Raw genomic sequence first — 56357 nt, 5'->3', positions numbered from 1 at the left:
GACGGGACGGTGGCCCCGTGACCCGTGAGGAGGCCGTCCGTTGACCCGGTGCATCCGGCATGCCGCGGCCTTCTGCGTGCTGCTGCTGGTGGCGCTCCTGGTGAACATCGCCTGGCTGCAGGTGCTCCAGAGCCCGACGTACGGCGGCAACCCGGCCAACCGCCGTCCCGCCATCGCCCGTTACCAGCAGCCGCGCGGCGAGATCCTGGTCGGCGGCCGGCCGGTCACCGGCTCCAAGGACACCCGGGAGCAACTGCGCTTCGAACGGACCTACACGGACGGGCCGTTGTACGCGCCGGTGACCGGCTTCGCCTCGCAGCTGTACGGGACGACGCTCCTGGAGTACTCCGAGGACGCGGTGCTGTCGGGCTCCGATCCGATGCTCGCCGGGTTCGGGCTGTGGCGGGGCGTCGCGGGCGGGCGGAGCCCGGGCGGCAATGTGGTGACGACGATCGACCCGGCCGCCCAGCGGGCCGCGTTCGAGGGGCTGGGCGGACGCAAGGGGGCGGTCGCGGCGATCGAGCCGACGTCGGGGCGGATCCTGGCGCTGGTGTCCACGCCCTCGTACGACCCCTCGCTGCTGTCCGGGAACAGGCCGACGGTGTCGGCGATGTGGGCACGGCTGAACGAGGACCCGGAGCGACCGATGCTGAACCGGGCGGTGCGGCAGACGTATCCGCCGGGGTCGACGTTCAAGGTGGTCACCGCGGCAGCCGCGCTGGACGCGGGCGTGGTGCGGGATCTGGACGAGCCGACCGACTCCCCCGACCCGTATCTGCTGCCGGGCACGAATACGTGGCTGTACAACGAGGCCGACGACTGCGCGAACGCCTCCCTGCGGCATGCGTTCGAGTGGTCGTGCAACACGGTGTTCGCGAAGCTGGGCGTGGACGTGGGGGTGCGGGGCATGCGGGCCGCGGCGGAGGGGTTCGGCTTCAACGACAAGAAGGTGAGGATTCCCTTCTCGGTCTCGCCGAGCACGTTCGACACCCGGGTGGACCGGGCGCAGCTCGCGCTGTCGTCGATCGGGCAGTACAACACGCGGGCCACCCCGCTTCAGATGGCGATGGTGGCGGCCGCGGTCGCGAACGGCGGGCAGGCGCGGCCGCCGTACCTCGTGGAGCGGACCACCCGCCAAAACGGGGGCACGGTCTCCACGGCCGGCTCCCGGCCCGCGCGGCAGGTGATGCTTCCGGCGACCGCGGCGCGGCTGCGGGAGCTGATGACCGACGTGGTCACCGAGGGCACCGGCGGGAACGCGGCGATCCCCGGGGCCACGGTGGGCGGCAAGACCGGCACCGCCCAGCACGGCCTGGGCAACGCCGGTACGCCGTACGCCTGGTTCGTCTCCTGGGCGCAGGGCGACGACGACGTGGAGCCGAGGGTCGCGGTCGCGGTGGTGGTGGAGGACGCGTCCGCGCGGCGGGGCGACATCAGCGGCGGCGGTACGGCGGCGCCGATCGCCAAGGCGGTGATGGAGACGGTGCTGCACGCGCCGCCCGCTGGGTGAGACGGGGGTGCCCGGGGGCACCGTGGCCGCCCTACCGTTCGGGCATGACGATTCCGGCATCGGTGCACGAACTCGCCCAGGTCAACATCGCCCGCCTCAACGCCCCTCTGGACTCACCGCAGTTGAAGGCCTTCGTGGACGCGCTCGACCCGGTGAACGCCCACGCGGACGCCGCGGACGGTTTCGTCTGGCGGCTGAAGGACGACTCCGGCAACGCGACGGACGTGGCGGTGTTCGGCGACGCGTGGCTGATCGTCAACATGTCGGTGTGGCGGGACGCGAAGGCCCTGACGGCCTACATGTACCGGGGCCGGCACCGGGAGATGCTCGCCCGCCGCCGGGAGTTCTTCGAGCGGCCGACGGAGGCGGTCACCGCGCTGTGGTGGGTTCCGGCGGGTCACCGTCCCACGGTCGCGGAGGCGGAGGAGCGGCTCCTCCACCTCCGTGCGCACGGTCCGACGGAGTACGCGTTCACCCTGCGGGCGTCGTTTCCGCCCCGGCAGGCGGTGCCGGTGGCCGGTGGGGCGCCCGAGCAGCCGGGTGATCAGTCGGTGAGGCGCTGACCCTCCTCGACCGCCTCCTCGACCTCCGCCACCCGCTCCCGCTCCTCGGCCGCGAAGCGTTCCGCGTCCAGTTTCTCGGCGATCTCCTCGTCCTGGGCCATGAGCTGGTCCAGGCTGGAGTCGCCCATCTCGAAGACGCCCATGTCGACGTAGGCCTGCTGGAGGCGTTTGCCCCACAGGCCGATGTCCTTGACGCAGGGGACGATGCGGCTGAAGAGCAACTGGCGGAAGAGCTGGAGGAATTCGGAGTGCTCGCTGAGTTCGTCGGCCTCCGCCCTGGGGATGCCGAAGTTCTCCAGGACCTCCACCCCGCGCAGCCGGTCGCGCATCAAGTAGCAGCCCTCGATGACGAACTCCTCGCGTTCGCGCAGTTCGGCGTCGGTGAGCTGCCGGTAGTAGTCGCGCAGGGCCATGCGGCCGAAGGCGACGTGGCGGGCCTCGTCCTGCATGACGTAGGCGAGGATCTGCTTGGGCAGAGGCTTGTTCGTAGTGTCGCGGATCATGCCGAAGGCCGCCAGGGCGAGGCCCTCGATCAGCACCTGCATGCCCAGGTACGGCATGTCCCAGCGGCTGTCGCGGAGGGTGTCGCCGAGGAGGGACTGGAGGTTGTCGTTGATCGGGTAGAGCATCCCGATCTTCTCGTGCAGGAAGCGGCCGTAGATCTCGGCGTGCCGGGCCTCGTCCATGGTCTGGGTCGCCGAGTAGAACTTGGCGTCCAGGTCGGGGACGGACTCCACGATCCGCGCGGCGCAGATCATCGCGCCCTGCTCGCCGTGCAGGAACTGGCTGAACTGCCAGGACGCGAAGTGGCGGCGCAGCTCGCCCTTGTCACGGTCGGTCATCTTCGCCCAGTGCGGGGTGCCGTAGAGGGTCATCGCCTCGTCGGGGGTGCCGAGCGGATCGTACGGGTCCACCTGCAGATCCCAGTCGATCCGCTTCTGCCCGTCCCACTGCTTGTCCTTGCCCTTCTGATAGAGGGCGAGAAGGCGGTCGCGGCCGTCGTCGTACTCCCAGCTGAATCGAGCCGCGCCGGTCGCGGGGACCTGCCAGCGCGAGTCCCCCGGATTCCTGGCGTACAGGTCGTAGGTCGGCATACTTCGCAGGTTCACACGTAGACGTTGAGTCAACAAGTCGTGCGCAAGCCATTGACTGGCTTGCTGACAGGCAGTCTCATAAGAGGCGGAGAACCTGACCCGCGGGTAACCAGCCGACCCGGCCACATCCCGTACGACGAGGTGGGACAGCCATGACGACCGTGACGGAAGGCGGCGCGCTCTCAGGCCTGCGCGACGCGCTCGGCCTGCTCAAGGACCGGGAGCAGGTGGCCGAGCGGCTGCTCGACTCTTCCGCCAAGCACTCCTTCGACCCGGACAGGGAACTGGACTGGGACGCGCCCTTCAAGGAGGGCAAGTGGTTCTGGCCGCCGGAGCTGGTGTCGCTGTACGACACACCGCTGTGGAAGCGGATGGGCGAGGAGCAGCGGATCCTGCTCTCCCGGCACGAGGCTGCGGCGCTCGCCTCGCTCGGCATCTGGTTCGAGCTGATCCTCATGCAGCTGCTCGTACGGCACATCTACGACAAGGCGGCCACGAGCGCGCACGTGCGGTACGCGCTGACCGAGATCGAGGACGAGTGCCGGCACTCGAAGATGTTCGCCCGCGTCATATCGCGGGGCGAGACGCCCTGGTACCCGGTGAGCCGGGCGCACCAGAACCTCGGCCGGCTCTTCAAGACGATCTCCACGACCCCCGGGTCCTTCACCGCGACCCTGCTCGGTGAGGAGGTCCTGGACTGGATGCAGCGGCTGACGTTCCCGGACGAGCGGGTGCAGCCGCTGATCCGGGGCGTCACGCGGATCCACGTCGTGGAGGAGGCGCGCCATGTCCGTTACGCCCGCGAGGAGTTGCGCCGGCAGATGATGACGGCGCCGAAGTGGTCGCAGGAGTTCACCCGGATCACCTCGGGCGAGTTCGCCCGGGTCTTCTCGGTCGCCTTCGTCAACCCCGAGGTGTACGCGAACGTGGGCCTCGACAAACGGGAGGCGATGGCCCAGGTGAAGGCGAGCGGGCACCGGCGGGAGGTCATGCAGACGGGCGCGAAGCGCCTGACGGACTTCCTGGACGACATCGGCGTCCTCCGCGGAGTCGGCCGCCGCCTCTGGCAGTCCTCGGGCCTCCTGGCCTGACCCGACCGGCACCCCCACGGGAGCGATGAGGGGCCCGGCGCCGCCGGCCTCGACACGGGGGCGGCCCCTGACAGCGGCTCCCCCATGTCCGGTACCGCCGACGCGATACGGATCCGGCCGGTCCCACCGCCGAACCGTCAGCGCCGCCCGCCGCAGGGGCGAGCCCACGGCACGGACGCAGCCCGAGACACCCCGGGCGGCCCAGCGGACCCGTGCCGGGCCGCACGACCCGAGGGCTGCACCAACCCGCACGGCGTGCGAAGCCGCCCGACCGGCGAAAGCTGGCATCGCGGGGGGCCACGGGCCGCGCAGGGCCAGACGCCAGAGACCGGGGAGCCGCGGCAGGGCCCGGCGCCGGACCGGGAAGCCGCGGCAGGACCAAGCGCCGGACCGGGGAGCCGCGGCAGGACCAAGCGCCAGGCCGGGAAGCCGCGGCAGGACCAAGCGCCAGGCCGGGAAGCCGCGGCAGGACCAAGCGCCAGGCCGGGAAGCCGCGCGGGGACCCCACGGCCACCCGACGCCGCAAGGTCGAGCCCTCCCGCCTGAGGGCACGGGCCACGCGGGACCGCGGAAGCGACGCGGCACGGCGGTGCGCGGCACGGCGGTGGCTCCGGGGCCCCGTACCCCCGCTGCGCCGGGCACGGTGCGCCGTCCCGGCTCGCGCCCCCCGTTCGCGCGCCCAGTCCGCCACCCCTGGCCGCGTCCCCGTTCGCGCGCCCAGTCCGCCACCCCCGGTCGCGCGCCCGATCCGCCACGCCCGATCCGCCACGCCCGATCCGCCACGCCCGATCCGTCGCGCCCGATCCGACGTGCCCGCTCCGGCGTGCCCGCTCCGGCGGCAGCCGGGACGGGCCGGAGTGGGCGTGGCCGTACCGGGGGGCTGGGGGCGTGGGCGTAGGTCCGTGGGCCGCTGAGGCCGATTACGCTGCTGGTCATGAGCCCTGCCGCGTCCAGTCCCGCGTACCGTCGCCTCAGTGTCGAGGAGCGGCGGGCCCAGTTGCTCGACGCGGCTCTGTCCCTCTTCGCGCACCGGGCGCCCGAGGAGGTGTCGCTGGACGACGTGGCGGAGGCGGCGGGGGTGTCGCGTCCGCTGGTGTACCGCTACTTCCCGGGCGGCAAGCAGCAGCTGTACGAGGCCGCCCTGCGGTCCGCCGCCGATGAGCTGAGGCACTGCTTCGACGAACCGCAGCAGGGCCCGCTGCTGCCCCGCCTCGCCCGCGCCCTGGACCGGTACCTGGCCTTCGTCGACCAGCACGACGCCGGGTTCACCGCCCTGCTCCAGGGCGGCAGCGTGGTGGAGACCTCCCGCACGACGGCCATCGTGGACGGCGTGCGCCGGGCCGCCGCCGAGCGGATCCTGAGCCATCTGGAGGTCACGGACCCCGGCCCCCGGCTGCGCATGACCGTGCGGATGTGGATCACGGCCGTGGAGGCCGCCTCCCTGATCTGGCTGGACGAGGACAAGCAGCCACCCGCCGAGGAGCTGCGGGACTGGCTGGTCGAGCAGTTCGCGGCCGTGCTCACGGTGACCGCCGCCCGGGACGCGCAGACCGCCGAGCTGGTGGGGCGCGCCCTGGCCTCTGCGGATGGCTGACACTGGTGCCGTGAAGAGCGAAGACACCCCCTTCGAGGGCGGCCCCATGGACGGGCGGGTGCTGCCCGTGCTGGTGGGACCCACCGGGAACCCGCCGAAGACCTACCGCATCCCGGTGCCGGACGCCGCGGGCGGCCCGCCGACCGTGCTCGTCTACCGGCGGGTGCCGCGCGGGCACAGCAAGCGCCTGGGACTGCCCAGGGGCTGGAAGTACGAGTTCGACCCCGAGGGCAGGAGCGGCGGCCGGCTGACATGGCCGTGGTCCAAGCCGGAGAACCGGGCCGGCGGCAAGCCGGACGCCACCGACGGGTGACCTCGTTGCGCCGTACGGCGCACCATCGGCACAGAAAATCCGTTCATACGTCGAATCCTCACGGTGCGGAGCGGAAACACCGCCCCGCACGGGAGGTGATGTCGTGTCAGGAAGGGTGCCGCGTCTGGTGTGTACGGCGGCGGTGGCGGCACAGGCCGCCTTCGTACCGGTGGCCGCCGTGGCCACGCCGGAGCCGCAGCAGCCCGGACAGCGGTCCGTCGCCCAGCTGCTGACGGACCTTCACACGCTGTACCGGCAGGCCGAACAGGCCACCGAGACCTACAACTCCACCGCCGAGCAGCTGAAGCGGCAGCGCGCCGAGGCCGACCGCATCGACGCCGACCTCGGCGCCGCCCGGCGCGCCCTGAGCGACAGCCGCGCGAAGGCGGCACGGCTGGCCCTTCTGCAGTACCAGGGCAGCGGCACCGGACTCTCCCCGTACCTGCGGCTGCTGCTGGCACCCGATCCGCAGCACGCCCTGGCGGAGGGGGAGTTGATCGGGCAACTGGCGCGGGAGCGGGCCGAGACGGTCGACCGGCTCACCGGCGACGAGAAGAAGGCCGCCGACCTCGCCCACGAGGCCCGCAAGGCGGTCGACACCCGGCTGGTGCTCGCCCGGCGGCAGCAGCAGGCGCGGGACGACGTCCAGGGACGGCTGCGCGACGTGGAGAAGCTGCTGGCCTCGCTCAGCGCCGAGCAGGTGACGGCGCTCGCCCGGAGGGAGACGAACGGGATCACCGCGGCGCAGAGCCCTTTCCTGGCCTCCGGGGTGCTCAGCGGTGCCCGCACGCCGTCGCCGGAGGGCGACGAGGCCGTGCGCTACGCCGTGCGTCAGCTCGGCAAGCCGTACCAGTGGGGCGCCGTGGGCCCGCGGGCGTACGACTGCTCGGGGCTGACCTCACAGGCCTGGGAGCACGCCGGGACGCCCATCCCGCGCACCAGTCAGGAGCAGTGGGCGCGGCTGAAGCACATCCCGCTCGGCGCTCTCAGGCCCGGCGACCTGGTCGTCTACTTCCCGCAGGCCACGCATGTCGCCCTCTACCTCGGCGACGGGATGGTGGTGCAGGCCCCGCGGCCCGGAGCCAGGGTGAAGGTGTCACCGGTCGCGGCCAACCCGGTGCTGGGCGCCGTACGGCCCGATCCGGGCGGGGAGCCCCTGCGGTGGTACACACCGCCGAGACTCCCCGAGGGTGCCCTGGCCGGGCCGGACGCGAGTCTCTATACGGCGGACGCCTCGGAGACCTCGGCGAGGTAGGCCTGGGCCTTGTCCGGGTCGAAGAAGAAGTTCTCCAGGTCGGACGGGTCGTCGAAGCAGTTCACGAAGCGGTCGGCGACCGGCTGGAGCTGGCCCGCCGCCCCGAGGACGTTCAGGACGTGCTCCGGCGGCGGGGCCAGCATGGCGTTGGTCCACTTGGTGACGTGCCGGGCGGTGGCCCAGTAGCGGTCGAACGTCTGCCGCATCCACTCCTCGTCGAACGGCTTGTCGCCGTGCTCGACGATGGCGGCCAGGTATGCGGCGGCGCACTTGGAGGCCGAGTTGGAGCCCTGGCCGGTGATCGGGTCGTTGGCGACGACGACGTCCGCGACACCGAGGACCAGGCCGCCGCCGGGCAGCCGGCCGATCGGCTGGCGCACGGTCGGGGCGTAACGGCCGGCGAGCGTGCCGCCCGCGTCCGTGAGTTCGACGCCGGCGGTCCGGGCGTGCTCCCAGGGCAGGAACGTCTTCATCAGGTCCAGCGTCAGGGCGAGGTGCTCGGACGGGTCCTTGACGCCGCGGAAGGCGTCGAGCGGGCCGCCCGGTATGCCCTCCCAGAAGAGGATGTCGGCACGGCCGGAGAGGGTGTGGGTCGGCATGATGAACATCTCGCCGACGCCGGGCACCAGGTTGCAGCGGACCGCGTCGAACTCCGGGTGCTCCGGGCGCGGTGCCAGGCCGTGCACGTACGCCACCGCCAGCGCGCGCTGCGGCTCGCTGTACGGGGAGCGGGAGGCGTCCCGCTCGAACATCTTCACCAGCTCGCCCTTGCCCGCCGAGACGAGGACGAGGTCGTACGTACGGGAGAAGTAGTCCAGGTCGCCGACCGCGGCGCCGTGGATGACGAGCTGGCCGCCGCGCTGGGCGAACGTCTCCATCCAGCCCGCCATCTTCACCCGCTGGTCGACCGACTGCGCGTACCCGTCGAGCCTGCCCACCCAGTCGATCGCGCGCTGCGAGGGACCGGGGTCGAAGGAGCCGGGGGCGGCCACCGAGACGCCGAGGCCCTCGATGTTCGGAGCCTGGGACTCCCAGAAGTTCAGCTTCAGGTCGCGCTCGTGCTGGAGGGCCGTGTGGAACATGCACTGCGTCGACATGACCCGACCGGTGCGGATCTCGTCCGAGGTCCGGTTCGACATCAGGGTGACCTCGTACCCGTGGGACTGGAGTCCGAGGGCCAGCTGGAGACCGGACTGCCCGGCCCCCACGACGAGTATCTTCCGCATACGGGTGCTGCCTCCTACGGCTTCGGAACTGCTCGCTGGACTGCTCGGGGAGCGGGTACTACTCCGGGGTCTCCTCGAGTGCGTGGGCCACGAGGGCCAGCAGGGTCTCGATGGCCGAGATCCGGCGCCGCGCGTCCATGATCATGACAGGTATGTGTGGGGGTATCGTGAGCGCCTCGCGCACGTCCTCCGGGTCGAACTGCTCGCTGCCCTCGAAGTGGTTGACGGCGACGACGTACGGCAGCCCGCAGCTCTCGAAGTAGTCCAGCGCCGGGAAGCAGTCCTTCAGACGGCGGGTGTCGGCCAGGACCACGGCGCCGATCGCGCCGCGCACCAGGTCGTCCCACATGAACCAGAACCGCTGCTGGCCCGGCGTGCCGAACACGTAGAGCACGAGGTCGTCGTCGAGCGTGATCCGGCCGTAGTCCATGGCGACGGTGGTCGTCACCTTGTCCGGCGTCTCGGTGAGGTCGTCGGTCTCCTCGCTCGCCTCGGTCATCAGCGCCTCGGTCTGCAGCGGCGTGATCTCCGAGACGGCGGTGACCAGTGTGGTCTTGCCGACGCCGAAGCCGCCGGCCACCACGATCTTCGTGGCGACCGGGGCACGGCTACGGTCCGTCTGCCAGGGCTGCGGGGCCTCGTCGGCCTCGACGAGCGGGGGGACGCCCACGGCGGCGTCAGAGACGGCGGAGTCCACTCAGCACCCTTTCCAGCAGCACGCGGTCCGGCCGGCCCGTGCCATGACCGGTTCCGGTTCCGTACACACGGATCTTTCCCTGGTCCGCGAGATCGCTCAGGAGCACGCGGACCACGCCGAGCGGCATCTTCAGCAGCGCGGCGATCTCCGCCACCGTCCGCATCCGGCGGCACAGTTCGACGATGGCCCGCACCTCGGGCATGCCCTGGTTGGCGAGCGAGCCGTTGGTCAGCTCCTTGCGCTCCTCCGGGGCCTCCAGCGCGGCCACGAACGTCTCCACCAGGAGGACGTGGCCGAAGCGGGTACGGCCGCCGGTGAGCGAATAGGGGCGTACGCGGGAGGCCTTGCGGTCGCCGCCGCGAACGGGGAGCTGCCGTTTGGACGTACCACTCATCGGGCCGCTCCTTGGGTACTCCCGTCGGTTTCCAGGGACTGGCGCAGCTCACTGCGGAGTTCCGGCGTCAGGACGTGTCCGGCGCGGCCGACGAAGAGCGCCATGTGGTACGCCACGACGCTCATGTCGCACTCCGCGGAGCCGTGCACGCCGAGCAGCGACCCGTCGCTGATCGACATCACGAACAGGCTGCCCTCGTCCATCGCGACCATCGTGTGCTTCACCGCACCGGAGTCCATCAGCTTGGCGGCGCCCAAGGTGAGGCTGCCGATGCCGGAGACGATGGTGGCGAGGTCGGCGGCGGAGCCGCGGGGACCGGTGCGCGCCTCGCGGGCCTGGCGGGCCTCGTCGTTGCGGCCGGGGTCCGAGGAGAGGAGCAGGAGCCCGTCGGAGGAGACCACGGCCACGGATTCGATGCCGGGGACCTCCTCGACGAGGTTGGTCAGCAGCCAGTGCAGGTTGCGGGCCTCACTGCTCAGTCCGAAGGTACTGGGCGCGGTCAACTGCTTGCCTCCTCGACTGTGCCCCCCGTGTTCTGGTCGGCGATCTCCGCCTCCGCCTCGCGGTAGCCCTCCCGTGCTCCCCGGTGGAAGCCACCCAGGCGGCGACGGAGTGCCTCGGCGTCCACGGAAGCGCTGCGCTGGCGCGGGGCCGGGGCGGGGGCGGATATCTTCGGGGTCCGCTTGGGCAGGCCCTTGGCGGTGACCTCGTCGTCCTCCGACGCATCGGGGGTCCGGTGGTGTTCCGCCTCGGCTTCGCCGTCGGCGGGGGTGTTCTGCTGCCGGGGCAGTGTGATGCGGCCGGCCTCGTCCTCAGCCGGTTCGCTCCCGGCCGCGGTGCCCGTGGGAGCTTCCCGGTCGGGTGCGGACGGCCCCTGCGGGGCCTGCTCGACGTCGGTGGTGACGGGGTGCGGGCGCGCCGGATCCGGCTCCCCCGCGGGCGACGGGAGCAGGAGTTCCATCGTCGTCTCGGACAGCGATGCCGGGCCCTCGTCCGCCGGTTCCCCGGTGACCGGTCTCTCGTTCACCGGCTCCTCGTGCGCCGCATCCCCGCCGGCCGGTTCCTCGTCCGCCGCCTCCGCCTCGCGCACGGCCTTCTCGGCCAGCGCGACCAGGGGGTCGGTGCCCTCGGCGCGGGCGGGCAGGACATTGGAGTTGGCCTCGGCGTCGGCGCCGGGCAGGGAGACCGCGGGGGCCTCTCCCGGGGCCTGGGCGGAGTCCGCGACGGCGGAGGCGGGCGCGGTCGCCAGCACGGACTTGGGGACGACCACGACGGCCGCGATGCCGCCCTGCTTCTGCTCGCGCAGCTGCACACGGATGCCGTGCCGGTGGGCGAGGCGGGCCACGACGTACAGGCCGAGGCCCAGACCCTGGTCGCCCTCCTTGTCGTAGGCGGACTTCGGGTCGAACTCGGTGAGGCGGGCGTTGAGCCGGGTCAGCCGCTCCTCGGGCACGCCGATGCCCTCGTCCTGGACGGAGAGCATGACCTCGCCGTTCTCCAGGAGCCAGCCGGAGACCTCGACGGGCTGGTCGGGCGGGGAGAACGAGGTGGCGTTCTCCATGAGTTCGGCCAGCAGGTGGGACAGGTCGTCCGCCGCGAAGCCCGCCACGTGCGCGTGCGGCGGCAGCGCGGCGATGCGGACGCGCTCGTAGCGCTCGATCTCGCTGACCGCGGCGCGCACGACGTCGACCAGCGGGACCGGCCCGGCGTGCTGCTGGACGTGCTCGGAGCCGGCCAGCACGAGGAGGTTCTCGCTGTGCCGGCGCATGACCGTGGCGAAGTGGTCGAGCTTGAAGAGGGTGGACAGCCGGTCCGGGTCCTGCTCGCGGTCCTCCAGGCCCTCGATGACGGTGAGTTGCCGTTCCACCAGGCCGAGCGTGCGCAGCGCCAGATTGACGAAGCTGCCGCCTATGCCGCTGCGCAGCCGCTCCAGCTGGGCGGCGGAGTCGGCGAGTTCGGCGCGCAGTTCCTCGCGGGCGTCGGCCATCTTCTGGCGCTGGCCGACCAGGTGCTTGCGGTCGGTCTCCAGGGTGGCGATCCGCTCGGCGAGCGCGACGGCCTGCGCGTGCAGGGTGTTGACAGAGCGGACGACCTGCGCGAACTCGTCGTTGCGACCGGTGAACTTGACGGGTTCCTCGGTGGCCGGGTCCTGCGCGCCGGCCAGCCGGGCCGAGCCCAGGCGCAGCACCGCGAGCGGCCGGGTCAGGGTGCGGGCGAGCCCGGTGGCGATGCCGATGGTGACCAGCAGCAGGGCGCCGAGCAGGGCGATGCGGATCTCCAGCGCGGTGACGTCGTCGTCACGGAGCTGCGCCAGGTCCTTGGTACGGCGGTCGTACAGGGAGGACTCCGCGCCGCGCATCAGGTCGAGGCGGGCGCTGAGCGCGGCGTCGGCCTTCTTGACGCTGGTGTCCAGGTCGCTGTCGGAGAGCGTCGGCTGCTGGGTGAGCGAGGCGAGGTACTTCTCCGCGCTGTCGACCTCGGCCCCGCTCACCGTGGAGTCGTACGACGTGCGGGCCGCCTGCGGCGCGTTGTCGCGGAAGCCGGCGAGGGCGGCGTCGGAGCGCAGCCGGGCCTGCTGGGCGGCGGCGCTCAGAGCGTCGCGCTGCTTGGTCTCGGCCTCCGAGGAGGTGTTGGCCTGCGTGGGCAGTCCGGTGACGGGGCTGTAGACGGTCTGCGTGGTGTACGGCACGTTCAGCGCCCCGAGCAGCAGCCCGCGGGCCGCGGCGGCCTGCTGGACGGCGGTGTCGAGCTCGGCGAGCGCGTGGGCGCCGGTACCGGCCCGCGTGGACATCCGCTCGGCCAGCTGCTCGGCCAGCTTGTGCAGGTCGGTGATGGCGGTGGAGTACGCCTGGTGGACCTGGAGGGCGGTGCTCTGCCCGGTGAGCGCGGAGCGGCGTACGGCGGCGATGCCGTCGAGGTCCTCGCGCAGCCAGGCCGGCATGTCCTGGTCGGCGCGCAGCTCGTCGACCTGGCGGTCCACGCGGGTGCTGCGCTGCTCGGAGGGCGCCTTGGACCCGGGGCGGCCGGCGGCGACGTAGGAGGTGACCTCGTCGCGCTCGTCGGCCAGCGAGTGGGCGAGGGTGAGCGCGTCCTGGGTCTGCCCGGCGAGCGTCACCAGGTTCTGGGTGTCGCTCACCTGCCCGGAGGCGGCTATCAGGGAGGGCGCGCCCGCGCCTGCCACCGCGGCGGCCACGACGGCGACGGCGGCGATCAGACGGTTGCGTACATGCGTGGGACGGCCCTTGCCGACGGGGGTGACGGGGGGCGTGCCGGGCGTCTGCGCCGGGTCTCCTGCCATGGCCGTCTGCTTGCCTGCGCGCCGAGGCCGCTTCTTCTGCACCGGTGCTCGCATTCCTGTACTCGTGTACTCATGGGCCCGGGTGGTGCCCCGTCAGCTGGCGCGGACAGGTGCGTACACCCTCCCCACGTTCTCGACTCCGCTCGAGCAGGGGGGACCTGCATCGGTTCCCGACCCTCCCAGTGCCGGTGGGCAGTGGTCCTGCATCGTCCGACCGGCCACCCGAAGGAGTGAACCCCGGAGGGGAGTTGGCGGGCAAGTTCCTCCGGCGCGTGCACCGGCACGGTGCGGTGGGCCGGTTGGACGTCTGCGGCGGGCTTTGGCAATATTCGCCGCCACGCCTTGCCGGAGTGATCCAATTGCGCCCAAAACAGGCGGCTGACCTGCGTCGCCGCGTCGATTCCCGGACGGTTGCCACCCTTTCGCAGGGCTTGTGAAGGGCTCGTGCAGACTGGCCGGATGCGCACTGAGGTTGTTTCGGAGCCCGGCCGTCCCGACTGCCCCAACGAGGACTTCGCGAGTATCGGACTACCCGCGTCTGGACAGGGTGGTTGCCTTGTCGTCCTGGACGGGGTGACACCACCGCGGACCGGCACGGGGTGTTCGCATTCGGTCTCCTGGTTCACCGCCCGGCTGGGCGGCGCACTGACCGAACTGACGGTTTCCTGCCTAGATCTGACGCTGCCGGAGATTCTTTCGCGCGCGATCCTCCGTACCGCCGAGTCACACGCTCCGACCTGTGACCTTTCTCACCCGCGTACACCTCAGGCGACCGTCGTCCTGGCCCGCTGGTCGGCGGAGACGGTCGAGTACCTGGTGCTGTCCGACTCGGTCCTGCTGCTGGAGTCCCCCGACGGCTCGGTCACCCCGGTCCTGGACGACCGGCTGGCCCGGCTGCCCCGGGCCTCGCTCGCCACGGACGCGCTCATCGACGCCGTCGTGCGCAACAAGGAGGGCGGCTTCTTCACCGCGGCGGCGGATCCCTCGGTGGCCGCCCGTGCCGTGACGGGCGGCGTGCCGCGCGCCGAGGTCCGCGCGCTGGCCGCGCTGACGGACGGCGCCGCGCGGTGGGTGGAGAAGTTCCACGCGGGCGACTGGGCGCGGTGCCTCGGTCTCGTGCGCGAGGAGGGGGCGGGCTCGCTCGTGGGCCGGGTGCGGGCCCTGGAGTCGGCCGACAAGGAGGAGCGGGCGTATCTGCGCCGCAGCAAGACGCACGACGACGCGACGGTGGTGTTCGTGGAATCGTGAGCGGCCGGGGCCGCGGGCCGGCTACTTCTCCGTGACTTCGTTCAACTCGTGCAGCAGCCGGGCTAGTTCGGCCACCTCGCGGCGGTCCCAGTGGGCGAGCTGGCTGACGTAGCGGGCGCGGCGGGCCTCGCGCACCTGGCCGACCCGGCGGCGGCCGTCGTCGGTGAGGGCCACCAGCCAGGCCCGGCCGTCGGCGGGGTCCGGTTCCCGGGCGACCAGGCCGAGTTCCTCCAGGGCGTGCAGCTGGCGTGACATGGTCGCCTTGCCGACGCCGATGTAGCCGGCCAGCTCCGTGGCGCGCTGGCGGCCGCACTCCTCCAGGCGGACCAGCAGTCCGTAGGCGGCGGGCTCCAGGTGGGGGTGGACCTCGCGGGCCATCTCGCCCTGGTTGGCCCGTGCACGCCGCAGCAGCACCGTCAGTTCCCGTTCGAGGGACAGGAACTCCCGGTCCGCACCGCTCGGTGCCGCGCCGGACGCGACCTCACGTCCGCCGCCGTTCGCGTCTTCGTGCACGTCAGCCCCTGCCTGAAGGTTTCCCGTTCCTGAAAGTTTCCGCCAGTCGGCGCCATCACCGCAGCTCCGCCAGTATTTCGCAGGCGTAGACCATCGGCAGACTCCGGGCCCCCTTCCCAGGCGCCGGTCTACGTGCGTAGCTTCTTTGCCAGGCAATTACCGGCATGCTCACGCCACTGCTGTCGCCCGCGGTCGCGGGCCGGCGTGGCCCTGCTCGTCAGCGCGACCGGGACATGCCCGTGACCGGGACATGCCCGTATCCCCCCACCGAGCACCACCGAGCCTCGGAGGCACGTCATGTCCGTGCACAGATCCGGAACGGCCCGCGTACGGCGACTCACCGCCGCGGGAATCCTGCTCGCCGCATTCTCCCTGCTCCTCACCCTCCCCTCCGCCGCCGCCACCGTGCCCGCGCGCGGCTCCGCCTCCATGGGCATGGGCGTCGTGCCGCACGACGGCCGGGGCGGAACGCCGGCCGGCGGGGACGCCACCCAGACCGAGGGCGTCGACGTGGCCAGTTACCAGGGCAACGTCGCCTGGTCCACGCTGTGGAGCAGCGGCGTCAAGTGGGCGTACACGAAGGCCAGCGAGGGGACGTACTACACGAATCCCTACTTCGCCCAGCAGTACAACGGCTCGTACAACGTCGGCATGATCCGCGGCGCGTACCACTTCGCCACCCCGGACACCACCAGCGGCGCCGTCCAGGCCAACTACTTCGTCGACCACGGCGGCGGCTGGTCCCGCGACGGCAAGACCCTGCCGGGCGTCCTCGACATCGAGTGGAACCCGTACGGGGCCTCCTGCTACGGCAAGACGGCGAGCGCCATGGTCGGCTGGATCGCCGACTTCCTGAACACCTACAAGGCCCGCACGGGCCGGGACGCCGTGATCTACACGGCCACGAGCTGGTGGACCGAGTGCACCGGCAACTACGGCGGCTTCGCCGCCAACAACCCGCTGTGGATCGCCCGTTACGCCTCCGACCCGGGCACCCTGCCGGCCGGCTGGGGCTACTACACCATGTGGCAGTACACGTCGTCCGGCCCGACGGTCGGCGACCACAACAAGTTCAACGGCGCACTCGACCGCGTACAGGCACTCGCCAACGGCTAGTGCGGTGACCGGAAAGGTTCACCGGCTCGCGGCGCCCGGCGCGGCACTCCCCCAGCCTTCGGCCGGGGGTACCCCCACGCCGCGTTGTCGCATCACCCGAGTACATCCCGTACGCGGGCAATGCTCCGCCTTGCGATGCACCCCCACTGCCCGAAGGGCGTGGGAGGTGCCCCCAGCACCGGACGCCGCGAGCTTCCCGGCAAACCTTCCCGGCCACAGCACCAGCCCCACCACCACTCCCCGGTCGCGGGCAGGGGGTCGCCCCCGACCGGGGCCCGGGGCGCGCCCGGCGCAGACGCGGCGGCCCGCACCGGGCGCGCCCCGGAACACACGAAACCCCCGCCGCCCCGGGGCTCACGGGCTCGACCGGCCCCCCTTGAGGGGACGGCGCTTCGGTCAGGAGTACCGGGGCGTGACGGTCCAGCCGGAGAACCCGCAGGGGCCATACGGCCGGGAACCCCGGGCACGGCCACACGGCCAGAGACTCGCCGTGCTCGCCGGCGGGTCACCCACGCCGGTCGTGACGGCCTGCCGTCAGGCGAGGGCGGCCGGCGGGCCGAGGTGGGCCGTACTCGCGGAACGGGCGTGGGGGGGGGGGGGGGGGGGGGGGCCCCCCCCCCCCCCCCCCACGCCCCGATGCACCGCTCACCGCGCGGCAGCGCTAGGCGGCGGCCGGGACCTCCGGTGACGCACCGTTCGTCGCGGGGGTGAGGGCCAGTTCCAGGACCTGGCGGACGTCGGTGACGGCGTGGACGTCGAGCTTGTCCAGCACCTCCGCCGGGACGTCGTCCAGATCGGGCTCGTTCCGCTTGGGGATGACCACCGTCGTCACACCCGCGCGATGGGCGGCGAGCAGCTTCTGCTTGACGCCGCCGATGGGCAGGACACGCCCGGTCAGCGAGACCTCGCCGGTCATCGCCACGTCCGTGCGGACCAGGCGACCGGACAGCAGCGAGGCGAGCGCGGTCGTCATCGTGATGCCCGCGCTCGGACCGTCCTTCGGCACCGCGCCCGCCGGGAAGTGGATGTGCACACCCCGGTCCTTCAGGTCACCCACGGGCAGTTCCAGTTCGGCGCCGTGGCTGCGCAGGAAGCTCAGCGCGATCTGCGCGGACTCCTTCATCACATCGCCCAGCTGACCGGTCAGGGTCAGCCCGGCCGCGCCCGTCTCCGGGTCCGCCAGGGACGCCTCGACGAAGAGGACGTCGCCGCCGGCCCCGGTGACCGCGAGGCCCGTCGCCACGCCCGGCACGGACGTACGCCGCTCGGCCGGGTCCTGGGCGGACTCCGGAACGTGGTGCGGGCGGCCGATCAGCCCCCGCAGTTCACCGTCCGTGACGGTGAACGGCAGCTCCCGCTCCGCCAGTTCGTGCTGCGCCGCGATCTTGCGCAGCAGCCGTGCGAGGGACCGCTCCAGGGTGCGCACGCCCGCCTCGCGCGTGTACTCGCCGGCGAGCCTGCGCAGCGCCCCCTCCTCGATCGTCACCTCGTCGCCGCGCAGGCCGGCCCGCTCCAGCTGGCGCGGAAGCAGGTGGTCGCGCGCGATGACGACCTTCTCGTCCTCGGTGTAGCCGTCCAGGCGCACGATCTCCATGCGGTCGGCCAGCGCCTCCGGGATCGCCTCCAGGACGTTGGCCGTGGCCAGGAAGACGACGTCGGACAGGTCCAGCTCCACCTCCAGGTAGTGGTCCCGGAACGTGTGGTTCTGCGCCGGGTCCAGGACTTCGAGCAGGGCCGCGGCCGGGTCGCCGCGGAAGTCGGAGCCCACCTTGTCGATCTCGTCCAGCAGGACCACCGGGTTCATCGACCCGGCCTCCTTGACGGCGCGCACGATCCGCCCCGGCAGCGCACCGACGTACGTACGCCGGTGGCCGCGGATCTCGGCCTCGTCGCGGACGCCGCCCAGGGCGACGCGCACGAACTTCCGTCCCATCGCGTGGGCCACGGACTCGCCGAGGCTGGTCTTTCCCACACCGGGCGGCCCGACGAGCGCGAGCACGGCACCGCCGCGCCGCCCGCCGATCACACCCAGGCCCCGGTCGCCGCGCCTCTTGCGCACCGCCAGGTACTCGGTGATCCGCTCCTTCACGTCCTCCAGGCCCGCGTGCTCGGCGTCCAGGACCGCCTTGGCGCCCTGGATGTCGTAGGCGGAAGCACTGTCATCGGTTCGCTCGTTCCACGGCATCTCGAGGATCGTGTCGAGCCAGGTGCGGATCCAGGAGCCCTCGGGAGAGGCGTCGGAGGCGCGCTCCAGCTTGTCGACCTCCTTGAGCGCGGCCTCCCGGACCTTCTCGGGCAGGTCGGCGGCCTCGACGCGGGCGCGGTAGTCGTCGGACTCCTCGCCGTCGCTCTCGCCGTTCAGCTCGCGCAGCTCCTTGCGGACGGCCTCCAGCTGGCGCCGCAGCAGGAATTCGCGCTGCTGCTTGTCGACGCCCTCCTGGACGTCCTTGGCGATGGACTCCGCCACGTCCTGCTCGGCGAGGTGGTCGCGCAACTGCTGCGTGGCGAGCTTGAGCCGGGCCACCGGGTCGGCGGTCTCCAGCAGCTCGACCTTCTGCTCGGTGGTCAGGAAGGGCGAGTAGCCGGAGTTGTCGGCGAGCGCGGAGACGTCGTCGATGGCCTGCACGCGGTCGACCACCTGCCAGGCGCCGCGCTTGCGCAGCCAGGCCGTGGCGAGCGCCTTGTACTCCTTCACCAGCTCGGCGACCTGGCCGGGCAGAGGTTCGGGCAGGTTCTCCTCGATCCGGGTCCCCTCGACCCACAGCGCCGCGCCAGGACCGGTGGTCCCGGCACCGATCCGCACACGACCGCGGCCACGGATGAGCGCGCCCGGATCACCGTCGGCCAGCCGGCCCACCTGCTCGACCGTGCCCAGCACACCGGTTCTGGCGTACGTCCCCTCGACCCTCGGCACCAACAGCACCCTGGGCTTGCCGGGCTCGTCCCGCGCGGCGGCCTGCGCGGCCTCCACCGCGGCCCGTACCTCGGCGTCGCTCAGGTCCAGCGGAACCACCATTCCGGGCAGCACGACCTCGTCGTCGAGTGGCAACACGGGCAGGGTGAGCGGTGTGAAGGCAGTGGACTCAGCAGCCATGATCTCCCCTTCGGCAGTCAAGTTGAGCTATGCCGACTCAATGCACGACGCCGGTGGATTGTTCCCTGTCATCTGTTCGCTCTGAGCGATCGGACATCCACAACCAGCACACAAGGAGAAAGGAAGAAGAAAGAAAGGAGAGAGGAGAGAGATGGAGAGGAGAGAGATGGGAGGGAGAAGGCGGAGAAGGGAGAAGGAGGAGTGGGACAGGGAGGAACAGGGAGGGACGGGGGGCAGGGAGCCGTAAGAGGCTCAGCCCGTCCCGGGCGCGGCACCCGCCTCCGCGAGGCGCGCCCGCCGCCAGCGCCGCATCACCGGCCACGTCGCCACACCGAGCCCCACCGCGATCAGATGGCCGCAGCTCGTCATCGGATCGTCGAACGCGGCCAGGTCCTGGACCAGCATGCCCACGAACACGGTGAGCAGGGGCCAGCGCAGCCAGGGCGTGAGCAGGCCGGCCAGGGCGCCGAGACTGGCCGCGACACCGAAGCTGATGCCGTAGTCGAGGCGGTGCGCCGCACTGTCCGGCAGACGGCCCGTGAGCACCGCGAGCCCGATGGGGACCTCGGTGGCGAGGGTGGCCAGCACGTGCCCGAACAGGAACACACCGGCGGTGCGCAGACCGCCTATCCGGCGTTCCAGCGCGGTGAGCACCAGCAGGAAGCACAGGGAGTACGCCGACACGATGCCGCCCGCGATCCACAGCGCGCTGGCCGGCAGCACCAGCAGGGGCGCCCGCACCAGGTGGGCGACATCCGTGCTGGAGCTCTGGCGCAGGGCGTCCACCACCGCGGGATCGGCGTACCGGGCGACGAGCGAGGTGACGGCGAGCAGGGCCGCGTACCCGAAGGTGAAGGGGGTGCCTGCGGGGGTGGGCAGCAGCCGCCAGGGGCGCGGACCGCGCAGCCCCCGGAGTCCCGCGGCAGGCCGCGCCGGGCGCGCCGGTTCCGCGCGCACGCCTCCCGGGACAGTGCCACGCGCCCGCTGCTGCGGCATCCCGGCCGGCGCCCGCGGCACCTCCACCGGAACGCCGGCCACGACCGCGCCCCTGTCCGCGCCGTCGTCCACCACGGCGTCCGGAGGCAGGGGCCCACCCGAAGGTGCCGGCGGGCCCGAGAGGCCGGCCGTCGCGGTCCGTTCCACGGTGCGGCACTCCTTCCGTCGCGCCCCACACTTCGCATCCCGGGCGCCCCTGTCCATGACTGGCGCCACCCACGCGACAATTCTCAGCAACCTATTAGGTTCCCGGCCACCCCAGCTACCCCAACTACCCCAGCGACCCTGGCGCCCCCGGCCGACGATCACGGCCCGCGGCGCGCTCGCACACGGGTGTCACCCCTAATTCATGTGGCCGTACGGGTCCGTTGGGGCAGGATGACCCCATGACCGGCTCGTACGACGCCCCCGAGGTGCTGGACCGCCGCGAGGGCCCCCACGGCGAGGTCGTGCTGCGCCGGCACGGGGCGCTGCTGCAGATCATCGCCAACGGCTGCTTCCTGATGGACACCTCCGACGGGCGCTCCGAGCGCCTCCTGGTCGACGCGGCGCTCGCCGCGCTGCCGGACCGGCGGGCACCGAGCGTGCTGATCGGCGGCCTCGGCGTCGGCTTCTCACTCGCGCACGCCGCGGCGGACCCGCACTGGGGCCGGATCACCGTTGTCGAACGCGAACGCGCGATCATCGACTGGCACCGCGGCGGCCCCCTCGCCGAGCTGACCGCCGGCGCGCTGGCCGACCCGCGCACCGAGGTCGTCGAGGGAGACATGATCGCCTACGTCAATGAGACATCCGACACGTTCGACGCGTTGTGCCTGGACATCGACAACGGCCCCGACTGGACGGTCACCGAGGACAACCAGGAGCTGTACGGACAGGCCGGACTGGCAAGCTGCGCAAGGGTGTTGAAGCCGGGCGGGGTACTCGCCGTATGGTCCGCGAAGCCATCTGCGGAATTTGAAGGAACCTTGCGGAATGTCGGATTCCGACAGGTGCGCACCGAAGAGGTCCCCGTTGCCCGGGGCGTTCCGGACGTCGTGCACCTCGCGGTCCGACCTGGATAGCAAAGGCGTGGGGAGTCCCCGTACGCTGCTCCCTTGGCGCCGATCATTCAAGCGTCAATCGCAACTACGCGCAGTCAAGGAATCACCCCACGGATTCCGGAAAGCACACTCAGGGGCGGGCGATGGAGCAGACACACACCGCGCACAACGGCACGACGGCCACCCCGGGCGCCCAGCGCCGGGTCCTGGTGGTCGAGGACGACCAGACGATCATGGATGCCATCGCCACCCGTCTGCGCGCCGAGGGATTCCTCGTGCAGACCGCGGGCGACGGCCCGGCCGCCGTCGACACCGCCGAGGCCTGGCAGCCCGACCTGCTGATCCTCGACATCATGCTGCCCGGCTTCGACGGCCTGGAGGTCTGCCGCCGCGTGCAGGCCCAGCGCCCGGTGCCGGTGCTGATGCTCACCGCGCGGGACGACGAGACCGACATGCTGGTCGGCCTCGGGGTCGGTGCCGACGACTACATGACCAAGCCGTTCTCGATGCGGGAGCTGGCCGCACGCGTGCACGTGCTGCTGCGCCGCATGGAGCGGGCCGCGCTGGCCGCGACGACGCCGCGCAGCGGCATCCTGCGTCTGGGCGAACTCGAGATCGACCACGCACAGCGTCGGGTGCGCGTGCGCGGCGAGGACGTCCACCTCACCCCGACGGAGTTCGACCTGCTGGTGTGCCTGGCGAACACCCCGCGCGCGGTGCTCTCGCGCGAGCAGCTGCTGGCCGAGGTGTGGGACTGGGCGGACGCCTCCGGCACCCGGACCGTGGACAGCCACATCAAGGCGCTGCGCCGGAAGATCGGCGCCGAGCGGATCCGCACAGTGCACGGCGTGGGCTACGCGCTGGAGACACCGACACCGTGAGCGACGGGCCGGCCGCACGGAGGGACCAGGGCGAGCCCTGGGGTGGCGTTCGCCCGTTCTCGATCAAGACCAAGCTGGGCGCGCTGGTCGTCATATCGGTGCTGATCACCACCGGTCTGCTGATGATCGCGGTGCGCACGGCGACCGAGCTGCGCTTCATCACGGTCTTCTCGATGATCGCCACGCTGCTCATCACGCAGTTCGTGGCGCACTCGCTCACCGCGCCGCTGGACGAGATGAACACGGTGGCCCGCTCCATCTCGCACGGCGACTACACGCGCCGGGTGCGCGAGAGCCGCCGGGACGAGCTGGGCGACCTGGCCCAGACGATCAACCGCATGGCCGACGAGCTGGCGGCGCAGGACCGCCAGCGCAAGGAGCTGGTGGCGAACGTCTCGCACGAGCTGCGCACGCCCATCGCGGGCCTGCGCGCGGTGCTGGAGAACATCGTCGACGGGGTCACCGAGGCCGATCCCGAGACCATGCGCACGGCGCTGAAGCAGACCGAGCGGCTCGGCCGGCTGGTGGAGACGCTGCTGGACCTGTCCCGCCTGGACAACGGCGTGGTGCCGCTGAAACTGCGCCGCTTCGAGGTGTGGCCCTACCTGTCGGGTGTGCTGAAGGAGGCCAACATGGTCGCCTCGGCCCGCGCGGGCATCGCCTCCGACTCCGGCAGCCACTCCCGTACGGACGTCCATCTGCACCTGGACGTCTTTCCGCCCGATCTGACCGCGCACGCCGACCCCGAGCGCATCCACCAGGTGGTCGCCAACCTGATCGACAACGCGGTCAAGCACAGCCCGCCGCACGGGCGCGTGACGGTGAAGGCGCGGCGCGGCCCGCAGCCGCAGTCGCTGGAGCTGGAGGTCCTGGACGAGGGGCCCGGCATCCCGCGCTCGGAGTGGCACCGCGTCTTCGAGCGTTTCAACCGGGGCGCGGTGAACCGGCCGCACGGCCCGGGCAGCGACGGCGGCACCGGACTCGGCCTGGCGATCGCCCGCTGGGCGGTGGATCTGCACGGTGGCCGTATCGGGGTGGCCGAATCCGAGCGGGGCTGCCGGATCCTCGTCACTCTTCCGGGCCTGCCCTCTTTGCCAAGTTGACGTAAAGTTCGATCACGAACCCCAAGATCCACGAGCATCCGCGCAGGCGGACACGTGTGATCAGGACGGGGCCTGCATCCCACAGGGGTCAGGCCCGGGTCCCCCCTTCCCTGGCGCAGCGGAACTACGCTTGTTTCCCGCCATTTCAACCCCCGAAACCCGGGTTTTGATGTGACTTACATGACGAAGGAGTGGCCCGACCTGACCTTCCCCCTCTCGGGGGCGTAGCCTTTATTCCCGCTGTCCATCATTCTTGTGAAGCGGAAGAGGGCGGTTGCCGCCGTGTCGCCACAGTCCCCCAGTAACTCGAGCATCTCGACCGACACCGACCAAGCCGGGAAGAACCCCGCGGCCGCGTTCGGTGCCAACGAGTGGCTCGTCGACGAGATCTATCAGCAGTACCTCCAGGACCCGAACTCCGTAGACCGCGCCTGGTGGGACTTCTTCGCCGACTACAGGCCGGGGGCTGCCGCCCCGCAGGCCCCGGCGGGTACCGCGGCCGCGGGGGCCGCGGAGACCACCACCACGGCTCCGGCCGCCCCGGCCCGGCCCGCTCCCCAGGCCGCCGCCGCGCCCGCCGCTCCCGCGCAGGCCCCGGCCGCGCAGGCCCCGGCCGCGCCGCGGCCCGCGGCAGCCGCTCCGGCTCCCGCGAAGCCCGTGGCTCAGGCCCCGGCGCCGGCGAAGCCCGCCGCCAAGGCCGCGCCCGCCGCCGAGGCACCGGCGGGTCCGGAGTTCGTCACGCTGCGTGGTCCCTCCGCCGCGGTCGCGAAGAACATGAACGCCTCGCTGGAACTGCCCACGGCCACGTCCGTGCGCGCCGTCCCGGTGAAGCTGCTGTTCGACAACCGCATCGTCATCAACAACCACCTCAAGCGGGCCCGCGGCGGGAAGATCTCCTTCACGCACATCATCGGCTACGCGATGGTCCAGGCCATCAAGCAGATGCCGTCGATGAACTGGTCCTTCGCCGAGAAGGACGGCAAGCCCACCCTGGTCAAGCCGGACCACGTCAACCTCGGCCTGGCCATCGACCTGGTCAAGCCCAACGGCGACCGCCAGCTCGTCGTGGCCGCCATCAAGAAGGCCGAGACGCTGAACTTCTTCGAGTTCTGGCAGGCCTACGAGGACATCGTCCGTCGCGCCCGCGACAACAAGCTGACGATGGACGACTTCACCGGCGTCACCGTCTCCCTCACCAACCCCGGCGGTCTCGGCACGGTCCACTCCGTGCCGCGCCTGATGCCCGGCCAGTCGGTGATCATGGGCGTCGGCTCCATGGACTACCCGGCGGAGTTCCAGGGCACCTCCCAGGACACCCTGAACAAGCTCGGCATCTCCAAGGTCATGACGCTCACGTCGACCTACGACCACCGGGTGATCCAGGGCGCCGCCTCCGGCGAGTTCCTGCGCGCCGTCGCCAACCTGCTGCTCGGCGAGCGCGACTTCTACGACGACATCTTCAAGTCGCTGCGCATCCCCTACGAGCCGGTCCGCTGGCTCAAGGACATCGACGCCTCGCACGACGACGACGTCACGAAGGCCGCCCGCGTCTTCGAGCTGATCCACTCCTACCGGGTCCGCGGTCACGTCATGGCCGACACCGACCCGCTGGAGTACCAGCAGCGCAAGCACCCCGACCTGGACATCACCGAGCACGGGCTCACCCTGTGGGACCTGGAGCGCGACTTCGCGGTCGGCGGCTTCGCCGGCAAGACGCTGATGAAGCTGCGCGACATCCTCGGTGTCCTGCGCGACTCGTACTGCCGCACGGTCGGCATCGAGTTCATGCACATCCAGGACCCCAGGCAGCGCAAGTGGATCCAGGACCGCGTCGAGCGCCCGCACTCCAAGCCGGAGCGCGAGGAGCAGCTGCGCATCCTGCGCCGGCTGAACGCGGCCGAGGCCTTCGAGACCTTCCTGCAGACGAAGTACGTCGGCCAGAAGCGGTTCTCCCTGGAGGGCGGCGAGTCCGTCATCCCGCTGCTGGACGCGGTCATCGACTCGGCGGCCGAGTCCCGCCTGGACGAGGTCGTCATCGGCATGGCCCACCGCGGCCGCCTCAACGTCCTGGCCAACATCGTCGGCAAGTCGTACGCGCAGATCTTCCGCGAGTTCGAGGGCAACCTCGACCCGAAGTCGATGCACGGCTCCGGCGACGTGAAGTACCACCTGGGCGCCGAGGGCACCTTCACCGGCCTGGACGGCGAGCAGATCAACGTCTCGCTGGTGGCCAACCCCTCCCACCTGGAGGCGGTGGACCCGGTCCTGGAGGGCGTCTCCCGCGCCAAGCAGGACATCATCAACAAGGGCGGCACGGACTTCACGGTCCTGCCGGTGGCCATCCACGGCGACGCGGCCTTCGCGGGCCAGGGCGTGGTGGCCGAGACCCTGAACATGTCGCAGCTGCGCGGCTACCGCACCGGCGGCACGGTCCACATCGTCATCAACAACCAGGTCGGCTTCACGGCCGCCCCGGAGTCCTCGCGTTCCTCCATGTACGCGACGGACGTGGCGAGGATGATCGAGGCCCCGATCTTCCACGTGAACGGCGACGACCCGGAGGCCGTGGTCCGCGTGGCGCGGCTGGCCTTCGAGTTCCGCCAGGCGTTCAACAAGGACGTGGTGATCGACCTCATCTGCTACCGCCGCCGCGGTCACAACGAGTCGGACAACCCGGCCTTCACCCAGCCGCTGATGTACGACCTGATCGACAAGAAGCGCTCGGTGCGCAAGCTCTACACCGAGTCGCTGATCGGCCGGGGCGACATCACCCTGGAAGAGGCCGAGCAGGCGCTCCAGGACTACCAGGGCCAGCTGGAGAAGGTCTTCACCGAGGTCCGCGAGGCCACCTCCCAGCCGGCCTCCGCGGACGTCCAGGCGCCGCAGGACGGCTTCCCGGTCGCGGTGTCCACGGCCGTCTCCGCCGAGGCCGTCAAGCGCATCGCCGAGTCGCAGGTCAACATCCCCGACCACATCACCGTCCACCCGCGTCTGCTGCCGCAGCTGCAGCGCCGGGCGGCGATGGTCGAGGACGGGACGATCGACTGGGGCATGGGCGAGACCCTCGCCATCGGCTCGCTGCTCCTGGAGGGCGTCCCGGTCCGGCTGTCCGGCCAGGACTCCCGCCGCGGCACCTTCGGCCAGCGGCACGCGGTGATCATCGACCGTGAGACGGGCGAGGACTTCACCCCGCTGCTGTACCTGTCCGAGGACCAGGCCCGGTACAACGTCTACGACTCCCTGCTGTCCGAGTACGCGGCGATGGGCTTCGAGTACGGCTACTCGCTGGCCCGCCCGGACGCGCTGGTGATGTGGGAGGCCCAGTTCGGCGACTTCACCAACGGCGCCCAGACGGTGGTGGACGAGTTCATCTCCTCCGCCGAGCAGAAGTGGGGCCAGACCTCCGGCGTCACCCTGCTCCTGCCGCACGGCTACGAGGGCCAGGGCCCGGACCACTCCTCCGCCCGCCCGGAGCGGTTCCTCCAGCTGTGCGCGCAGAACAACATGACGGTCGCGATGCCGACCCTGCCGTCGAACTACTTCCACCTCCTGCGGTGGCAGGTGCACAACCCGCACCACAAGCCGCTGGTCGTCTTCACCCCGAAGTCGATGCTGCGCCTGAAGGCCGCGGCGTCGAAGGCGGAGGAGTTCACCACGGGTCAGTTCCGTCCGGTCATCGGTGACGAGACGGTGGACCCGGCGGCGGTGAAGAAGGTCGTCTTCACCGCGGGCAAGGTCTACTACGACCTGGACGCCGAGCGCCGCAAGCGGGGCGCGGCGGACGCCGCGGCTGCCGAGACGGCGATCATCCGCCTCGAGCGGCTGTACCCGCTGCCGGGTGCCGAGCTCCAGGCGGAGATCGCCAAGTACCCGAACGCGGAGAAGTACCTGTGGGCCCAGGAGGAGCCGGCGAACCAGGGCGCGTGGCCGTTCATCGCCCTGAACCTCATCGACCACCTGGACCTGGCGGTCGGCGCGGACATCCCGGCCGGCGAGCGCCTGCGCCGCATCTCCCGTCCGCACAGCTCCTCTCCGGCCGTCGGTTCCGCGAAGCGGCACCAGGCGGAGCAGGAGCAGCTGGTGCGCGAGGTGTTCGAGGCGTAACCGCCCCCGCGCGTCGTACCTGACCGGGCCGCACCCCCTGAACGGGGGTGCGGCCCGGTCGTTTCGGCGCACCTATCCTTGACCACATGTACTTCACAGACCGTGGCATCGAAGAGCTGGAGAAGCGGCGGGGCGAGGAGGAAGTCACCTTCGAGTGGCTGGCCGAGCAGCTGCGGACCTTCGTCGACCTGAATCCGGACTTCGAGGTGCCGGTGGAGCGGCTGGCGACCTGGCTGGCCCGGCTGGACGACGAGGACGACGAGTAGAGACCGACGTCCGTTCGGTGCGGGGCGCCCCCCAGGGGGCGCCCTGTTCGCATTTCGGGGGTCTGCCCTTGCCTCACCGGAACGAGTGTCTTGACTTCGCGCGGACGCGATATATCGTGGTTGCAGGCGACGCGATATGGCGTGTCGCGTCCCGTCCGGGGAGGTCTGCACCATGTCCGAGTGGTCCGTCGGTGAGCCCAGGAAGCTCACCTTCGACGAGCCGGTGACCGCACTCAACGTCCGCATCGTGCACGGAACGGTGAACGTCGTGGGTGCCGACGAGGGTCCGGCCCGCCTGGAGGTCTCGGAGATCGAGGGGCCTCCGCTGATCGTCACCCAGCAGGGCGGGACGCTGACGGTGGCGTACGAGGACCTGCCCTGGAAGGGCTTCCTCAAGTGGCTGGACAACAAGGGCTGGCGGCGCAGCGCCGTGGTCTCCGTGGCCGTTCCGGCGAGCGCGCGCGTGGAGCTGGGCGTGGTCGGTGCCGGCGCGATGGTCTCGGGAATCGACGGACGCGCCGAGGTCAAGGGCGTCTCCGGGGACACCACCCTGGTGGGCCTGACAGGCCCGGTGCGCGCGGACACCGTGTCGGGGAACGTGGAGGCGCAGGCCCTCTCCGGTGATCTGCGGTTCAACTCGGTCTCCGGCGACCTGACGGTGGTCGACGGCGCCGGTCCCTCGGTCAGGGCGGACTCGGTGAGCGGGTCGATGGTCGTCGATCTCGACCCGACGGGCGGCCCCACCGACGTCAGCCTGACCAGCGTCTCCGGTGAGATCGCCATCCGGCTCCCCCACCCGGCGGACGCACGGGTGGACGCGAACACCGCGAGCGGGACGGTGTCCAACGCCTTCGAGGACCTCAAGGTCGGCGGCCAGTGGGGCGCCAAGCGGATCACCGGCCGCCTCGGCGCGGGCAACGGCCGGCTGAAGGCGACCACCGTCTCCGGCTCCATCGCGCTGCTGCGGCGCCCGCCCACGGAGGACGGACCGTGGGAGGCGGAGCCGCGAAACGCCCGCCCGGCCGGGGATTCCAGCGGCGGCACCGACGGTGACGCGACCGGCAAGACCGATGGCACGACCGACAGGAAGGTGCTCTGACATGCCTCCCGTCTTCGCCCACGGCCGCCTGCGCCTCTACCTGCTCAAGCTGCTCGACGAGGCCCCGCGCCACGGCTACGAGGTGATCCGGCTGCTGGAGGAGCGCTTCCAGGGCCTGTACGCCCCCTCGGCGGGCACGGTGTATCCGCGGCTGGCCAAGCTGGAGGCCGAGGGCCTGGTCACGCACACCACCGAGGGCGGCCGCAAGGTGTACGCGATCACGGACGCGGGCCGCGCCGAACTGGCCGACCGCAGTGGTGAACTGGCCGACCTGGAGCTGGAGATCCGCGAGTCCGTCGCCGAACTCGCCGCGGAGATCCGCGCCGATGTGCGCGGCGCCGCGGGCGATCTGCGGCGAGAGATGCGCGCGGCGGCGTCCCAGGCCCGGGAGGGCACCGGGGAACACGCAGAGCACGGCGAGCACGGCAAGGCCGACGACAAGGAGGCCTGGCAGGCCGCCAAGGAGGAGATGCGGCGCGTCAAGCAGGAGTGGAAGGAGCAGGCGCGGCGCGCGAAGGAGGAGAGCCGCAGGGCGCGCGACGAGGCCCAGCGGGCCCGGCGGCAGGCCAAGGAGGCTCAGGAGCGGGCGCGGACCCAGGCGCAGGAGGAGTTGCAGCGCATCGCCAAGCGGGTCCAGGAGCAGGTGCAGGACCACTTCAACCGGGGCGACTGGCCCACGGGGGTACGCGAGGGCCTGACCGAACTCGCCAAGGAGTTCGGCGACTTCGGCAAGGACTACGTCGGCCGCGGCACGGCCCGCCCCGAGTACTCCACGACCCCGGAGGACTTCCCGGCCGACTACGAACCGGCCTGGGCGCACGAGGACCTCACCGGCGACCCGGCCCGCGACCTGGACCGCCTCCTGGACCGCTTCCGCGACGACATCCGCGACACGGCCCGGGACAACGGCATCACCGCCGACCAGCTCCGTGAGGCCCGTCGCCATCTGTCCACGGCGGCGGCCCACATCGCCTCGCTCCTGCACCGCCCGAAGGTCTGACGGCCGCCCGCCGGCCCACTCGGGCGGCCACCCCTCGACTCAGCCGGCCGCCCGTGCCTGTCCCCCGCCGTACAGCACGCGGGTCACCGACTCGTGGGTCACGCCGTGGTCGGCGAGGGCCTCGGCGGGCACGCCCGGGCGGACGGTCAGGGCGAGGAGGATGTGCTCGTCGCCGATGTGCCGGTCACGGTGGGCCAGCGCCGAGCGCAGGGCCTTCTCAAGGGTGTCCTTGGCACTCCGGCCGAAGGTGCGGCGGCCCGGCCGGGCATCCTTGCCCTGCCGGTCGCCGGACATCGCCCCGACGCCGTGCGCCTCCTCCACCCGGGAGACGATCTCGGAGACGTCGATACCCAGGCCCGCGAGGGCGTCGGTGTCGGCCCGGGACAGGCCGGCGTGCCGCCGCGCGTCGTGCAGCGCCTGCCGCACGGGCTCCCCGCGCTCGTCGAGCCCCAGCGCCGCCAGCGCGAAGGACCCACGGCTGCCCTCGCGGTCGAGAAGGGCGAGCAGCAGGTGCTCGGCGTCCACGGTCTGCGCTCCCGCGTCCTCGGCGTACTCCACCGCACCCCGCACCACGGCCCGGGCGTCCTTCGTGAACCGTTCGAACATCACTGCCTCCCGTACTTCTTGTGCACGGCCTGCCTGCTCACTCCGAGCTCGGCGGCGATCTCCTGCCACGACCAGCCCTGGTTGCGCGCGCTGCGCACCTGTACCGCCTCCAGCTGCTCGAGCAGCCGGCGCAGCGCGGCGACGGCCCGCAGCCCGACTCGGGGATCGCGGTCGCCTGCGCGCTCGGCGAGATCCGTTGCTTCGGTCATGCCGTCAACCTACATTGACACCGCGAGGGTCGTCAACCATGGTTGACGTATCCAGGGGGTGGAGACATCCGGGGGCCGGAGACGCCCGAGGCGCGGGCAGGCGAACGGCGGGCCCGGAAGACGCCCGGACCCGCCGCTTGGAGAACAGGTGGCGAGAGTCAGGACGTGGTGAGCACGACCTTGCCGAAGTGGCCGCCCGACTCCAGCCGTTCGAAGCCCTCGCGGGCCCGGTCGAGCGGCAGCACCTCGTCGATGACGGGACGGACCCCGGTGGCGGCGCAGAAGGACAGCAGATCCTCCAGTTCGTCCTTGGTGCCCATGGTCGAGCCGACGACCTTCAGCTCCAGGAAGAAGATGCGCGTCAGCTCGGCGTGGGACGGCCGGTCGCCGCTCGTGGCCCCGGAGATGACGATCGTGCCGCCGGGCCGCAGCGACTTGACCGAGTGCGACCAGGTGGCCGCGCCGACGGTCTCGATCACCGCGTCCACCCGCTGCGGCAGCCGCGCCCCCGGCTCCAGCGCCTCCACCGCGCCCAGCTCCACCGCGCGCCTGCGCTTGGCCTCGTCCCGGCTGGTGGCGAACACCCGCAGCCCGGCCGTCTTGCCGAGCACGATCGCGGCCGTGGCGACACCGCCGCCGGCGCCTTGGACGAGTACGGAGTCGCCGGGACGCACGCCGGCGTTGGTGAAGAGCATGCGGTACGCCGTGAGCCAGGCCGTGGGCAGGCAGGCGGCCTCCTCGAAGGAGAGCTCCTTGGGCTTGGGCAGGACGTTCCAGGTCGGCACGGCCACCTGTTCGGCGAAGGTGCCCTGGTAGCGCTCGGTGAGGATGGACCGGGGCTCCCCGGGCCCGACCCCGTGCCCGCTCTGTCCGATCACGGAGTGCAGGACGACCTCGTTGCCGTCCTCGTCGACGCCGGCGGCGTCGCAGCCGAGGATCATGGGGAGCTTGTCCTCGGACAGCCCCACCCCCCTCAGCGACCAGAGGTCGTGGTGGTTCAGTGAGGCGGCCCTGACGTTGACCGTGCTCCAGCCGGGTCGGGTCTCGGGGGCGGGGCGCTCCCCCGACTCCAGGCCGCTCAGCGGCTGGTCGCGGTCGATTCGGGCGGCGTAGACAGCGAACATGACCTTGACCATAGGGGTGCGCCCCGGCCGGCGGAACCACGCGCCTCTGTGACACTCACCCTCTTGCCGGGCAGGAGAGCACCGGGCAGGAGGACAAGAGAAACGGCCCCGTCCTCGGGGGACGGGGCCGTTCGGGCCGGCTCAGCGACGCGCCACGCCCTCGGCACGGGCCGCGGCGGCCACCGCCGCGGTCACGGCCGGGGCCACCCGCTCGTCGAACGGCGAGGGGATCACGTAGTCCGCGGCGAGGTCGTCCCCGACGACCCCGGCCAGCGCCTCGGCCGCCGCGATCTTCATTCCCTCGGTGATCCGGGACGCCCGCACCTGGAGCGCGCCCGCGAAGATGCCGGGGAAGGCCAGAACGTTGTTGATCTGGTTGGGGAAGTCCGAGCGCCCGGTCGCCACGACCGCCGCGTACTTGTGCGCGACCTCGGGGTGCACCTCGGGGTTCGGGTTGGCCATGGCGAACACGAAGGCGCCCTCGGCCATCGACGCCACGGCCTCCTCCGCGACCGTGCCGCCGGAGACGCCGATGAAGACGTCGGCGCCGGCCAGCGCGTCCTCCAGGGAACCGCTGATCCCGGCCTTGTTGGTGAACTCGGCCACCTCGCGCTTGACCTGCGTCAGGTCCGTGCGGTCGGCCGACACCACGCCCTTGCGGTCGGCGACCGCGACATCGCCGATACCGGCCCCGATCAGCATCTTGGCGATGGCGACACCGGCCGCGCCCGCGCCCGAGATGACGGCCCGCAGGTCCCCGATCGCCCGCCCGCTCAGCCGCGCCGCGTTGCGCAGCGCCGCGAGGGTCACGACCGCCGTGCCGTGCTGGTCGTCGTGGAAGACCGGGATGTCCAGACGCTCCTGGAGCCTGCGCTCGATCTCGAAGCACCGGGGGGCCGAGATGTCCTCCAGGTTCACGCCGCCGAAGGACGGCGCGAGGCGCACCACGGTCTCGATGATCTCGTCGACGTCGGTGCAGCTCAGCGCGATCGGCACCGCATCCACGCCGCCGAACTGCTTGAACAGGATCGCCTTGCCCTCCATCACCGGGAGGGAGGCTTCGGGGCCGATGTCACCGAGCCCGAGTACGGCCGTGCCGTCGGTCACGACGGCGACCACGGACGACTTCCACGTGTAGTCGTGGACCAGCTCCGGCTGCTCCGCGATGGCGGAGCACACGCGCGCGACGCCGGGCGTGTACGCCAGGGACAGGTCGTCCTTGTCGCGGACGGGCACGGTGGCCTGCACGGCCATCTTGCCGCCTCGGTGCAGCGCGAAGGCCGGATCGAAGGAATCGAGCGGCTCAGCCCCGCCGTCCTGATCCGTACCGCGGTCGCTGCGAGGATTGACGATCTCCGCTGCCACTTGGTTTTACCCCTTAAGTGTTCATGGTTTGAGGGTTGCCGCTCCTGGTGAGGAGCGGGCGGGACCGCGCACGGACCGTGAGTGATGCCTTCGGCCCTCTACGCGACGGGCGCGCCGCACACGCGCTCTGAGCCCCGGATGAGGGGTGTAAAGAACCTTCTTACCGGACGACCGGCGTCAACGACGAGTCCATAACGTCAAGGTCACATGACGGAGGCGCGGCACTTGGCCCAATATGGGGACAACTCGTCGTCGAATGCCCGACAGGGCCGCAAGTGCACTCAAACATCATGTCCCGGCAGACCGCATCCTGAGACGGGCCGAAGATCTTCCGGCCGAAAGAAGGCATTCCCGCAGATGGTCCGGCTTCGCCGAAGCCGCTCCGCGTGGTTCGGGGGTCACCCGTTATCCGATTTTGACATGGCGACGCCCCTGAATGGCGCAGCCCGAATGGCAAGATGCGGTCAATCACACGAGGTCGCAACACCCGAAGGTGTGCGTTCTCGTCGCCCCGTCGGCAGCTCCATCCATCAGCCGGAGGAACCACAATGACCGCACGCTCCACCCGTCGTACGACCGCCGCGCACTCCCGGCTAGCTGCGGTCGGTGCGATCGTGGTCACCGGCGCCCTGATCCTCACCGGCTGCGGTGACCAGACCGACAAGGGCGGCGACGGCAGCTCGAACGCCTCCTCGGCGCCGCTGGCCGGCAAGCTCCCCCAGGACATCCGCAAGGCCGGCGTGATCAAGGTCGGCTCGGACATCGCGTACCCGCCGGTCGAGTTCATGAAGGACGGCAAGGCCGTCGGTATCGACCCGGACATCGCCGAAGCCCTCACCAAGCAGCTGGGCGTGCGGTTCGATTTCCAGAATGGCAAGTTCGACCAGCTCATCGTCGGTATGCAGTCCGGCCGGTTCAACATGATCATGTCGGCGATGAACGACACGAAGAACCGCCAGGACGGCGTCGACTCCGAAACCGGCAAGAAGGCCGGAGACGGCGTCGACTTCGTCGACTACTTCACCGCCGGCACCTCGATCCTGGTCCAGAAGGGCAACCCCAAGGGCATCAAGAGCCTGGACGACCTGTGCGGCAAGGTGGTCGCCCTGCAGCGGGCCACCACCTCCGAGGGCATCGCCAAGAAGCAGAACGCCAAGTGCAAGCAGGACGGCAAGAAGGCCATCACGCTGCAGTCCTTCGACACCGACCCCGAGGCCCTGCTCCGGCTCAAGCAGGGCGCGTCCGTCGCCGACCTGAACGACTTCCCGGTCGCCGCCTACAACGCCAAGACGTCCGGCGGCGGCAGCGACTTCGAGGTCGTCGGTGACCAGATCGAGGCCGGGCCCTACGGCATCGCCGTGAGCAAGGGCAACACCCAGCTCCGCGACGCGATCCAGGCCGCCATGAATGCCATCATCAAGAACGGCGACTACCAGAAGATCCTCGAGAAGTGGAACGTCACGGACGGTGCTGTCACGGAGGCCAAGATCAACGGTGGTTCCTGAGCTCGCACAGCACTGACGACAGCGAAGGGCAGTCACCGTGACTGACATCGTGGAAAAGGTTCCCACTGCGGGGCCGCCACCGGAGCAGATCAGGGCCATACCCGTGCGCCACTACGGCCGCTGGGTGGCCGGCGCCGCCGTGATCGTGATCCTGGTACTGATCGGCGTGGCCTTCTCCAACGCGAAGATCCACTACAACACCATCCCGGACTACCTGACGGACGGCACCATCCTGTCGGGCGTCTGGCACACGCTGTACATCTCCGTGCTCGCCATGGTGCTCGGCCTGGCGCTCGGCGTGGTCCTCGCCGTGATGCGAATGTCGTCGAACCCGGTCACCAGCACGGTCGCCTGGTTCTACGTCTGGTTCTTCCGCGGCACGCCGGTCCTGGTCCAGCTGCTGCTCTGGTACAACATCTCGCTCATCTTCCCCATCCTCAACCTGGGGTTCTACAAGGACGAGATGAACCAGGTGATGACCCCGTTCCTGGCGGCCTTGCTGGGTCTGGGGCTGAACGAGGCCGCCTACATGTCGGAGATCGTCCGGGCCGGCATCCAGTCGGTCGACGAGGGGCAGACGGAGGCCGCGCAGGCGCTGGGCATGACGCGGGGCAGGACGCTGCGGCGCGTGGTCCTGCCGCAGGCGATGCGGGTGATCGTGCCGCCGACCGGCAACGAGTTCATCAACATGCTGAAGACCTCGTCGCTGGCGTACGCGGTGCAGTTCAACGAACTCATGAAGCGGTCCACGGACATCTCCAGCACGTCGCTGGCCGTGGTCGAGATGTACTTCGTCGCGTCGATCTGGTACCTGATCCTCACCAGTGTCTTCAGCGTCGGCCAGTACTACCTGGAGCGCCGCTACGCTCGCGGTTCCACCCGCAGCCTGCCGCCGACACCGCTCCAGCGGCTGAAGAAGAACCTCCGTCTGTTCGGTTCGTTCCGTCGCCCGGAGGTGGCCCGATGAGCCTGCTCGGCAAGGATGCCCTCAACAGCGGCAGCGGTGGACCAATGGTGCGGGCCGAGGGCGTGCACAAGTCCTTCGGGCTCGCCCACATCCTCAAGGGCATCGACCTGGAGGTGAACCCACGTGAGGTGTTCTGCCTCATCGGGCCGTCCGGCTCCGGCAAGTCCACCTTCCTGCGGTGCATCAACCACCTGGAGAAGATCAGCGCCGGCCGGCTGTACGTCGACGGTGAACTGGTCGGCTACCGCCAGAAGGGCGACAAGCTCTACGAGCTGAAGGAGTCGGAGGTCGCGGCGCAGCGACGGGACATCGGCATGGTGTTCCAGCGCTTCAACCTCTTCCCCCACATGACGGCGCTGGAGAACGTCATGGAGGCGCCGGTCCAGGTCAAGCGCGAGTCGAAGGCGGTGGCTCGGGAGCGGGCACAGCAGCTGCTGGACCGGGTGGGCCTCGGCGACCGGACCGGCCACTACCCCGCCCAGCTCTCCGGCGGCCAGCAGCAGCGCGTCGCCATCGCCCGCGCGCTGGCGATGCAGCCGAAGCTGATGCTCTTCGACGAGCCCACCTCGGCTCTGGACCCCGAACTCGTCGGTGAGGTACTCGACGTGATGCGGGACCTCGCCGAAGACGGCATGACCATGATCGTCGTCACCCATGAGATGGGCTTCGCCCGGGAGGTCGGCGACTCCCTGGTCTTCATGGACGACGGAGTAGTGGTCGAATCCGGCCACCCGCGCGAGGTCCTGACCAATCCGCAGCACGAGCGCACCCAGTCGTTCCTCTCCAAGGTGCTGTGACCGCCACGCGTCCGGTCCACGCCATGCACCCCGCCACACACTTCTGTGTGGCGGGGTGCATGGCGTCCGGGGCGATCATCACTGCCGCCCGGCGGCGATGAACGCCGCCTTCTCCGTGCAGAGGGGGACGCCATGAAGGCGAAGAAGAGGTTGCTGACCGCCGTACCACTGGCACTGGCGATGGTCGTCTGTGCGAACGCCCAGGCGAACGCGGTCACCAAACACTGGTCGAGTCGGACGTACAGCGACAGTTTCCAGAGTTGGTCCAAGCCGCTCGACAGGTGTGTCACGCTGATGATCACCGGCACCATGGAGTACCGCTGGTGGCTCAAGCAGCCCACGACCGGTCGCAAGGACATCTGGATCGACCAGATCAAGCTGAAGAATCCCCAGCTGAAGATGACCGTCAAGGGCAAATGCAACCGCAGTGGCGCACCGCGCGATGTGAGCAGCGTGAAGATGTCGCAGTACATCTACGACTACGGGTGCCACACCTCCACGGCCATCACCGTCAACGTACCGTTCGCCGTCGGTGTCACGCCGACCAAGAAGTGCGGCCGCATCAAGGTGGCCAAGGCGACGTCCTCGTTCCCCAAGAAGGGCCACGTCTACACCCAGAACAACACGGGCCGTCCCGTGACGTTCAACCCGAAGTCCCTGGATGCCAAGCCCTATGAGGGGCACAAGGAGATCTGCCTGCGGGCCGACGTGTCCGCCAGAGTGGTCCTGGGCAACGAGGACGACTCGTTCAGCAAGGCCCTCAAGGTCTGTGCGAAGGTCTTCAACTAGTGCCGGTCACCAACTGGTAACGGGACCGACTGGCCGACAACCGGCGCACGGCAACAGGACTCTCCACATTCAGTGACATCCGATCGCTGAAGGCGGGGGCACACCACAGTGAGGTACCGCATACTCGGACCATTGCGCGTGTGTACGGAGGCGGGGCAACCGCTGACGCTGCGGCGCCGCAAACCCCGCCTCCTGCTCGCCATGTTGTTCCTGCGCAACGGTCGCACCGTTTCCACCGTGGAACTCACCCGCGCGCTCTGGCAGGACGCGCCGCCGCCATCGGCCCGGGCCAATCTCCACGCCTACCTCTCGGCCCTGCGCAAGCAGCTGGGAGAGGGCCTGCTGACAACGGCACATGACGGCTACCGGGTCCAGATCGAGACGGACGACCTGGACTCGGACCTGTTCGGACACCTCGTCGCCGAAGCGCGCACCGCCGCTCGCACAGGCCGGTCGCAGCAGGCCGTGCGCCGCTTCACGGCAGCGCTGGACCTGTGGCGAGGCGACGTCCTGGAAGGCATGGAGCTGACGGCGTCCCTGTGTGACGAGACTGCCAGGCTTCGGGAGTTGCGTCTGGCGGCCGAGGACGAGCTGCTGGACGCGTACCTCGATGCCGGTGAACAGATGCACGTGATCGCGGAGTTCAGGAAGCTGGTGCGTGCCGAGCCGTTCCGCGAGCGCCGGTGGGGCCGGCTGATGGAGGCGCTGCACGGATCCGGCCGCGCCAAGGAGGCACTGGAGACATACCAGGAGTTGTACACCTTCCTGGACAGCGAGCTCGGGATCGAACCCGCCGCGGAGTTGCGGGCGTTGCACAGCCGGATCCTCGCTGCAGCCGGCACCGACAGGCACACGTCTCTCCCGCACCCTCGGTGGCGGGGCGCCCGGCCGTACGTCACGGTCGTCGGCCGGGACCGAGAGCGGGCCGAGCTCGCCGGACTGACGCTGGGCCACCGGCTGGTGACCGTCACGGGACCCGGCGGCTGCGGCAAGTCCACGCTGGCGCTGGACACCGCTCATATGGTGGCCGCCCGCTACACGGACGGGGTGACCGTCACCGGCCCGGCCGAGGCAGGGACGGCGCTCCCCGGGGCGCTGCCGGGCCCCGGCACCGGACGGCACGCCCTCGTCGTACTGGACGACTGCGAGCGCCTGCCTGGCTCGGCCGCTGCTGCCCGCAGGCTGCTCTCCCAGCCGGGCACCACCGTGCTGGCGGCCTCGCGGGCACCGCTGGGCATCAGCGGCGAGGTCACATGGCCGCTGGAGCCGCTGCCCGTCCCGAAGGCGGACGAGGAGACTGCCGCCACCCGGCTGTTCCTGCAGCGGGCCGCGGAGGCGGCGCCGGGTTTCCACGTCGGGGCCGGGCACAGGGCGCTGGTGTCAAGAATCTGCCGGCGCCTCGACGGCCTGCCGCTGGCCGTCGAACTGGCGGCGGAACGGCTGCGGGTCCTCTCACTCCAGGAACTCGCCGAACGGCTGGACGACAGCCTGGAGTGCCTGCTGGCCCCGGCATCCCCGCAGCACGACAGCCTCACGTCCGCCTTCGACTGGGCGCACGCCCGCCTGGGCGCCCAGGAGCAACTGCTGCTGCGCCATGCGGCGTTGCTGGAGGGAGATTTCCGCCTGGCGGACGCGGCGGAGGCGGTCTCACCGCACCTCCCTCCCGCCGGTGTACTCCAGGCACTCGCCGCGCTCGTGGAGCAGTCGTTCATCCAGTCGTGGGACACCCCAGATGGCCGCAGGTTCCGGCTGCTGGAGCCGATTCGCGCGTTCGTCGCTCAGCTCGAACCGCGAGAGCACGAGCGCGGGGACCACGGCGCGGCGCTCGGAGCCGGGACCTACTTCAGCGCCAGCAGGAGTGTGTCCGACGGCGAGCACCACACCGGGCGGGCCTCCGTGAAGCCCTGGTCGCGCAGTACGCGCGCGTGCCAGGCGGCGGACGGCATGTCCCCGTCGGCGTGTTCGCCGTAGATCTCGAAGCGGCGGGCCGTCGGTTCGGCCAGCGCCGGGTCCTTGGCGGCCAGCTGCCACCACTCGGCCCAGTCCAGGGCGCCGGCCCGCTTGGCCTGTTCCATGCGCGCGTGCCGCTGGGCGCGTTCGGCCGCGTTGATCCTGGGGGTGGTCTCGTCGATCATGTGGTCCGCGTTCATGAAGACACCACCGTCGCGGACGAGTTCCGCGACCCGGCCGTAGAGGGCGGCGAGAGGTTCGCTGTGCAGCCAGTGCAGGGCCGTGGCGGTCAGGACGGCGTCGTAGGAGTCGTACGGCAGCTTCGCCGGCCAGTCGGGGTCCTTGAGGTCCGCGGTCACGAAGGAGACCCGCTCGTCGCCGTCGAAGGTGCCGCGCGCGATGGCGAGCAGCGCCGGGTCGAGGTCGACGCCGGTGCTGGTGGCCCCGGGGAAGCGGGCGAGCAGCCGGGCGGTGATGCTGCCGGTGCCGCAGGCGAGGTCCAGGACGCGCGGGGCGGTGCCGACGAGCGCCTCGACCATGTCGAGCATGATGCGGAAGCGTTCCTCGCGGTCGGGCATGTACCACTCCTGCTGGCGGTCCCAGCTCTCCTGCCAGGCGGCCCAGTCGGCCCCCTCCGCGGTGATGCCCGTCCTCGTGTCCGTCATCGCAGCCCTCCCTGCCCACGTCACGTAATACCCTTGAAGGCCAGCCGGCTGTTACCCGACCGCTCCCTCGACCCTAGAGCGCCTCCGTAAGGACTACAAGTGGAACTGGCCTATTACTCGGATTACGCCGTACGGCTCGTCAACAGCGAGGAACCGGCCCGGGGCAAGGACACTCTGACCTCGGTCGACGCGGTGCGGGACCTGTTCGGCGCCAACGCCTCGGCGGCCCGCCGCGCCGCCGACGCCGATGTCACGCGCTTCCGCTCGGTGCGGGCCCGGCTGCGCTCGGTCTTCGAGGCCGCCGACCAGGGCGACGAGACGCTCGCGGTGGCCCTGCTGAACTCCCTGCTGCTGGAGTTCCCGGTGAGCCCGCAGATCTCGGGACACGACCACCGCGACGACGACGGCCGCCCGCTGTGGCACATGCACCTGGCGGACCACCCGTCCAACGCGACCGCCGGCTACGCGGCGATCGCGGCGATGGGGCTGGCCTTCCACCTCACGGAGTACGGCGTCGACCGCCTCGGCCTGTGCGAGGCCGCGCCGTGCCGCAACGCCTACCTGGACACCTCCACCAACCGTTCACGCCGCTACTGCTCCGACCGCTGCGCGACCCGCGCGAACGTCGCCGCCTACCGGGCCCGCAAGCGCCTGGAGGCCGACCGGTCGGTGAACACGGGCCGGGCCGCCGAGAGCGCCCAGCGCACCAGCGCCAGCGGCGAGCGCTGAGCGCGTCTGCGCGGCCGGTAGCGGAACCGCACCTTGCCCAGGACCAGGTCCTCGGGCACGGTCCCGTAGTCGGTGCTGTCCCCGCCCGCGTACGCGTTGTCGCCCAGCACCCACCAGCCGCTGTCGCGCCGCTCCGAGGCGCGCTTGACGACCAGCAGGTCCTGCTGGAACGGATGCCGCAGGACCACCACGTCACCGGGCCGGATCCGGGCGCCGTACTGCACCACGAGCCGGTCCCCGTGGTGCAGCGTGGGCACCATGGACGGCCCGGTCACCTCGGCCAGCCCGAAGGGCAGCACGGCGCCCCTGCGTTCGGTCTCCTGCGACAGCTCGGGCATCCCCGGCACCTCCCCGGTCACGTTCCTCCACCAGTCTCAGTCTCACCCCGGACTTTTGTCCTAAGCCCTAGGGGGCACTCGCGAAAACACGCCTGGCAGGGAGTAATGTCCCACCTGAGAAGACGATCACGAGGAAGGATGGCTCCATGCTTTCCCGCCTGTTTGCCCCCAAGGTCAAGGTCAGCGCACACTGCGACCTTCCCTGCGGTGTGTACGACCCGGCCCAGGCCCGCATCGAGGCGGAGTCGGTGAAGGCCGTCCAGGAGAAGATGGCCGCGAACGACGACCCGCACTTCCAGGCGCGCGCCACCGTCATCAAGGAGCAGCGCGCCGAGCTGGCCAAGCACCACGTCTCCGTGCTGTGGAGCGACTACTTCAAGCCCCCGCACTTCGAGAAGTACCCGGAGCTCCACCAGCTGGTCAACGACGCGCTGAAGGCCCTCTCCGCCGCCAAGGCCTCGACCGACCCGGCCACGGGCCAGAAGGCGCTGGACTACATCGCCCAGATCGACAAGATCTTCTGGGAGACCAAGAAGGCCTGACCTTCGATCACGTTTTTTCCGACCCGCGGTCTCCTTGACCGCAGGTCCCCCGGCCCGCACCCGGCCCGCAGAAACGCCGCACACGGCGTCCACGCGGCCCGGGTGCGGTCTTTTTCTCCCGCCCGCGTGGCCGGTGGCCGGCGTGGCATGCTGGCAAAGTGACGCCCGAGGATCTGGTGCGGCTGCGGCGGGCCCGTGACCGGATGGACCGTGAGTATGCCGAGCCGCTGGACGTGGCCGCGCTCGCGCGGACCGCGCTGATGTCGCCGGGGCACTTCCAGCGCAGTTTCCGGGCCGAGTACGGGGAGACGCCGTACGGGTACCTGATGACGCGGCGTATCGAGCGGGCGAAGGCGCTGCTCAGGCGGGGGGACATGAGCGTGACGGAGGTGTGCCTGGCGGTGGGCTGTACGTCGCTGGGCTCCTTCAGCTCGCGGTTCACCGAACTCGTCGGCGAGACCCCGAGCGCCTACCGGGCGCGGTCGCACGACGACAGCGCCGCGATCCCGGCCTGCGTGGCCCGGACCTTCACCCGCCCCAGGCGAGCGGGACCGCCGCCCGCGCCCTGAGCCGGTGAACCTTTCCGGTCACAGCACTAGCGTGAGGACATGGACCTCAAACTGCGCCAGTGCTTCATCGCCGTCGACGACCACGACAAGGCGCTCACCTTCTACCGCGACGTGCTGGGGCTGGAAGTCCGCAACGACGTCGGTTTCGAGGGGATGCGGTGGGTCACCGTGGGGTCGCCGCTGCAACCGGACGTGGAGATCGTCCTGGAGCCGCCCGCGGCGAATCCGGACGCCTCCCCCGCCGACCGGGAGGCCATGGCCCGGCTGCTGGCCAAGGGCATGCTGCGCGGGGTCATCTTCACCACCGCCGACTGCGACGCCCTCTTCGCCCGCGTCCAGGAGTACGGCGCCGACGTCGTCCAGGAGCCGATGGACCAGCCGTACGGGGTGCGCGACTGCGCCTTCCGCGATCCGGCCGGGAACATGCTGCGTTTCCTGGAGCGGTCGGAGGACGAGCGGTCCTGAGCCCGGCGGGTCCGCGGGGTCAGGGCCTGTCCCGGCCGGTGACGGGTTCGCGCCACATCGGCCACATCCGGGGGCCGTCCGGGATGTCGAGGGTGCGGTCGGCGTAGGTGAAGCCCAGGCGTTCGTAGAGCTTCGTGCTGCGCTCGCTGCTGGCCTCCAGATAGGCGGGCAGGCCCTCGCGGTCGCAGCGGTCGAGGACGTGCTGGACGAGGGCGCTGCCCAGGCCCTCCCCCTGGCGGGCCGGTGCGACGCCGATCATCCACAGGTACTCGTGGGCACGGTCCGCCGGATGCGACTCGGCCATCAGCCGGGCGATCTCCTCGACCCGCGCGTTCGCCGGGTCGACGCTCTCGCGCAGCCGCACGGCGTCGTCGCCCTCGTCCCCGCCGTCCCCGCCGTCCCCGCCGTCCGGACCGTCGTCGGCCGCCGGCATCGACAGCCACAGCGCGCACGCCGTACCGTCCTCGGTCACATCGATCCGGCCCTCGGCGAGCACGATGTCGGTGAAGGCGGCCATCAGCCGGTGGTGGGTCGTCCGGCGGTACTCCCGCTCCGGAAAGACCCAGCCGCTCACCGGGTCGTCCTGGAAGGCCTCGTCCAGCAGCCGCACGACCAGTTCCCGGTCGTCTTCCCCCGCCGCTCGGATCCCCACGCCCATCTTCCGCCCTCTCGGCTCAAGTCCCGTTCGATGTATGGGAGTTGAGCCTAAGCGAATGCGGCGGGCCCCGCACACCGTGGGGCAGTGCGGGGCCCGCCGGGGAGGTCAGCTGGTGCGTCTGGTCACGAACTCGGCCAGGGCCAGCAGGCCGCCCGCGTTCGCCGGCTCCGGTACGGCGCGGGCCAGGTCGTCCACGGCCCGGGCCATCCGGTCGGCCGCCTGGGCCTGCGCCCAGTCCCGGCCGCCGGCCCGCTCCACCACCAGCGTCATACGCTCCTCCTCCCCCGCCTGGTGGGGCCGGGCGTACAGCTCGGCCAGTTCGGCCGCGGCCGGGGTGCCGGAGGTCAGCGCGGCGACCACCGGCAGGGACTTCTTGCGGGCGGCGAGGTCGGCGCCGGCCGGTTTCCCGGTGCGGGCCGGATCGCCCCATATGCCGATCACGTCGTCGATCAGCTGGAAGGCGAGCCCCGCCTGCCGGCCGAACGCGTCCAGCGCCCCGACCTCCTCCTCCCCCGCTCCCGCGTACAGGGCGCCCACGGCACAGGCGCAGCCGAGCAGCGCGCCCGTCTTGGCCTCGGCCATGGCGAGCACCTCGGCGAGCGTGACCTCGCCGGGGGCACGCCGTTCCAGGGCGGTGTCCGCACGCTGGCCCTCGCACAGTTCGACGACGCAGGCCGCGAGCCGGGCGGCGGCGGCCGGTGACGCCGGATGCGGGTTCTCGGCGAGCAGTCCCATGGCCAGCGCCTGGAGCGCGTCCCCGGCGAGGATCGCGTCGTTCTCGCCGAACACCGTCCACGCCGTGGGCCGGTGCCGTCGGGTGACGTCCCGGTCCATCACGTCGTCGTGCAGCAACGTGAAGTTGTGGACCAGCTCCACCGCCGCCGCGGCCCGCGCCGCCACCGCCCGCGCGGGCGGCCCGCCGAGCGCGGTGGCCGCCGTGAGGACCAGTGCCGGACGGATGGCCTTGCCCCCGTTGCCCGCGGCCGGGCTGCCGTCCGCGTGCTCCCAGCCGAAGTGGTAGCGCGCGATCCGGCGCATCCAGGCGGGCAGGGAGGCGACGGCCGCCCGCAGTTCGGGCTCGACCGACGCCCGGGACCGTTCGAGGATCACCGCCGCGTCGTGCCCGTCGAGCGCTGCCGGTCCGCCCGTGCCACCGCCGGCGGCGGGCCGGACAAGGGTCTCGGCGGAGCCGGTTCCCGTCGGCCACTTGGCCCCGGCGGGGCGGGGCACGCCGGCCGGGCGCCGCGTCGTCTCCGTCATGAACTCAACCATCCGATCCGCATCCGATCCCCCGCGAAGAGACCGCGGACGGTGGCGCTTCCCGCAGCCGGAACTGGGCGCCCACCCCCCGGATGTACCCGGCCCGGCGGGCCGGGACACCGGGAGCCGGCGCGCGTGGTCAGCGCCAACGGCCGACCTCGATGTTCTCCAGGACACCCAGCGCGTCCGGCACCAGCACCGCCGCCGAGAAGTAGGCCGTCACCAGGTACTTGATGACCGCCTGCTCGTTGATGCCCATGAACCGCACGGACAGGCTCGGCTCGATCTCGTCGGGGATGCCCTTCGCGCGCAGCCCGATGACACCCTGGTCGTCCTCGCCGGTGCGCAGGGCGATGATCGAGCTGGTCCGCGCCTCGGTGACCGGGATCTTGTTGCACGGGAAGATCGGCACACCGCGCCAGGTGGGGATGCGGTTGCCGCCCATGTCGATGGTCTCCGGGACCAGGCCCCGCTTGTTCAGCTCGCGGCCGAACGCGGCGATCGCGCGCGGATGGGCGAGGAACAGCTTGGTGCCGCGCCGCCGGCTGAGCAGCTCGTCCATGTCGTCGGGGCTCGGCACGCCGTCGTGCGGGTGGATCCGCTGGTCGTACTCGCAGTTGTGGAGCAGGCCGAAGTCGCGGTTGTTGATCAGCTCGTGCTCCTGGCGCTCCTTCAACGCCTCGACGGTCAGCCGGAGTTGCTGCTCCGTCTGGTTCATCGGCTGGTTGTAGAGGTCGGCCACGCGCGAGTGCATGCGCAGAACGGTCTGCGCGATGCTCAGTTCGTACTCGCGGGGGCTGGCCTCGTAGTCGACGAAGGTGTGCGGGATGTCCGGCTCACCGCTGTGTCCGGCGGCGAGTTCGACCGCCTTCTCCCCGTACTTGTTGGCGCCCTGCTCGGGGATCGAGACCCGCTGCCGGAGGTGGGCGCGCAGCGATTCGGCACGGTCGGCGACCTGTTCGAAGTCACGGCGGGACAGCACGAGGACGGTGCACGCGGTGTCCGCGCGGGCCGTGTACTCCCAGATGGCGTCCGGGTCGAGGAGCGACTGCTCACCGAAGTACGCGCCGTTGGCGAGGACGCCGAGGACCTGGTCGTCGCCGTAGGGACCGGTGCCGACCTTCTGGACCCTGCCGTGCGCCAGCAGGTACACCTCCTCGGTCTGGCTGCCGAAGGAGGCGATCACCTGGCCCGCCTCGATCTCGCGCTGGCGGCAGCGCTGGGCGAGCTCCGAGAGCACGTCGTCGTCCTCGTAGCCCCGCAGTGCCGGCAGTTCGCCGAGTTCGGCCGGGATGACCTCGACGCGGTCGCCGGTCTTCACGAAGGTGATGCGGCCGTCGCCGACGGCGTAGGTGAGCCGCCGGTTCACCCGGTACGTGCCGCCCTGCACGTCGACCCAGGGCAGCATGCGCAGCAGCCAGCGCGAGCTGATCTCCTGCATCTGGGGAACCGACTTGGTGGTGGTGGCCAGGTTCCGCGCGGCCGCGGTGCCGAGGCTCTGCTGCGGCCGGTCCTGCTCCGTGCGGACCTCTTCGCCTACCGACATAGACAATTGCCTTCCCGCTCATGCCCGGCACGCTCGGCGCCGTGCATCGATTTGCGTGCGTCAGCCTTCCAGCACGGAGCGTGGTCGTGCTATTACCCGAAAGAGCGGGAATGGATCACCGCCGCACCGGGCAGAAATGGCGGATTCCCCTTCCGTGACCAGCGGATTCGCGGCACCCCGGCGGCCGTGCCACTGCTCGGGCCGGGCGGGGACAATGGCCGGGTGACCAGCTCCGCCGCCCCCGGCCTCGCCGCGCTGTCCCCCCGGCTGCCCTCGCCCCTCCAGGAGGTCGCCGACGACCGCTTCACCCGTCGCGGCCTGCGGCTGCTCCTCAAGCGCGACGATCTGATCCACCCGGAGCTGACCGGCAACAAGTGGCGCAAACTCGCCCCGAACCTGCGGGCCGCGGCCGGCCGGCCGGTCGTGACCTTCGGCGGCGCCTACTCCAACCACCTGCGTGCGACGGCCGCCGCGGGCCGTCTGCTGGGCCTGCCGACGGTCGGCGTGGTCCGCGGCCAGGAGCTGGCCGAGCGCCCGCTGAACCCCTCCCTGGCGCGTTGCGTGGCCGACGGGATGCGGCTGCACTTCGTCGACCGGTCGACGTACCGCCGCAAGGCCGAACCCGAGACGCTGGCGGCCCTGCTGCGCGCCGCGGGCGCCGAGGAGGCCCATGTGGTCCCCGAGGGCGGCAGCAACGCCCTGGCGGTACGCGGCTGCCGGGCGCTGGGCGAGGAACTGGGCGAGCACGCGGACGTCGTCGCCCTGGCCTGCGGCACCGGCGGCACCCTGGCCGGCCTGGCCGCCGGGCTCGCACCCGGTCGGCGCGCCCTGGGCATACCGGTCCTCAGGGGCGGCTTCCTGGTCGCGGACATCGAGAGCCTCCAGGAGCGGGCCTTCGGCGCCCGCCGGGGCACGTGGTCGCTCGACGAGCGCTTCCACTTCGGCGGCTACGCCCGTGTTCCGGCCGAACTCGACGCCTTCGCCGAGGACTTCACCGCCCGGCACGGCGTCCCCGTCGAGCGCCTCTATGTGGCCAAGCTGCTGTACGGCCTGGTCGTCCTGGCCGGCGAGGGCGCCTTCCCGCGCGGGACGACCATCGCCGCGGTCGTCACAGGCAGGCCCTTCCCGGCATCACCCGCCTGAGCCGCGCGTCAACCGGGCGCCGCCACCCGGCCATCACGCCCGCCACCGTCCGAACCATCCCGCCACCACACCCGCACCCGTCCAAACCACTCCGCCACCACACCCCGCACCCCGCACCCCGCACCCCACACCCCGCACCCCGCACCCGGCACCCGGCACCCGCCTGAGCCGCCCCCCGCACCCCGCACCCGGCACCCGGCACCCGGCACCCGCCTGAGCCGCCCCCGGGACCCTCACGCCCCGACCCGACACCAGGGCGCCGTCAGCCGTCACCCGGCCTCCGGAAGGCCCTACCCCGCCCTCACCACACCACCCGGCAACCCGGACGCCCCACGCGGCCTCTCGTCCCGGAGGCCCCGCCCGCCCCCTCACGCCGCCTCCCGGTAGGCGGCCGCCTCCTCCAGGTCCAGCCTGCGCAGCAGGGTGCGCAGCATCTCGTCGTCGATGTAGCGGCCGTCCCGCAGGCGTACGAAGACCTCGCGCTCGGCGCTGATCACGTCCCGGGACAGCCGGCGGTAGGTGTCGTCGACCGACTCGCCGGTGACCGGGTTGACCTGACCGAGCCGCTCCCAGACGGAGTTGCGGCGGCGCTCCAGGACCGTGCGGAGCCGGTCGGCGAGCGGCGGGGGCAGGGCGTTGCGCTCGTCGGCCAGGAGTTCGTCCAGGCGCCGCTCGGCGGCCAGGGACGCCTGCGCCTGCGCGTTCGCCTCGGCCAGGGTCTCCGCCCGTACGTCGCGGCCGGGGAACCGCAGCACGCGGATCAGCGGCGGCAGCGTCAGTCCCTGCACCACCAGGGTCCCGATGACCGTCGTGAAGGTCAGGAACAGCAGCAGGTTGCGCTTCGGGAAGGGCGTGCCGTCGTGCAGCGCGACCGGGATCGAGAACGCGATGGCCAGGGACACCACGCCCCGCATCCCGGCCCACGCGGTGACCATCGCGCCCCTCCAGGTGGGGTTCTCCTCGCGCTCCCGGACACGCCGGGACAGCAGCCGGGGCAGGAACGTTGCCGGGTACACCCATACGAACCGGGTGACGACGACCACCAGGAAGACGGCGACCGCGTACCAGGCGGCCTCGGGCCCGGAGTACGCCCCGAGGCCCTTGAGGACGACCGGCAGCTGAAGTCCGATGAGGGCGAACACCGACGACTCCAGGACGAACGCCACCATCCGCCACACCGCGTCCTCCTGGAGCCGGGTGGCGAAGTCGACCTCCCACGCGCGGTGGCCGAGGTAGAGGGCGACGGTGACGACGGCCAGGACGCCGGAGGCGTGCACCTGCTCGGCGACGCCGTAGGCGACGAAGGGGATCAGCAGGGAGAGCGTGTTCTGCAGCAGCGCCTCCTTCAGGTGGGTGCGCAGCCAGTGCAGCGGCGCCATCAGCACCAGCCCGATCCCGACGCCGCCGATCGCCGCGACCAGGAACTCGCTCACGCCCCCGGCCCAGGTCGCGCCCTCGCCGACCGCGGCGGCCAGCGCCACCCGGTAGGCGGTGATCGCGGTGGCGTCGTTGAGCAGGGACTCGCCCTGGAGGATCGTGGTGATCCGTGAGGGCAGCCCGACCCGGCGAGCCACCGCCGTCGCCGCGACCGCGTCCGGCGGCGCCACCACCGCGCCCAGCACCAGCGCCGCGGTCAGCGGCAGTCCCGGCACGAGCAGGTACACGGCCCAGCCGACCACGAAGGTCGCGAACAGCACGTACCCGACGGAGAGCAGCGCCACGGGCCGCAGTTGCGCGCGCAGGTCGAGGTAGGAGCTGTCGATGGCGGAGGTGTACAGCAGCGGCGGCAGCAGCAGGGGCAGGACCACACCGGGGTCGAGGGCGTAGGCGGGGACCCCGGGGAGGTAGGAGACCACCAGTCCGACCGCGACCAGCAGCAGGGGCGCCGGCACGGGGGTGCGCCGGGCGGCCCCGGCCACCACGGCACTTCCCGCCACCAGGAACAGCAGCGGCACTACGTCCATGCTCCTCGCCCACCCATCGTTCGTCGCCCGTCCGCTTTCCGCGCGGTCACCCGCACGCCCGTCGTAATCTGGCAATCATGAAACAGTGCACGCACGCCGGCACGCTGCCGCATCCGGAGCCCGACCCCGAGAGCGAGACGTGTCCGGAGTGCCTGGCGGAGGGCACGCATCCGGTGCAGTTGCGGCTGTGCCTGTCCTGTGGCCACGTCGGATGCTGCGACTCGTCGCCGGGACAGCATGCGACCAAGCACCACAAGGACACCGGACACCCGGTGATGCGGACCTTCGAACCCGGCGAGGACTGGCGTTGGTGCTTCGTGGACCACGTACTGGTGTGACCGGAATCGGGGACGGTTCGACCGTCTGACGTCTGGGTACGTCAACCCGGCGCCCGCCGTTCCCATTTGGGCCCGCAGAACCCCTAGCCACGGAGCGTATCCGTAGCTTTACTATGAGTGACAGCAATCGGGTTGGGGCCCCGGGACAGGAAGGCCGGGCGCGCGGTAGCGTCACCGCTGAACCATGTATCGCGTTGTCCCGGGGGGATGCCCCCGGCCCTGAGAGAGCTTGTACCACCTTGGAGGTGAGGGTGTCCCAGATCGCAGGCGAGCCCGCGGCGAACCAGGACTTCGTGGAGGTCCGGCTGCCGGCTGCGGGTGCCTACCTGTCGGTGCTGCGGACGGCCACGGCCGGTCTCGCGGCCCGTTTGGACTTCACCCTCGACGAGATCGAGGACCTGCGCATCGCGGTGGACGAGGCCTGCGCGATCCTGCTCCAGCAGGCCGTGCCCGGCTCGGTGCTCAGTTGTGTCTTCCGGCTGGTCGACGACTCGCTCGAGGTCACCGTCTCGGCCCCGACGACGGACGGTCACGCGCCTTCGCGGGACACGTTCGCCTGGACCGTCCTGTCCGCCCTCGCGGGCAAGGTCTCCTCTGCCGTGGACGACGACAGGACCGTGTCGATCAGCCTCTACAAACAGCGCGGCGCGGGACCCGGGCCGGCGTGAGGAACGGGGACGGGCCGGTGCGGGACGAAGAGCGCGGCACACGGGAGATGCCGGCCGAGGGCGGGACTCCCGCGCGCGCGGACGGGACCGGAGCCCCGGGCGGTGCAGCCCGGGGCGGTCCGGCCGCGGCCCGGCGCGCGGCGGACGGTATCGACGGCATCCCCGAGCAGGCCAGGCCGCACCCGGAGGACGAGCCGCTGGTCGCCGGCCACGGCGGTCCTCCCCCTCACGGGGACTCCCCCTGTCCGAGCGAAGGCGAGACCGGTGAGACCGGTGAGACCGGTGAGACCGGTGAGACCGGCGACAGCGCGGGGAAGGAGGCGAGGGCTCGGGGAAGGGCAACGGGCGGGACGATGAGCGAGCACGAGCGAAACTCCGAGGACGGGGCGCGGGCCGCTCCGATCGTGCGCAACGCGCGACACGACCCTCAGGACCGCAGCGGCGCGCGTGCCATGTTCGTCGAACTGCGCTCCCTGAAGGAGGGCAGCCCGCAGTACGCCGAGCTGCGCAATCAGCTGGTCCGCATGCACCTGCCGCTCGTGGAGCACCTCGCGCGCCGCTTCCGCAACCGCGGCGAGCCGCTGGACGACCTCACCCAGGTCGCCACCATCGGTCTGATCAAGTCCGTCGACCGCTTCGACCCGGACCGCGGCGTGGAGTTCTCCACGTACGCGACGCCGACGGTCGTCGGCGAGATCAAGCGGCACTTCCGGGACAAGGGCTGGGCGGTGCGCGTGCCGCGCCGGCTCCAGGAGCTGCGCCTGGCGCTGACCACCGCGACGGCCGAGCTGTCCCAGCTGCACGGCCGCTCCCCGACGGTGCACGAGCTCGCCGAGAAGCTCGCCATCTCCGAGGAGGAGGTCCTGGAGGGCCTGGAGTCGGCCAACGCCTACTCCACGCTGTCGCTGGACGTCCCCGACACGGACGACGAGTCCCCCGCGGTCGCGGACACCCTCGGCGCCGAGGACGAGGCGCTGGAGGGCGTGGAGTACCGGGAGTCGCTGAAGCCGCTGCTGGAGGATCTCCCGCCGCGCGAGAAGCGGATCCTGCTGCTGCGCTTCTTCGGCAACATGACCCAGTCGCAGATCGCGCAGGAGGTCGGCATCTCGCAGATGCACGTCTCCCGGCTGCTGGCCCGCACACTGGCCCAGCTGCGGGAGAAGCTGCTGGTGGAGGAGTAGCGGAAGAGCCGCGAGGACCGCGGGGACCGGGACGGCCGGGGCGGAGGCCGGCCGCAGGGCTATCGCTGCCCGGTCTCCTCGGCCCGGCCCGGGCCCTTGATGCCGAGGGCCCTGGTCGTCTCCGGGTTCACGAGCAGCACCAGCGACGCCACGGCGACCGCGGCGAGCGCGACGCCGGCCGGGATGGCCACGCCGTCGGCCCGCAGCAGGGTGTAGGCGACGGGCAGCGCCATGATCTGCGTGATGACCGCCGGTCCCCGGCTCCAGCTGCGGCGCAGCAGCAGTCCGCGGGCGGCGAGCAGCGGCAGCAGCGCGAGCACGATCACCGTGATGCCGCCGGTGACTCCGGTCTGCCGGTCGCCCTCGTGTCCGGTGATGCCCGCGACGAGCAGCCAGATCCCGCCGGCCACCAGCACGAGCCCTTCCAGCGCGGCAAGCGCCGCCGCGTACGTCAGCCGCCGCGGGCGCGGACCCGCCGTGTCCGGGGCGTCCGTGCCGTCCGTGGTCCTGGGGGTGGGGTTGCGGTCACTGCTCACCCCAGCAGCGTAGCCCTCGCGGCACGGACCACCGTGTGCAGGCTCACGTCCCTGCCTCTTACCGGATCCCTACCTCGGGGTGGGGCCGGTACTGTCCGGTAGGTACGCTGCACCTCATGCGTGCACTACTCGTGGTCAACCCGGCGGCAACCACCACAAGCGCACGTACGCGCGACGTCCTGATCCACGCGCTCGCCAGCGAGATGAAGCTGGAAGCGGTCACCACCGAGTACCGCGGCCACGCCCGCGATCTGGGCCGGCAGGCCGCGGACAGCGACGACATCGACATGGTGGTGGCCCTCGGCGGCGACGGCACGGTCAACGAGGTCGTCAACGGCCTGCTGCACCGCGGCCCGGATCCCGAGCGCCTGCCGCGCCTGGCGGTGGTGCCCGGCGGTTCCACCAACGTCTTCGCCCGCGCCCTGGGCCTGCCCAACGACGCCGTGGAGGCCACCGGCGCGATCCTGGACGCCCTGCGCCGGGGCGGCGAGCGCACGGTCGGGCTGGGGCTGGCCTCGGGCACGCCCGGCACCGACGACGCGGCGGTGCCGGAGCGCTGGTTCACCTTCAACGCCGGGCTCGGCTTCGACGCCGGCGTGGTCGGCCGGGTGGAACAGCAGCGCGAGCGCGGCAAGAAGTCCACGCACGCCCTGTACGTACGGCAGGTGGTCCGCCAGTTCCTCGGGGAGCCGAGCCGCCGGCACGGGACGATCACCCTGGAGCGGCCCGGGGAGGACCCGCTCACCGAGCTGGTGGTGGCGATAGTCTCGAACACCTCGCCGTGGACGTATCTCGGCAATCGTCCGATGTACACGTCGCCTAAGGCCTCGTTCGATACCGGGCTCGACGTGCTCGGTCTCAGCCGCCTGTCCACCGCCGCGGTTGCCCGGTATGGCACCCAGTTGCTCACTTCGTCCCCCGAGCGCGGCCCCTATGGCAGGCATGCGGCCTCCCTGCACGATCTGAGCCGCTTCACCTTGCATTCGAAGGTGCCGCTCCCCCTCCAGATGGACGGTGACCACCTGGGGCTCCGTAGAAGCGTGACGTTCACAGGCGTACGCCGTGCACTGCGTGTGATTGTGTGAGTAGAAGGGCCCAAAGTCCTTTCACTCGAACGTTTAGGCCAGGATCCACCCCATGGAAGTACGGCTGTGACCTAGTCGACACCGAGGAATCAAAAAAAACTTTCCGGAAGGGGTTGTATCCGCCGCTGAGGTTTGCGAGTCTCTACGTGGCGATCGGGGCGGCCCACCACACGGGCCCCAGAGATCACCGGAACCCCTCTCCAAATCACAGGACCACGCCAGGGAACCTGGCAGTCGGCCCTTCCCTTGTTGAGGGATTCGTGAAAGCGTTCACATTCACAAGCAACCGTACGTAACACCAAGAGAGGTAGCAGCCATGGACTGGCGTCACAACGCCGTTTGCCGCGAGGAAGACCCCGAGCTGTTCTTCCCCATCGGCAACACCGGTCCTGCGCTGCTGCAGATCGAGGAAGCCAAGGCCGTCTGCCGTCGCTGCCCGGTTATGGAGCAGTGCCTGCAGTGGGCGCTCGAGTCCGGTCAGGACTCCGGCGTCTGGGGTGGTCTCAGCGAGGACGAGCGCCGCGCGATGAAGCGCCGCGCCGCCCGCAACCGGGCTCGTCAGGCCTCCGCCTGACCACAGCCACCCCGCTGACAGCCTGAGCTTGGCGGCGCGTACAGCGAGTACGCATCTCCCGCCCCCGAGCCGCAGCGCGCAGTACCCCCGATGCGCACACAAGCCGCAACGAGCGACTGGCCTCGGACCGATTTCGGTCCGAGGCTCTTTGCTGTGCGGGCTACTTGTGCGCTTGCACGGGAATGTCGAGGATCACCCGGGTGCCGCGCTCCGGGGCCGGCACCATGTCGAAGGTGCCACCCAACTCCCCCTCGACCAGGGTCCGTACGATCTGGAGGCCGAGGTTGCCGGAGCTGTGCGGGTCGAAGCCGTCGGGCAGACCCACGCCGTCGTCCTGGACGGTGACGAGCAGTCGGGCCTCGCGCGAGGTGCCGCCGCGGACCGCGGAGACCTCCACCGTCCCCGTCTCGCCCTCGCCGAAGCCGTGTTCCAGGGCGTTCTGCAGAACCTCGGTCAGCACCATCGACAGCGGGGTGGCGACCTCGGCGTCCAGGATCCCGAAGCGGCCGCTGCGCCGCCCGGTCACCTTGCCCGGGGAGATCTCGGCGACCATCGCCAGCACCCGGTCGGCGATCTCGTCGAACTCCACGCGCTCGTCCAGGTTCTGGGACAGCGTCTCGTGCACGATGGCGATCGAGCCGACCCGGCGGACCGCCTCCTCCAGGGCCTCCCGGCCGCGCTCCGACTCGATGCGCCGGGCCTGAAGCCTGAGCAGGGCCGCCACCGTCTGGAGGTTGTTCTTGACCCGGTGGTGGATCTCCCGGATGGTGGCGTCCTTGGTGATCAACTCCCGCTCGCGTCGGCGCAGTTCGGTCACATCCCGGAGCAGTACCAGCGAACCTATGCGCGTGCCCTTGGGTTTGAGCGGGATCGCCCGGAACTGGATCACCCCGTCGTGGGCCTCGATCTCGAACTCCCGGGGCGCCCAGCCGCTCGCCAGCTTCACCAGCGCCTCGTCCACCGGGGCCCGGGAGGGGGCGAGCTCGGCGGTGGTTTCGCCCAGGTGATGGCCGACGAGGTCGGCGGCGAGGCCGAGGCGGTGGTACGCGGAGAGCGCGTTGGGCGAGGCGTACTGGACGATGCCGTCCGCGTCCAGCCGGATCAGGCCGTCGCCGACCCGCGGCGAGGCGTCCATGTCGACCTGCTGGTCCGGGAACGGGAACGAACCGGCCGCGATCATCTGCGCCAGGTCCGAGGCGCTCTGCAGATACGTCAGCTCCAGCCGGCTCGGGGTGCGCACGGTCAGCAGGTTGGTGTTGCGCGCGATGACGCCGAGGACGCGCCCCTCCCGCCGCACCGGGATGGACTCGACGCGGACCGGGACCTCCTCGCGCCACTCGGGGTCGCCCTCCCGCACGATCCGGCCCTCGTCGAGGGCGGCGTCCAGCATCGGGCGGCGGCCGCGCGGGACGAGGTGGCCGACCATGTCGTTCTGGTAGGAGGTGGGTCCGGTGTTGGGCCGCATCTGGGCGACCGAGACGTACCGGGTGCCGTCCAGGGTGGGGACCCACAGGACGAGGTCGGCGAAGGAGAGGTCGGAGAGCAGCTGCCACTCCGAGACCAGCATGTGCAGCCACTCGAGATCGGAGTCGTCGAGCGCGGTGTGCTGGCGTACGAGTTCGTTCATGGAGGGCACGTCTGCGAGCGTACCCGGGCGTTTGTACGGTCCTGAAATAGGCGGAGGCGCGGGGCCCCGGAGACACCCGCGGGCCGCGGCGCCTGAGAGGGACCCTCAACCCTCCCGGCACCGCAGCCCGGAGCAGTATCGGCCGTGGGCGTGCGGTCCCGGTCGGCCGAAGGATGAGGAACCGGGGCAGTCAGGGCAGAGAGCTCCGGGTCCTCGGTCCGCCTTCCTGTGCGGGGAAGACGGAGGCTCGTGCGTTCACCTGTCGTGCGCGGACGGTGCCGCGCGCGTGCGCTCTTCGAGACGTCTCACAGCATTCTGGACTAGACCACTTGCCCTGTCCATGTGCGGGACGGCGGTTGTTGTGTTTTCTTCACCGAACGACCGGTCGGAACGGAGCCGGGCCGGTGTGCGGACCGGATCTCCCGGCGCGCTCCCCGCAGCCTAGCCCGCCCGGCTCGGCGGCGGGGCCGGATGGCGGGGTGGATTTCCGTGAGCGCCTCGCCTTCCCCCGGCTTCCCCCGGCTCACGCCGTCGCACGCCGGTCGCGATCCGCCCCGGGCGACCGCCCCCGCCCCTTCGGGCACGCGGGCGGAGGAGCACGGCACGGGCGGGCTCGACTCTGTTAGATTGGGCTTGGATTGGTCTAAACCACACGACCCCCGTTGTCGGGTCCGTCCCCTTCAGATCCTCCTCAGATCGGCAGGCCCAGCGTGGAAGTTGTCATCGTTCCGGATGCCAGAGCGGGCGGCGAACTCATCGCCGAGGCGATGGCGTGGCTGCTCCGGCGCAAGCCCGACGCCCTGCTCGGCGTGGCCACGGGCTCCACTCCCCTGCCCGTGTACGAGGCGCTGGCGGCCAAGGTGCGCTCCGGCGCCGCGGACATCTCGCGGGTGCGGATCGCCCAGCTCGACGAGTACGTGGGGCTGCCCGCCGACCACCCCGAGTCCTACCGCTCGGTGCTGCGCCGGGAGGTGCTGGAGCCCCTCGGCATCGGCATGGACGCCTTCCTCGGGCCCGACGGCACCGCCGAGGACGTCCGGTCGGCCTGTGCGGCCTACGACCGGGCCCTGGCCGAGGCCGGCGGTGTCGACCTGCAACTGCTCGGGATCGGGACCGACGGGCACATCGGGTTCAACGAGCCGTGCTCGTCGCTCGCCTCGCGCACCCGGATCAAGACCCTGACCGAGCAGACCCGCGCCGACAACGCGCGCTTCTTCGACGGCGACGTCGACCAGGTGCCGCACCACGTCATCACGCAGGGCATCGGGACGATCCTGGAGGCGCGGCACCTGGTGCTGCTGGCGACGGGTGAGGGCAAGGCGGACGCGGTCGCGGCGACCGTCGAGGGCCCGCTGGCCGCCGTCTGCCCCGCCTCGGCACTCCAGCTCCACCCGCACGCGACGGTCGTCGTCGACGAGGCCGCCGCGTCCAAGCTGAAGCTCGCCGACTACTTCCGCCACGCCTACACCAACAAGCCGGACTGGCAGGGCATTTAGCCACTCGCGCGGCCCCATGCACGGCGACGCCGGGCCCCCCCCCGCGGGGGGGGGGGGGGGGGGGGGGGGCCCCCCCGGGGGGGGGGGGGGGGGGGGCCCCCCCCCCCCCCCCGCGAGGTCAGGCGCCGGCCGGAGTGCCCGTCACCTTCAGGTGGCGGACGCG

General features: G+C 71.3%; 52 protein-coding genes and 1 pseudogene (1 of these 53 running past the window's edge). 32 read left to right on the top strand and 21 right to left on the bottom strand.

The window, feature by feature from the left end; all coding sequences use genetic code 11:
• The 3 genes in view from ACIQMV_RS06475 to ACIQMV_RS06465 are tightly spaced (at most 44 nt apart) and all read left to right on the top strand, a layout consistent with a single transcriptional unit that may run on beyond the window.
• Positions 1–21, top strand: partial view of an FtsW/RodA/SpoVE family cell cycle protein gene (locus ACIQMV_RS06475; protein ID WP_402591569.1) — the end only. It extends 1341 nt beyond the left edge of the window; only the last 21 of its 1362 coding nucleotides appear in the window; its start codon lies beyond the left edge, outside the window; the stop codon is at positions 19–21.
• Positions 22–40: 19 nt separating this feature from the next.
• The gene (locus tag ACIQMV_RS06470; protein WP_402591567.1) at positions 41–1510 is read left to right on the top strand and encodes a penicillin-binding transpeptidase domain-containing protein; all 1470 of its coding nucleotides are present in this window, start codon (positions 41–43) and stop codon (positions 1508–1510) included.
• A gap of 44 nt (positions 1511–1554) precedes the next feature.
• On the top strand, positions 1555–2073 hold the full coding sequence (locus ACIQMV_RS06465) for a DUF3291 domain-containing protein (protein ID WP_402591565.1): 519 nt from the start codon (positions 1555–1557) through the stop codon (positions 2071–2073).
• Here ACIQMV_RS06465 and ACIQMV_RS06460 read toward each other — a convergent pair.
• Positions 2055–3167 carry a ferritin-like domain-containing protein gene (locus ACIQMV_RS06460; RefSeq protein WP_402591928.1) on the bottom strand — a complete coding sequence of 371 codons (1113 nt, stop codon included), beginning with the start codon at positions 3165–3167 and terminating at the stop codon, positions 2055–2057. The genes ACIQMV_RS06465 and ACIQMV_RS06460 overlap by 19 nt on opposite strands.
• A 152-nt stretch (positions 3168–3319) precedes the next feature.
• On the opposite strand from ACIQMV_RS06460, the gene ACIQMV_RS06455 reads away from it, so the two are divergent.
• The 4 genes from ACIQMV_RS06455 to ACIQMV_RS06440 all read left to right on the top strand — a co-directional run bounded on the left by ACIQMV_RS06455 (position 3320) and on the right by ACIQMV_RS06440 (position 7420).
• Entirely contained in the window at positions 3320–4258 is a 939-nt protein-coding gene (locus tag ACIQMV_RS06455) for a diiron oxygenase (RefSeq protein ID WP_402591563.1), read from the top strand.
• Between the two features lie 934 nt (positions 4259–5192).
• Positions 5193–5852, top strand: a complete 660-nt coding sequence (locus ACIQMV_RS06450) for a TetR/AcrR family transcriptional regulator (RefSeq protein WP_141358430.1) — start codon at positions 5193–5195, stop codon at positions 5850–5852.
• On the top strand, positions 5845–6165 hold the full coding sequence (locus ACIQMV_RS06445; protein ID WP_402591561.1) for a hypothetical protein: 321 nt from the start codon (positions 5845–5847) through the stop codon (positions 6163–6165). The genes ACIQMV_RS06450 and ACIQMV_RS06445 overlap by 8 nt, the downstream gene beginning before the upstream one ends.
• Positions 6166–6268: 103 nt before the next feature.
• Positions 6269–7420 carry an NlpC/P60 family protein gene (locus ACIQMV_RS06440; protein WP_402591559.1) on the top strand — a complete coding sequence of 384 codons (1152 nt, stop codon included), beginning with the start codon at positions 6269–6271 and terminating at the stop codon, positions 7418–7420.
• Here ACIQMV_RS06440 and ACIQMV_RS06435 read toward each other — a convergent pair.
• The 5 genes from ACIQMV_RS06435 to ACIQMV_RS06415 are packed head-to-tail and all read right to left on the bottom strand — an operon-like array spanning position 7384 to position 13077.
• Entirely contained in the window at positions 7384–8646 is a 1263-nt protein-coding gene (locus tag ACIQMV_RS06435; RefSeq protein ID WP_401780412.1) for a styrene monooxygenase/indole monooxygenase family protein, read from the bottom strand. The two genes, ACIQMV_RS06440 and ACIQMV_RS06435, sit on opposite strands and share 37 nt — an antisense overlap.
• A 58-nt stretch (positions 8647–8704) precedes the next feature.
• Positions 8705–9343, bottom strand: a complete 639-nt coding sequence (locus ACIQMV_RS06430; protein WP_401780414.1) for a GTP-binding protein — start codon at positions 9341–9343, stop codon at positions 8705–8707.
• Entirely contained in the window at positions 9324–9737 is a 414-nt protein-coding gene (locus ACIQMV_RS06425) for a DUF742 domain-containing protein (protein ID WP_141358440.1), read from the bottom strand. Before ACIQMV_RS06425 ends, ACIQMV_RS06430 begins: the two co-directional genes overlap by 20 nt.
• A complete protein-coding gene (locus ACIQMV_RS06420; protein ID WP_141358442.1) occupies positions 9734–10240 on the bottom strand; it encodes a roadblock/LC7 domain-containing protein in 507 nt (168 codons plus the stop codon). Before ACIQMV_RS06420 ends, ACIQMV_RS06425 begins: the two co-directional genes overlap by 4 nt.
• Positions 10237–13077 (bottom strand): nitrate- and nitrite sensing domain-containing protein, encoded by a 2841-nt coding sequence (locus tag ACIQMV_RS06415; RefSeq protein ID WP_402591556.1) that lies wholly within the window; start codon positions 13075–13077, stop codon positions 10237–10239. The genes ACIQMV_RS06420 and ACIQMV_RS06415 overlap by 4 nt, the downstream gene beginning before the upstream one ends.
• A 417-nt stretch (positions 13078–13494) precedes the next feature.
• Here ACIQMV_RS06415 and ACIQMV_RS06410 point away from each other — a divergent pair, with 417 nt between their 5' ends.
• Positions 13495–14283, top strand: a complete 789-nt coding sequence (locus ACIQMV_RS06410; protein ID WP_402591554.1) for a protein phosphatase 2C domain-containing protein — start codon at positions 13495–13497, stop codon at positions 14281–14283.
• A gap of 21 nt (positions 14284–14304) precedes the next feature.
• On the opposite strand, the gene ACIQMV_RS06405 is transcribed toward ACIQMV_RS06410, so the two are convergent.
• Entirely contained in the window at positions 14305–14796 is a 492-nt protein-coding gene (locus ACIQMV_RS06405) for a MarR family winged helix-turn-helix transcriptional regulator (protein ID WP_384171434.1), read from the bottom strand.
• 297 nt (positions 14797–15093) lie between these two features.
• On the opposite strand from ACIQMV_RS06405, the gene ACIQMV_RS06400 reads away from it, so the two are divergent.
• Positions 15094–15912: a lysozyme gene (locus tag ACIQMV_RS06400; protein ID WP_402591552.1), complete on the top strand. Its 819-nt coding sequence runs from the start codon at positions 15094–15096 to the stop codon at positions 15910–15912.
• A gap of 661 nt (positions 15913–16573) precedes the next feature.
• On the opposite strand, the gene lon is transcribed toward ACIQMV_RS06400, so the two are convergent.
• Together lon and ACIQMV_RS06390 are read right to left on the bottom strand one after the other, a co-directional pair.
• Positions 16574–19006, bottom strand: coding sequence for an endopeptidase La (gene lon / locus ACIQMV_RS06395; RefSeq protein WP_402591550.1), 2433 nt, complete (start codon positions 19004–19006; stop codon positions 16574–16576).
• A 252-nt stretch (positions 19007–19258) separates the two neighbouring features.
• Positions 19259–20149: a rhomboid-like protein gene (locus ACIQMV_RS06390; protein WP_402591548.1), complete on the bottom strand. Its 891-nt coding sequence runs from the start codon at positions 20147–20149 to the stop codon at positions 19259–19261.
• A 239-nt stretch (positions 20150–20388) separates the two neighbouring features.
• Between ACIQMV_RS06390 and ACIQMV_RS06385 the strand changes: the two genes are divergently transcribed.
• The 7 genes from ACIQMV_RS06385 to ACIQMV_RS06355 all read left to right on the top strand — a co-directional run bounded on the left by ACIQMV_RS06385 (position 20389) and on the right by ACIQMV_RS06355 (position 29498).
• Entirely contained in the window at positions 20389–21066 is a 678-nt protein-coding gene (locus ACIQMV_RS06385) for a spermidine synthase (protein WP_402591546.1), read from the top strand.
• 122 nt (positions 21067–21188) lie between these two features.
• Positions 21189–21926, top strand: coding sequence for a response regulator transcription factor (locus ACIQMV_RS06380; protein ID WP_141358456.1), 738 nt, complete (start codon positions 21189–21191; stop codon positions 21924–21926).
• Positions 21923–23029 carry an ATP-binding protein gene (locus tag ACIQMV_RS06375; protein ID WP_141358458.1) on the top strand — a complete coding sequence of 369 codons (1107 nt, stop codon included), beginning with the start codon at positions 21923–21925 and terminating at the stop codon, positions 23027–23029. Before ACIQMV_RS06380 ends, ACIQMV_RS06375 begins: the two co-directional genes overlap by 4 nt.
• Positions 23030–23311: 282 nt before the next feature.
• Positions 23312–27133: a multifunctional oxoglutarate decarboxylase/oxoglutarate dehydrogenase thiamine pyrophosphate-binding subunit/dihydrolipoyllysine-residue succinyltransferase subunit gene (locus tag ACIQMV_RS06370; RefSeq protein WP_402591543.1), complete on the top strand. Its 3822-nt coding sequence runs from the start codon at positions 23312–23314 to the stop codon at positions 27131–27133.
• A gap of 86 nt (positions 27134–27219) precedes the next feature.
• Positions 27220–27399: a DUF6104 family protein gene (locus tag ACIQMV_RS06365; RefSeq protein ID WP_003992906.1), complete on the top strand. Its 180-nt coding sequence runs from the start codon at positions 27220–27222 to the stop codon at positions 27397–27399.
• Between the two features lie 172 nt (positions 27400–27571).
• Positions 27572–28498, top strand: coding sequence for a DUF4097 family beta strand repeat-containing protein (locus ACIQMV_RS06360; protein ID WP_402591541.1), 927 nt, complete (start codon positions 27572–27574; stop codon positions 28496–28498).
• 1 nt (position 28499) lies between these two features.
• Positions 28500–29498, top strand: coding sequence for a helix-turn-helix transcriptional regulator (locus tag ACIQMV_RS06355; protein WP_402591539.1), 999 nt, complete (start codon positions 28500–28502; stop codon positions 29496–29498).
• A 39-nt stretch (positions 29499–29537) separates the two neighbouring features.
• On the opposite strand, the gene ACIQMV_RS06350 is transcribed toward ACIQMV_RS06355, so the two are convergent.
• The 4 genes from ACIQMV_RS06350 to ACIQMV_RS06335 all read right to left on the bottom strand — a co-directional run bounded on the left by ACIQMV_RS06350 (position 29538) and on the right by ACIQMV_RS06335 (position 32802).
• The gene (locus ACIQMV_RS06350; RefSeq protein WP_402591537.1) at positions 29538–30104 is read right to left on the bottom strand and encodes a Clp protease N-terminal domain-containing protein; all 567 of its coding nucleotides are present in this window, start codon (positions 30102–30104) and stop codon (positions 29538–29540) included.
• A complete protein-coding gene (locus ACIQMV_RS06345; protein ID WP_018571396.1) occupies positions 30104–30313 on the bottom strand; it encodes a helix-turn-helix domain-containing protein in 210 nt (69 codons plus the stop codon). Before ACIQMV_RS06345 ends, ACIQMV_RS06350 begins: the two co-directional genes overlap by 1 nt.
• A 158-nt stretch (positions 30314–30471) precedes the next feature.
• Positions 30472–31437 (bottom strand): zinc-binding dehydrogenase, encoded by a 966-nt coding sequence (locus ACIQMV_RS06340; RefSeq protein WP_402591536.1) that lies wholly within the window; start codon positions 31435–31437, stop codon positions 30472–30474.
• A 141-nt stretch (positions 31438–31578) separates the two neighbouring features.
• The gene (locus ACIQMV_RS06335) at positions 31579–32802 is read right to left on the bottom strand and encodes an NADP-dependent malic enzyme (protein WP_402591532.1); all 1224 of its coding nucleotides are present in this window, start codon (positions 32800–32802) and stop codon (positions 31579–31581) included.
• A gap of 548 nt (positions 32803–33350) precedes the next feature.
• On the opposite strand from ACIQMV_RS06335, the gene ACIQMV_RS06330 reads away from it, so the two are divergent.
• From ACIQMV_RS06330 to ACIQMV_RS06310, 5 genes and pseudogenes are all read left to right on the top strand, one after another.
• Positions 33351–34307, top strand: a complete 957-nt coding sequence (locus ACIQMV_RS06330; protein ID WP_402591530.1) for an ABC transporter substrate-binding protein — start codon at positions 33351–33353, stop codon at positions 34305–34307.
• 37 nt (positions 34308–34344) lie between these two features.
• A complete protein-coding gene (locus ACIQMV_RS06325; RefSeq protein ID WP_402591528.1) occupies positions 34345–35274 on the top strand; it encodes an amino acid ABC transporter permease in 930 nt (309 codons plus the stop codon).
• Positions 35271–36071, top strand: coding sequence for an amino acid ABC transporter ATP-binding protein (locus ACIQMV_RS06320; RefSeq protein ID WP_402591526.1), 801 nt, complete (start codon positions 35271–35273; stop codon positions 36069–36071). Before ACIQMV_RS06325 ends, ACIQMV_RS06320 begins: the two co-directional genes overlap by 4 nt.
• A gap of 132 nt (positions 36072–36203) precedes the next feature.
• On the top strand, positions 36204–36860 hold the full coding sequence (locus tag ACIQMV_RS06315; protein WP_401778328.1) for a hypothetical protein: 657 nt from the start codon (positions 36204–36206) through the stop codon (positions 36858–36860).
• A gap of 108 nt (positions 36861–36968) precedes the next feature.
• Positions 36969–37676 (top strand): annotated as a pseudogene (locus ACIQMV_RS06310) (BTAD domain-containing putative transcriptional regulator); the annotation flags it as partial.
• Between the two features lie 1022 nt (positions 37677–38698).
• Here the strand turns inward: ACIQMV_RS06310 and ACIQMV_RS06305 are convergent.
• Positions 38699–39475 (bottom strand): class I SAM-dependent methyltransferase, encoded by a 777-nt coding sequence (locus ACIQMV_RS06305; RefSeq protein ID WP_402591524.1) that lies wholly within the window; start codon positions 39473–39475, stop codon positions 38699–38701.
• Positions 39476–39574: 99 nt separating this feature from the next.
• Between ACIQMV_RS06305 and ACIQMV_RS06300 the strand changes: the two genes are divergently transcribed.
• Positions 39575–40204: a CGNR zinc finger domain-containing protein gene (locus ACIQMV_RS06300; protein ID WP_402591522.1), complete on the top strand. Its 630-nt coding sequence runs from the start codon at positions 39575–39577 to the stop codon at positions 40202–40204.
• Here the strand turns inward: ACIQMV_RS06300 and sodX are convergent.
• Positions 40108–40542, bottom strand: a complete 435-nt coding sequence (gene sodX, locus ACIQMV_RS06295) for a nickel-type superoxide dismutase maturation protease (protein ID WP_141358481.1) — start codon at positions 40540–40542, stop codon at positions 40108–40110. The two genes, ACIQMV_RS06300 and sodX, sit on opposite strands and share 97 nt — an antisense overlap.
• Positions 40543–40688: 146 nt before the next feature.
• Here sodX and sodN point away from each other — a divergent pair, with 146 nt between their 5' ends.
• The 3 genes from sodN to ACIQMV_RS06280 all read left to right on the top strand — a co-directional run bounded on the left by sodN (position 40689) and on the right by ACIQMV_RS06280 (position 42118).
• Complete coding sequence (gene sodN, locus ACIQMV_RS06290) at positions 40689–41084, top strand: superoxide dismutase, Ni (protein WP_020123534.1); 396 nt, start codon at positions 40689–40691, stop codon at positions 41082–41084.
• Positions 41085–41242: 158 nt separating this feature from the next.
• Positions 41243–41653 carry a helix-turn-helix transcriptional regulator gene (locus ACIQMV_RS06285; RefSeq protein WP_401778319.1) on the top strand — a complete coding sequence of 137 codons (411 nt, stop codon included), beginning with the start codon at positions 41243–41245 and terminating at the stop codon, positions 41651–41653.
• Positions 41654–41692: 39 nt separating this feature from the next.
• Positions 41693–42118, top strand: coding sequence for a VOC family protein (locus ACIQMV_RS06280; protein ID WP_141358485.1), 426 nt, complete (start codon positions 41693–41695; stop codon positions 42116–42118).
• Between the two features lie 19 nt (positions 42119–42137).
• On the opposite strand, the gene ACIQMV_RS06275 is transcribed toward ACIQMV_RS06280, so the two are convergent.
• The 3 genes from ACIQMV_RS06275 to ACIQMV_RS06265 form a co-directional block, all read right to left on the bottom strand.
• On the bottom strand, positions 42138–42776 hold the full coding sequence (locus ACIQMV_RS06275) for a GNAT family N-acetyltransferase (protein ID WP_402591519.1): 639 nt from the start codon (positions 42774–42776) through the stop codon (positions 42138–42140).
• A gap of 105 nt (positions 42777–42881) precedes the next feature.
• On the bottom strand, positions 42882–44048 hold the full coding sequence (locus ACIQMV_RS06270) for a family 2 encapsulin nanocompartment cargo protein polyprenyl transferase (protein WP_141358489.1): 1167 nt from the start codon (positions 44046–44048) through the stop codon (positions 42882–42884).
• A gap of 127 nt (positions 44049–44175) precedes the next feature.
• Positions 44176–45582, bottom strand: coding sequence for a family 2B encapsulin nanocompartment shell protein (locus ACIQMV_RS06265; RefSeq protein ID WP_141358491.1), 1407 nt, complete (start codon positions 45580–45582; stop codon positions 44176–44178).
• A gap of 222 nt (positions 45583–45804) precedes the next feature.
• Here ACIQMV_RS06265 and ACIQMV_RS06260 point away from each other — a divergent pair, with 222 nt between their 5' ends.
• Positions 45805–46725 carry a 1-aminocyclopropane-1-carboxylate deaminase/D-cysteine desulfhydrase gene (locus ACIQMV_RS06260; protein WP_402591516.1) on the top strand — a complete coding sequence of 307 codons (921 nt, stop codon included), beginning with the start codon at positions 45805–45807 and terminating at the stop codon, positions 46723–46725.
• 368 nt (positions 46726–47093) lie between these two features.
• Here the strand turns inward: ACIQMV_RS06260 and ACIQMV_RS06255 are convergent, their stop codons facing one another.
• Positions 47094–48689 carry a Na+/H+ antiporter gene (locus ACIQMV_RS06255; protein WP_141358495.1) on the bottom strand — a complete coding sequence of 532 codons (1596 nt, stop codon included), beginning with the start codon at positions 48687–48689 and terminating at the stop codon, positions 47094–47096.
• Between the two features lie 77 nt (positions 48690–48766).
• Between ACIQMV_RS06255 and ACIQMV_RS06250 the strand changes: the two genes are divergently transcribed.
• The 3 genes from ACIQMV_RS06250 to ACIQMV_RS06240 all read left to right on the top strand — a co-directional run bounded on the left by ACIQMV_RS06250 (position 48767) and on the right by ACIQMV_RS06240 (position 50876).
• Positions 48767–49027, top strand: coding sequence for a UBP-type zinc finger domain-containing protein (locus ACIQMV_RS06250; protein WP_402591514.1), 261 nt, complete (start codon positions 48767–48769; stop codon positions 49025–49027).
• Positions 49028–49278: 251 nt separating this feature from the next.
• Positions 49279–49695, top strand: a complete 417-nt coding sequence (locus ACIQMV_RS06245) for an anti-sigma regulatory factor (protein ID WP_141358499.1) — start codon at positions 49279–49281, stop codon at positions 49693–49695.
• Positions 49692–50876 (top strand): RNA polymerase sigma factor SigF, encoded by a 1185-nt coding sequence (locus tag ACIQMV_RS06240; protein WP_402591512.1) that lies wholly within the window; start codon positions 49692–49694, stop codon positions 50874–50876. The genes ACIQMV_RS06245 and ACIQMV_RS06240 overlap by 4 nt, the downstream gene beginning before the upstream one ends.
• Positions 50877–50935: 59 nt before the next feature.
• On the opposite strand, the gene ACIQMV_RS06235 is transcribed toward ACIQMV_RS06240, so the two are convergent.
• Entirely contained in the window at positions 50936–51412 is a 477-nt protein-coding gene (locus ACIQMV_RS06235; protein ID WP_402591510.1) for a hypothetical protein, read from the bottom strand.
• 116 nt (positions 51413–51528) lie between these two features.
• Between ACIQMV_RS06235 and ACIQMV_RS06230 the strand changes: the two genes are divergently transcribed.
• Together ACIQMV_RS06230 and ACIQMV_RS06225 are read left to right on the top strand one after the other, a co-directional pair.
• Positions 51529–52497 (top strand): diacylglycerol/lipid kinase family protein, encoded by a 969-nt coding sequence (locus ACIQMV_RS06230; RefSeq protein WP_402591508.1) that lies wholly within the window; start codon positions 51529–51531, stop codon positions 52495–52497.
• A gap of 316 nt (positions 52498–52813) precedes the next feature.
• Positions 52814–53071, top strand: coding sequence for a WhiB family transcriptional regulator (locus ACIQMV_RS06225; RefSeq protein ID WP_016639615.1), 258 nt, complete (start codon positions 52814–52816; stop codon positions 53069–53071).
• 160 nt (positions 53072–53231) lie between these two features.
• On the opposite strand, the gene ACIQMV_RS06220 is transcribed toward ACIQMV_RS06225, so the two are convergent.
• Positions 53232–54698, bottom strand: coding sequence for a sensor histidine kinase (locus tag ACIQMV_RS06220; protein ID WP_141366262.1), 1467 nt, complete (start codon positions 54696–54698; stop codon positions 53232–53234).
• A 710-nt stretch (positions 54699–55408) separates the two neighbouring features.
• Here ACIQMV_RS06220 and nagB point away from each other — a divergent pair.
• A complete protein-coding gene (gene nagB / locus ACIQMV_RS06215) occupies positions 55409–56194 on the top strand; it encodes a glucosamine-6-phosphate deaminase (RefSeq protein WP_402591506.1) in 786 nt (261 codons plus the stop codon).
• The last annotated feature ends 163 nt before the right edge of the window (positions 56195–56357 follow it).

The sequence above is a fragment of the Streptomyces sp. NPDC091412 genome (genome assembly GCF_044756885.1).
Lineage (GTDB): Bacteria > Actinomycetota > Actinomycetes > Streptomycetales > Streptomycetaceae > Streptomyces.
Note: the sequence above shows the minus strand (reverse complement) of the source record. Positions and strands in the feature narration are given on the sequence as shown.

Coding starts and splice junctions, on each gene's coding strand:
- ACIQMV_RS06465 (WP_402591565.1), top strand. CDS start 1,555: ATGACGATTCCGGCATCGGTGCACGAACTCGCCCAGGTCAACATCGCC.
- ACIQMV_RS06460 (WP_402591928.1), bottom strand. CDS start 3,167: ATGCCGACCTACGACCTGTACGCCAGGAATCCGGGGGACTCGCGCTGG.
- ACIQMV_RS06455 (WP_402591563.1), top strand. CDS start 3,320: ATGACGACCGTGACGGAAGGCGGCGCGCTCTCAGGCCTGCGCGACGCG.
- ACIQMV_RS06450 (WP_141358430.1), top strand. CDS start 5,193: ATGAGCCCTGCCGCGTCCAGTCCCGCGTACCGTCGCCTCAGTGTCGAG.
- ACIQMV_RS06445 (WP_402591561.1), top strand. CDS start 5,845: ATGGCTGACACTGGTGCCGTGAAGAGCGAAGACACCCCCTTCGAGGGC.
- ACIQMV_RS06435 (WP_401780412.1), bottom strand. CDS start 8,646: ATGCGGAAGATACTCGTCGTGGGGGCCGGGCAGTCCGGTCTCCAGCTG.
- ACIQMV_RS06425 (WP_141358440.1), bottom strand. CDS start 9,737: ATGAGTGGTACGTCCAAACGGCAGCTCCCCGTTCGCGGCGGCGACCGC.
- ACIQMV_RS06410 (WP_402591554.1), top strand. CDS start 13,495: ATGCGCACTGAGGTTGTTTCGGAGCCCGGCCGTCCCGACTGCCCCAAC.
- ACIQMV_RS06400 (WP_402591552.1), top strand. CDS start 15,094: ATGTCCGTGCACAGATCCGGAACGGCCCGCGTACGGCGACTCACCGCC.
- lon (WP_402591550.1), bottom strand. CDS start 19,006: ATGGCTGCTGAGTCCACTGCCTTCACACCGCTCACCCTGCCCGTGTTG.
- ACIQMV_RS06385 (WP_402591546.1), top strand. CDS start 20,389: ATGACCGGCTCGTACGACGCCCCCGAGGTGCTGGACCGCCGCGAGGGC.
- ACIQMV_RS06380 (WP_141358456.1), top strand. CDS start 21,189: ATGGAGCAGACACACACCGCGCACAACGGCACGACGGCCACCCCGGGC.
- ACIQMV_RS06365 (WP_003992906.1), top strand. CDS start 27,220: ATGTACTTCACAGACCGTGGCATCGAAGAGCTGGAGAAGCGGCGGGGC.
- ACIQMV_RS06360 (WP_402591541.1), top strand. CDS start 27,572: ATGTCCGAGTGGTCCGTCGGTGAGCCCAGGAAGCTCACCTTCGACGAG.
- ACIQMV_RS06355 (WP_402591539.1), top strand. CDS start 28,500: ATGCCTCCCGTCTTCGCCCACGGCCGCCTGCGCCTCTACCTGCTCAAG.
- ACIQMV_RS06350 (WP_402591537.1), bottom strand. CDS start 30,104: ATGTTCGAACGGTTCACGAAGGACGCCCGGGCCGTGGTGCGGGGTGCG.
- ACIQMV_RS06345 (WP_018571396.1), bottom strand. CDS start 30,313: ATGACCGAAGCAACGGATCTCGCCGAGCGCGCAGGCGACCGCGATCCC.
- ACIQMV_RS06340 (WP_402591536.1), bottom strand. CDS start 31,437: ATGTTCGCTGTCTACGCCGCCCGAATCGACCGCGACCAGCCGCTGAGC.
- ACIQMV_RS06330 (WP_402591530.1), top strand. CDS start 33,351: ATGACCGCACGCTCCACCCGTCGTACGACCGCCGCGCACTCCCGGCTA.
- ACIQMV_RS06320 (WP_402591526.1), top strand. CDS start 35,271: ATGAGCCTGCTCGGCAAGGATGCCCTCAACAGCGGCAGCGGTGGACCA.
- ACIQMV_RS06315 (WP_401778328.1), top strand. CDS start 36,204: ATGAAGGCGAAGAAGAGGTTGCTGACCGCCGTACCACTGGCACTGGCG.
- ACIQMV_RS06305 (WP_402591524.1), bottom strand. CDS start 39,475: ATGACGGACACGAGGACGGGCATCACCGCGGAGGGGGCCGACTGGGCC.
- sodX (WP_141358481.1), bottom strand. CDS start 40,542: ATGCCCGAGCTGTCGCAGGAGACCGAACGCAGGGGCGCCGTGCTGCCC.
- sodN (WP_020123534.1), top strand. CDS start 40,689: ATGCTTTCCCGCCTGTTTGCCCCCAAGGTCAAGGTCAGCGCACACTGC.
- ACIQMV_RS06280 (WP_141358485.1), top strand. CDS start 41,693: ATGGACCTCAAACTGCGCCAGTGCTTCATCGCCGTCGACGACCACGAC.
- ACIQMV_RS06275 (WP_402591519.1), bottom strand. CDS start 42,776: ATGGGCGTGGGGATCCGAGCGGCGGGGGAAGACGACCGGGAACTGGTC.
- ACIQMV_RS06270 (WP_141358489.1), bottom strand. CDS start 44,048: ATGGTTGAGTTCATGACGGAGACGACGCGGCGCCCGGCCGGCGTGCCC.
- ACIQMV_RS06265 (WP_141358491.1), bottom strand. CDS start 45,582: ATGTCGGTAGGCGAAGAGGTCCGCACGGAGCAGGACCGGCCGCAGCAG.
- ACIQMV_RS06255 (WP_141358495.1), bottom strand. CDS start 48,689: ATGGACGTAGTGCCGCTGCTGTTCCTGGTGGCGGGAAGTGCCGTGGTG.
- ACIQMV_RS06250 (WP_402591514.1), top strand. CDS start 48,767: ATGAAACAGTGCACGCACGCCGGCACGCTGCCGCATCCGGAGCCCGAC.
- ACIQMV_RS06230 (WP_402591508.1), top strand. CDS start 51,529: ATGCGTGCACTACTCGTGGTCAACCCGGCGGCAACCACCACAAGCGCA.
- ACIQMV_RS06225 (WP_016639615.1), top strand. CDS start 52,814: ATGGACTGGCGTCACAACGCCGTTTGCCGCGAGGAAGACCCCGAGCTG.
- ACIQMV_RS06220 (WP_141366262.1), bottom strand. CDS start 54,698: ATGAACGAACTCGTACGCCAGCACACCGCGCTCGACGACTCCGATCTC.